General features: G+C 56.6%; 60 protein-coding genes, 2 pseudogenes and 1 other annotated feature (2 of these 63 running past the window's edge). Of the genes and pseudogenes, 35 read left to right on the top strand and 27 right to left on the bottom strand.

Annotation, left to right across the window (positions count from 1 at the left end; translation table 11 throughout):
• A protein-coding gene (gene gdhA / locus DBR02_RS19390) for an NADP-specific glutamate dehydrogenase (protein ID WP_107535157.1) crosses the window boundary here: on the bottom strand, positions 1-128 show its start. The gene continues 1,216 nt to the left of window position 1, outside the view; only the first 128 of its 1,344 coding nucleotides appear in the window; it begins with the start codon at positions 126-128; its stop codon lies beyond the left edge, outside the window.
• A gap of 225 nt (positions 129-353) precedes the next feature.
• On the opposite strand from gdhA, the gene DBR02_RS19395 reads away from it, so the two are divergent.
• Positions 354-626 carry a YnjH family protein gene (locus DBR02_RS19395; protein WP_063866441.1) on the top strand — a complete coding sequence of 91 codons (273 nt, stop codon included), beginning with the start codon at positions 354-356 and terminating at the stop codon, positions 624-626.
• Here DBR02_RS19395 and DBR02_RS19400 read toward each other — a convergent pair.
• On the bottom strand, positions 586-1,002 hold the full coding sequence (locus DBR02_RS19400; RefSeq protein ID WP_107535158.1) for a pyrimidine (deoxy)nucleoside triphosphate diphosphatase: 417 nt from the start codon (positions 1,000-1,002) through the stop codon (positions 586-588). The two genes, DBR02_RS19395 and DBR02_RS19400, sit on opposite strands and share 41 nt — an antisense overlap.
• A 75-nt stretch (positions 1,003-1,077) precedes the next feature.
• Here DBR02_RS19400 and DBR02_RS19405 point away from each other — a divergent pair, with 75 nt between their 5' ends.
• Both DBR02_RS19405 and DBR02_RS19410 read left to right on the top strand, forming a co-directional pair.
• The gene (locus tag DBR02_RS19405) at positions 1,078-1,650 is read left to right on the top strand and encodes a carboxymuconolactone decarboxylase family protein (RefSeq protein ID WP_063866442.1); all 573 of its coding nucleotides are present in this window, start codon (positions 1,078-1,080) and stop codon (positions 1,648-1,650) included.
• On the top strand, positions 1,640-2,257 hold the full coding sequence (locus DBR02_RS19410; protein ID WP_063866443.1) for a CDP-alcohol phosphatidyltransferase family protein: 618 nt from the start codon (positions 1,640-1,642) through the stop codon (positions 2,255-2,257). Before DBR02_RS19405 ends, DBR02_RS19410 begins: the two co-directional genes overlap by 11 nt.
• On the opposite strand, the gene DBR02_RS19415 is transcribed toward DBR02_RS19410, so the two are convergent.
• From DBR02_RS19415 to xthA, 6 genes are all read right to left on the bottom strand, one after another.
• Entirely contained in the window at positions 2,254-3,561 is a 1,308-nt protein-coding gene (locus DBR02_RS19415) for a rhodanese-like domain-containing protein (RefSeq protein ID WP_107535672.1), read from the bottom strand. The genes DBR02_RS19410 and DBR02_RS19415 overlap by 4 nt on opposite strands.
• Before the next feature lie 73 nt (positions 3,562-3,634).
• Positions 3,635-4,255, bottom strand: a complete 621-nt coding sequence (locus DBR02_RS19420; protein ID WP_107535159.1) for an ATP-binding cassette domain-containing protein — start codon at positions 4,253-4,255, stop codon at positions 3,635-3,637.
• A complete protein-coding gene (locus tag DBR02_RS19425) occupies positions 4,255-5,784 on the bottom strand; it encodes an ABC transporter permease subunit (protein ID WP_107535160.1) in 1,530 nt (509 codons plus the stop codon). The genes DBR02_RS19420 and DBR02_RS19425 overlap by 1 nt, the downstream gene beginning before the upstream one ends.
• Positions 5,757-6,917 carry an ABC transporter substrate-binding protein gene (locus DBR02_RS19430; protein ID WP_107535671.1) on the bottom strand — a complete coding sequence of 387 codons (1,161 nt, stop codon included), beginning with the start codon at positions 6,915-6,917 and terminating at the stop codon, positions 5,757-5,759. Before DBR02_RS19430 ends, DBR02_RS19425 begins: the two co-directional genes overlap by 28 nt.
• Before the next feature lie 15 nt (positions 6,918-6,932).
• Positions 6,933-7,616, bottom strand: a complete 684-nt coding sequence (locus tag DBR02_RS19435; protein ID WP_107535161.1) for a TVP38/TMEM64 family protein — start codon at positions 7,614-7,616, stop codon at positions 6,933-6,935.
• Positions 7,617-7,622: 6 nt separating this feature from the next.
• Complete coding sequence (gene xthA, locus DBR02_RS19440; protein ID WP_107535162.1) at positions 7,623-8,429, bottom strand: exodeoxyribonuclease III; 807 nt, start codon at positions 8,427-8,429, stop codon at positions 7,623-7,625.
• Positions 8,430-8,862: 433 nt separating this feature from the next.
• Between xthA and astC the strand changes: the two genes are divergently transcribed.
• The 7 genes from astC to ves all read left to right on the top strand — a co-directional run bounded on the left by astC (position 8,863) and on the right by ves (position 16,441).
• Positions 8,863-10,083 (top strand): succinylornithine/acetylornithine transaminase, encoded by a 1,221-nt coding sequence (gene astC, locus DBR02_RS19445; RefSeq protein WP_063866448.1) that lies wholly within the window; start codon positions 8,863-8,865, stop codon positions 10,081-10,083.
• The gene (astA, locus tag DBR02_RS19450) at positions 10,080-11,114 is read left to right on the top strand and encodes an arginine N-succinyltransferase (protein WP_063866449.1); all 1,035 of its coding nucleotides are present in this window, start codon (positions 10,080-10,082) and stop codon (positions 11,112-11,114) included. Before astC ends, astA begins: the two co-directional genes overlap by 4 nt.
• Positions 11,111-12,598 carry a succinylglutamate-semialdehyde dehydrogenase gene (gene astD / locus DBR02_RS19455; protein ID WP_107535163.1) on the top strand — a complete coding sequence of 496 codons (1,488 nt, stop codon included), beginning with the start codon at positions 11,111-11,113 and terminating at the stop codon, positions 12,596-12,598. The genes astA and astD overlap by 4 nt, the downstream gene beginning before the upstream one ends.
• The gene (astB, locus tag DBR02_RS19460) at positions 12,585-13,910 is read left to right on the top strand and encodes an N-succinylarginine dihydrolase (RefSeq protein WP_107535164.1); all 1,326 of its coding nucleotides are present in this window, start codon (positions 12,585-12,587) and stop codon (positions 13,908-13,910) included. Before astD ends, astB begins: the two co-directional genes overlap by 14 nt.
• Before the next feature lie 9 nt (positions 13,911-13,919).
• Complete coding sequence (gene astE / locus DBR02_RS19465; protein ID WP_107535165.1) at positions 13,920-14,885, top strand: succinylglutamate desuccinylase; 966 nt, start codon at positions 13,920-13,922, stop codon at positions 14,883-14,885.
• A 337-nt stretch (positions 14,886-15,222) separates the two neighbouring features.
• Positions 15,223-15,717 carry an ATP-independent periplasmic protein-refolding chaperone Spy gene (spy, locus tag DBR02_RS19470; protein WP_022647814.1) on the top strand — a complete coding sequence of 165 codons (495 nt, stop codon included), beginning with the start codon at positions 15,223-15,225 and terminating at the stop codon, positions 15,715-15,717.
• A gap of 166 nt (positions 15,718-15,883) precedes the next feature.
• Positions 15,884-16,441 (top strand): environmental stress-induced protein Ves, encoded by a 558-nt coding sequence (gene ves / locus DBR02_RS19475; RefSeq protein ID WP_107535166.1) that lies wholly within the window; start codon positions 15,884-15,886, stop codon positions 16,439-16,441.
• Here the strand turns inward: ves and cho are convergent.
• Complete coding sequence (gene cho / locus DBR02_RS19480; RefSeq protein ID WP_197711252.1) at positions 16,419-17,297, bottom strand: excinuclease Cho; 879 nt, start codon at positions 17,295-17,297, stop codon at positions 16,419-16,421. The genes ves and cho overlap by 23 nt on opposite strands.
• Positions 17,298-17,444: 147 nt before the next feature.
• Positions 17,445-18,272, bottom strand: a complete 828-nt coding sequence (nadE, locus tag DBR02_RS19485; RefSeq protein ID WP_107535168.1) for an ammonia-dependent NAD(+) synthetase — start codon at positions 18,270-18,272, stop codon at positions 17,445-17,447.
• A 231-nt stretch (positions 18,273-18,503) separates the two neighbouring features.
• Between nadE and osmE the strand changes: the two genes are divergently transcribed.
• The 7 genes and pseudogenes from osmE (at position 18,504) to chbG (ending at position 24,344) form a co-directional block, all read left to right on the top strand.
• On the top strand, positions 18,504-18,848 hold the full coding sequence (gene osmE / locus DBR02_RS19490) for an osmotically-inducible lipoprotein OsmE (protein WP_003857836.1): 345 nt from the start codon (positions 18,504-18,506) through the stop codon (positions 18,846-18,848).
• Positions 18,849-19,116: 268 nt separating this feature from the next.
• Positions 19,117-19,446, top strand: a pseudogene (locus DBR02_RS19495) (PTS sugar transporter subunit IIB); the annotation flags it as partial.
• A gap of 80 nt (positions 19,447-19,526) precedes the next feature.
• The gene (chbC, locus tag DBR02_RS19500; protein WP_017384664.1) at positions 19,527-20,885 is read left to right on the top strand and encodes a PTS N,N'-diacetylchitobiose transporter subunit IIC; all 1,359 of its coding nucleotides are present in this window, start codon (positions 19,527-19,529) and stop codon (positions 20,883-20,885) included.
• 46 nt (positions 20,886-20,931) lie between these two features.
• The gene (chbA, locus tag DBR02_RS19505) at positions 20,932-21,279 is read left to right on the top strand and encodes a PTS N,N'-diacetylchitobiose transporter subunit IIA (protein ID WP_063448992.1); all 348 of its coding nucleotides are present in this window, start codon (positions 20,932-20,934) and stop codon (positions 21,277-21,279) included.
• An 11-nt stretch (positions 21,280-21,290) separates the two neighbouring features.
• Positions 21,291-22,127, top strand: a pseudogene (chbR, locus tag DBR02_RS19510) (transcriptional regulator ChbR); the annotation flags it as partial.
• Between the two features lie 109 nt (positions 22,128-22,236).
• Positions 22,237-23,592: a 6-phospho-beta-glucosidase gene (locus DBR02_RS19515; RefSeq protein WP_102749728.1), complete on the top strand. Its 1,356-nt coding sequence runs from the start codon at positions 22,237-22,239 to the stop codon at positions 23,590-23,592.
• An 11-nt stretch (positions 23,593-23,603) separates the two neighbouring features.
• The gene (chbG, locus tag DBR02_RS19520) at positions 23,604-24,344 is read left to right on the top strand and encodes a chitin disaccharide deacetylase (RefSeq protein WP_107535169.1); all 741 of its coding nucleotides are present in this window, start codon (positions 23,604-23,606) and stop codon (positions 24,342-24,344) included.
• An 88-nt stretch (positions 24,345-24,432) separates the two neighbouring features.
• Here chbG and katE read toward each other — a convergent pair whose 3' ends face one another.
• Entirely contained in the window at positions 24,433-26,682 is a 2,250-nt protein-coding gene (gene katE, locus DBR02_RS19530) for a catalase HPII (protein ID WP_063866458.1), read from the bottom strand.
• Between the two features lie 201 nt (positions 26,683-26,883).
• On the opposite strand from katE, the gene cedA reads away from it, so the two are divergent.
• Positions 26,884-27,123 (top strand): cell division activator CedA, encoded by a 240-nt coding sequence (gene cedA, locus DBR02_RS19535; RefSeq protein WP_063866459.1) that lies wholly within the window; start codon positions 26,884-26,886, stop codon positions 27,121-27,123.
• Positions 27,124-27,171: 48 nt separating this feature from the next.
• Here cedA and tcyP read toward each other — a convergent pair whose 3' ends face one another.
• The 4 genes from tcyP to hxpB form a co-directional block, all read right to left on the bottom strand.
• Complete coding sequence (gene tcyP, locus DBR02_RS19540) at positions 27,172-28,563, bottom strand: cystine/sulfocysteine:cation symporter (protein WP_063866461.1); 1,392 nt, start codon at positions 28,561-28,563, stop codon at positions 27,172-27,174.
• 127 nt (positions 28,564-28,690) lie between these two features.
• Entirely contained in the window at positions 28,691-29,281 is a 591-nt protein-coding gene (locus DBR02_RS19545) for a metal-dependent hydrolase (protein WP_015570742.1), read from the bottom strand.
• A 95-nt stretch (positions 29,282-29,376) separates the two neighbouring features.
• A complete protein-coding gene (gene kduD / locus DBR02_RS19550; protein WP_063449450.1) occupies positions 29,377-30,138 on the bottom strand; it encodes a 2-dehydro-3-deoxy-D-gluconate 5-dehydrogenase KduD in 762 nt (253 codons plus the stop codon).
• A 129-nt stretch (positions 30,139-30,267) separates the two neighbouring features.
• Positions 30,268-30,939 carry a hexitol phosphatase HxpB gene (gene hxpB, locus DBR02_RS19555; RefSeq protein WP_107535171.1) on the bottom strand — a complete coding sequence of 224 codons (672 nt, stop codon included), beginning with the start codon at positions 30,937-30,939 and terminating at the stop codon, positions 30,268-30,270.
• Positions 30,940-31,080: 141 nt separating this feature from the next.
• On the opposite strand from hxpB, the gene DBR02_RS19560 reads away from it, so the two are divergent.
• Positions 31,081-31,617: a YniB family protein gene (locus DBR02_RS19560; protein ID WP_063866463.1), complete on the top strand. Its 537-nt coding sequence runs from the start codon at positions 31,081-31,083 to the stop codon at positions 31,615-31,617.
• Between the two features lie 34 nt (positions 31,618-31,651).
• Here the strand turns inward: DBR02_RS19560 and DBR02_RS19565 are convergent, their stop codons facing one another.
• The 3 genes from DBR02_RS19565 to pfkB all read right to left on the bottom strand — a co-directional run bounded on the left by DBR02_RS19565 (position 31,652) and on the right by pfkB (position 33,931).
• Positions 31,652-32,512 carry a fructosamine kinase family protein gene (locus DBR02_RS19565; RefSeq protein ID WP_107535172.1) on the bottom strand — a complete coding sequence of 287 codons (861 nt, stop codon included), beginning with the start codon at positions 32,510-32,512 and terminating at the stop codon, positions 31,652-31,654.
• Positions 32,513-32,617: 105 nt separating this feature from the next.
• Complete coding sequence (gene ghoS / locus DBR02_RS19570) at positions 32,618-32,908, bottom strand: type V toxin-antitoxin system endoribonuclease antitoxin GhoS (protein ID WP_003857822.1); 291 nt, start codon at positions 32,906-32,908, stop codon at positions 32,618-32,620.
• Between the two features lie 90 nt (positions 32,909-32,998).
• On the bottom strand, positions 32,999-33,931 hold the full coding sequence (pfkB, locus tag DBR02_RS19575) for a 6-phosphofructokinase II (RefSeq protein ID WP_063866465.1): 933 nt from the start codon (positions 33,929-33,931) through the stop codon (positions 32,999-33,001).
• 296 nt (positions 33,932-34,227) lie between these two features.
• Here pfkB and DBR02_RS19580 point away from each other — a divergent pair, with 296 nt between their 5' ends.
• Positions 34,228-34,986: a DUF481 domain-containing protein gene (locus DBR02_RS19580; RefSeq protein WP_107535173.1), complete on the top strand. Its 759-nt coding sequence runs from the start codon at positions 34,228-34,230 to the stop codon at positions 34,984-34,986.
• A 263-nt stretch (positions 34,987-35,249) separates the two neighbouring features.
• The gene (locus DBR02_RS19585) at positions 35,250-35,483 is read left to right on the top strand and encodes a hypothetical protein (protein ID WP_107535174.1); all 234 of its coding nucleotides are present in this window, start codon (positions 35,250-35,252) and stop codon (positions 35,481-35,483) included.
• 178 nt (positions 35,484-35,661) lie between these two features.
• On the opposite strand, the gene yniD is transcribed toward DBR02_RS19585, so the two are convergent.
• Both yniD and yncL read right to left on the bottom strand, forming a co-directional pair.
• A complete protein-coding gene (gene yniD, locus DBR02_RS19590; protein ID WP_003857815.1) occupies positions 35,662-35,769 on the bottom strand; it encodes a small membrane protein YniD in 108 nt (35 codons plus the stop codon).
• Positions 35,770-35,867: 98 nt separating this feature from the next.
• Positions 35,868-35,960 (bottom strand): stress response membrane protein YncL, encoded by a 93-nt coding sequence (yncL, locus tag DBR02_RS27120; RefSeq protein WP_074160885.1) that lies wholly within the window; start codon positions 35,958-35,960, stop codon positions 35,868-35,870.
• 322 nt (positions 35,961-36,282) lie between these two features.
• On the opposite strand from yncL, the gene thrS reads away from it, so the two are divergent.
• The 14 genes from thrS to selO all read left to right on the top strand — a co-directional run bounded on the left by thrS (position 36,283) and on the right by selO (position 48,925).
• Positions 36,283-38,211, top strand: a complete 1,929-nt coding sequence (gene thrS, locus DBR02_RS19600; protein ID WP_063448978.1) for a threonine--tRNA ligase — start codon at positions 36,283-36,285, stop codon at positions 38,209-38,211.
• 3 nt (positions 38,212-38,214) lie between these two features.
• Positions 38,215-38,757 (top strand): translation initiation factor IF-3, encoded by a 543-nt coding sequence (gene infC, locus DBR02_RS19605; protein ID WP_059287945.1) that lies wholly within the window; start codon positions 38,215-38,217, stop codon positions 38,755-38,757.
• Positions 38,758-38,854: 97 nt separating this feature from the next.
• Positions 38,855-39,052, top strand: coding sequence for a 50S ribosomal protein L35 (gene rpmI, locus DBR02_RS19610; RefSeq protein ID WP_001124225.1), 198 nt, complete (start codon positions 38,855-38,857; stop codon positions 39,050-39,052).
• A gap of 50 nt (positions 39,053-39,102) precedes the next feature.
• Positions 39,103-39,459 carry a 50S ribosomal protein L20 gene (gene rplT / locus DBR02_RS19615; protein ID WP_000124850.1) on the top strand — a complete coding sequence of 119 codons (357 nt, stop codon included), beginning with the start codon at positions 39,103-39,105 and terminating at the stop codon, positions 39,457-39,459.
• Positions 39,460-39,576: 117 nt separating this feature from the next.
• Positions 39,577-39,701, top strand: a sequence feature (Phe leader region).
• Positions 39,582-39,626 carry a pheST operon leader peptide PheM gene (pheM, locus tag DBR02_RS26880; RefSeq protein WP_001386830.1) on the top strand — a complete coding sequence of 15 codons (45 nt, stop codon included), beginning with the start codon at positions 39,582-39,584 and terminating at the stop codon, positions 39,624-39,626. It overlaps the preceding feature by 45 nt.
• Positions 39,702-39,763: 62 nt before the next feature.
• The gene (gene pheS / locus DBR02_RS19620; protein ID WP_003857809.1) at positions 39,764-40,747 is read left to right on the top strand and encodes a phenylalanine--tRNA ligase subunit alpha; all 984 of its coding nucleotides are present in this window, start codon (positions 39,764-39,766) and stop codon (positions 40,745-40,747) included.
• A gap of 15 nt (positions 40,748-40,762) precedes the next feature.
• On the top strand, positions 40,763-43,150 hold the full coding sequence (gene pheT, locus DBR02_RS19625) for a phenylalanine--tRNA ligase subunit beta (protein ID WP_063866466.1): 2,388 nt from the start codon (positions 40,763-40,765) through the stop codon (positions 43,148-43,150).
• Positions 43,151-43,154: 4 nt separating this feature from the next.
• Entirely contained in the window at positions 43,155-43,454 is a 300-nt protein-coding gene (gene ihfA, locus DBR02_RS19630; protein ID WP_003857805.1) for an integration host factor subunit alpha, read from the top strand.
• 103 nt (positions 43,455-43,557) lie between these two features.
• The gene (gene btuC / locus DBR02_RS19635; RefSeq protein WP_107535175.1) at positions 43,558-44,538 is read left to right on the top strand and encodes a vitamin B12 ABC transporter permease BtuC; all 981 of its coding nucleotides are present in this window, start codon (positions 43,558-43,560) and stop codon (positions 44,536-44,538) included.
• Positions 44,539-44,571: 33 nt separating this feature from the next.
• Positions 44,572-45,123: a glutathione peroxidase gene (locus DBR02_RS19640; RefSeq protein ID WP_022650905.1), complete on the top strand. Its 552-nt coding sequence runs from the start codon at positions 44,572-44,574 to the stop codon at positions 45,121-45,123.
• The gene (gene btuD, locus DBR02_RS19645) at positions 45,123-45,878 is read left to right on the top strand and encodes a vitamin B12 ABC transporter ATP-binding protein BtuD (protein WP_107535176.1); all 756 of its coding nucleotides are present in this window, start codon (positions 45,123-45,125) and stop codon (positions 45,876-45,878) included. The genes DBR02_RS19640 and btuD overlap by 1 nt, the downstream gene beginning before the upstream one ends.
• 72 nt (positions 45,879-45,950) lie before the next feature.
• Positions 45,951-46,415 carry an NlpC/P60 family protein gene (locus tag DBR02_RS19650; RefSeq protein ID WP_063448974.1) on the top strand — a complete coding sequence of 155 codons (465 nt, stop codon included), beginning with the start codon at positions 45,951-45,953 and terminating at the stop codon, positions 46,413-46,415.
• A gap of 292 nt (positions 46,416-46,707) precedes the next feature.
• Entirely contained in the window at positions 46,708-47,421 is a 714-nt protein-coding gene (locus tag DBR02_RS19655; protein ID WP_107535177.1) for an EAL domain-containing protein, read from the top strand.
• A 61-nt stretch (positions 47,422-47,482) separates the two neighbouring features.
• Entirely contained in the window at positions 47,483-48,925 is a 1,443-nt protein-coding gene (gene selO, locus DBR02_RS19660) for a protein adenylyltransferase SelO (RefSeq protein WP_107535178.1), read from the top strand.
• Here selO and DBR02_RS19665 read toward each other — a convergent pair.
• The 7 genes from DBR02_RS19665 to aroH form a co-directional block, all read right to left on the bottom strand.
• On the bottom strand, positions 48,922-49,701 hold the full coding sequence (locus DBR02_RS19665; RefSeq protein WP_107535179.1) for a heme ABC transporter ATP-binding protein: 780 nt from the start codon (positions 49,699-49,701) through the stop codon (positions 48,922-48,924). The genes selO and DBR02_RS19665 overlap by 4 nt on opposite strands.
• On the bottom strand, positions 49,694-50,686 hold the full coding sequence (locus DBR02_RS19670) for a FecCD family ABC transporter permease (RefSeq protein WP_107535180.1): 993 nt from the start codon (positions 50,684-50,686) through the stop codon (positions 49,694-49,696). Before DBR02_RS19670 ends, DBR02_RS19665 begins: the two co-directional genes overlap by 8 nt.
• A complete protein-coding gene (locus DBR02_RS19675) occupies positions 50,686-51,504 on the bottom strand; it encodes a heme/hemin ABC transporter substrate-binding protein (protein ID WP_063866473.1) in 819 nt (272 codons plus the stop codon). The genes DBR02_RS19670 and DBR02_RS19675 overlap by 1 nt, the downstream gene beginning before the upstream one ends.
• Positions 51,501-52,529: a hematinate-forming heme oxygenase ChuS gene (gene chuS, locus DBR02_RS19680; RefSeq protein WP_063866474.1), complete on the bottom strand. Its 1,029-nt coding sequence runs from the start codon at positions 52,527-52,529 to the stop codon at positions 51,501-51,503. The genes DBR02_RS19675 and chuS overlap by 4 nt, the downstream gene beginning before the upstream one ends.
• A gap of 35 nt (positions 52,530-52,564) precedes the next feature.
• A complete protein-coding gene (locus DBR02_RS19685; RefSeq protein ID WP_107535181.1) occupies positions 52,565-54,547 on the bottom strand; it encodes a TonB-dependent hemoglobin/transferrin/lactoferrin family receptor in 1,983 nt (660 codons plus the stop codon).
• Between the two features lie 76 nt (positions 54,548-54,623).
• Positions 54,624-54,812, bottom strand: a complete 189-nt coding sequence (gene hemP / locus DBR02_RS19690) for a hemin uptake protein HemP (RefSeq protein ID WP_063163262.1) — start codon at positions 54,810-54,812, stop codon at positions 54,624-54,626.
• A 198-nt stretch (positions 54,813-55,010) separates the two neighbouring features.
• Positions 55,011-55,492, bottom strand: partial view of a 3-deoxy-7-phosphoheptulonate synthase AroH gene (gene aroH / locus DBR02_RS19695; RefSeq protein WP_107535182.1) — the end only. Its footprint extends 565 nt past the window's final position; only the last 482 of its 1,047 coding nucleotides appear in the window; the start codon falls outside the window, past its right edge; it ends in the stop codon at positions 55,011-55,013.

Here is a 55,492-nt window from a genome sequence, read left to right on the forward strand (position 1 = left end):
GGGTTTTCTTCAAGGAAGGGCCACAGGGTGGTCATCACTTCACGAACGGCCTGGGCGAACTCGCTTTGGTGCGGGTCGCGCTGCTGAACGTGGGCAAGGAAGCTTTCCAGAGAGCGTGTCTGATCCATAGATATAAGAACCTCTTATAATAATTTATGCGCGTGGCGTAGATGTTATGTGTTGTTTTTTTGACTATACCACCCGCACCGCTTTGAGAGGCAAGCAGAAATTTAGGCCGAAAGGGAAATTAATGACGAGGCGTGCGTCATAACCAAAAGCGATGACGAGATAAATTAAAGATCCCGTCGCGATCTACCGTTATAGATTTAAACGATGCAAAGGAAAGAAAGTCTATGAACCGTTACGCAATGGCCGCGTTGTGCTTGATGTTTTCTGCCGGGGCGCAGGCTGACCGCCTACGACCAGATGTTGAAGTGAACGTGCCGCCAGAGGTCTTTAGCGCTGGCGGCCAGCGCGCGCAACCGTGCAGTCAGTGCTGTATTTATCAGGATCAAAACTATTCAGAAGGGGCGGTGGTCAGGGCGGATGGCGTACTGTTGCAGTGCCAGCGCGATGAACGCACCCTCAGTACGAACCCGCTGGTCTGGCGTCGCGTAAAAGAATAAACGCTTCCAGCAGCGGAATATCCGCCGGCGCTAACTCATAGCTGAAAGCGTCTTCTGGCGTGCACCACACCAGCGCCGAGTGGTAGTGCGCCTTCAGCTCGCCGCTAAATTCCGGCACGTACCAGGCGTGGAGGTGGATCAGCCGCTGCGACACTTCCCGCCGGTGGCTTGCCACATACTGCGCGGGCACGGCCTCAATGCCGAGCTCTTCACGCAGTTCGCGGATCAGCGCTTGGGGCTGAGTCTCACCGGCTTCAACCTTGCCGCCCGCAAATTCCCACATTCCTGGCTGATCCGCATGGGCAGGGCGCTGTGCCAGTAAAATCTTGCCCTCTTTTTCAAGGATGGCCGCAACAACATCGAGTGTTTTCAGCATGTTCGTCAATAATTAATAGCGAAAAACGACATATTATCGTGCCCTTTCAAAGAGTCCAGTCATCAGGAGAAACAGGTGAAAGAGACATCCGCCTGGGTTGCCCCCATTGAATCCCTTCCCGTCAGCCTCAAGCCTATTGCCGCGATGCAGAAAAAACACTTCGGTGCGGTGCTTAACCCTACCCGCTGGTGGGGGCGCATGCCGCGTCTTTTCTGGCTGGTGGCGCTGTTTGTTGGCTATCTGGAGCGGCGCCGGGCGCGTTTGACGCCGGTGCTACGTTCGCTGCTGATGACGCGGGTTTCGCAGATCTGCCACTGCGCTTTTTGTATCGATGCTAACAGCCTGCGTCTGGCCGAGCGGAGCGGGGCGCTGGATAAAGTGCAAGCCGTCAGCGACTGGCACCATTCCACCCTGTTCAGCGAAGAGGAGCGCGCGGCGCTGGCCTTTGCGGAGGCGGTCACCGCCACGCCGCCTCGGGTGGATGAAAATATCAAAAGCCAGCTAAAGCGCCACTTTACGGAAGAGACCATCACCGAAATGACGGCCCTGATTGCTTTTCAGAACCTTTCCGCCCGCTTTAATGCCGCACTGGATATTCCGGCGCAGGGGCTGTGCGCCACGTTTAAAGGTAAACCGCATGCTGGATAAACATCTGCACCCCCGGCTGAAGCCCGGGCTGAATCAGCTTGCTGCCGCGCTGGATAAACCGTTTATCACGCCTGACGGGTTAACGCTCGCCGGGTTTGCCATCGGCGTGCTGGCGTTACCGTTTCTGGCGCTGGGCTGGTATCCGGCGGCGCTGGTCGCCATTGTGCTGAACCGGCTGCTGGACGGGCTGGACGGCGCGCTGGCGCGTCGCCGTGGCCTGACGGATGCGGGAGGGTTTCTTGATATCGCCCTCGACTTCCTGTTTTACGCCCTGGTGCCGTTTGGCTTCGCGCTGGCCGCACCGGCTGAAAATGCGATTGCCGCCGCCTGGCTGCTGTTCGCGTTTATCGGTACGGGCAGCAGCTTTCTGGCCTTTGCCGCGCTGGCGGGGAAACATGATATCGATAACCCCGGCTACGCGCACAAGTCGTTTTATTACCTCGGAGGGTTAACGGAAGGAACGGAGACCATCGCGCTGTTTGTGCTGTGCTGCCTGTTTCCCGCACACTTCACGCTGTTTGCCTGGGCGTTTGGCGCGTTGTGCTGGCTGACCACCACAACGCGCATCTGGAGCGGTTACGTGACGCTGAAGTCACTCCCCCGCTAGCGTGTACGCTCCGGGCCGCGCGCGCCGGTGGAGACCGGGTTCTGCGGATGACTGCTCCATTCGTACCACCCGCCGTCGTAGACGGCCACGTGCTTCCAGCCCATGGCGCGGGCGTACATGAAGGCTTCAGACGCGCGCCAGCCGGTGCCGCAGTAAAACGCGACGTGCTGCTCCGGCAGGATATTCCACGTCTTCCACATGGCGGCGATATCATCGGCGCTGCGCATGGTGCCGTCCGGATTGTGGAAATCTTCCATGTGGGTCGCGTCGCTGCCCGCATGGCCCCAGCGCGCGCCGGCAATGTCACCTTTTGGCTTGATATAGCTGTAGCCGCTGGTTTCACCGATAAACTCCGGCCAGGAACGAATGCTCACCAGGGATGCATCCTGACGGTGCAGCATTCCCCGGGCCTGTTCCATATCCACCATCAGCTGGGGTTGACCCGGTATCGGCGCGCCAAAATCAGGGGCTGGCTTCACGTTCTCAGGCGTTCCGCGCTCAACGGGCAGGCTGGCGTCTGACCATGCCTTCCAGCCGCCGTCCAGAATACGCACATCCTTCACGCCCGCGTAGAGCATGATCTGCGCCACGCGCGCGGCGGCATACACGTCGCGACCGTACAGAATGACGGTGGTATCGTGACGGATCCCGTGCTTCGCCAGCATCGCTTTCAGCTTCTCGTCAGAGACCTTATTCCACAGCGGCTCGCTTTCCACTTCGTTGGTGTCAATGTAGCCCGCGCCGGGAATGTGGCTCAGGAGATAAAGCTTCGGCGCACCCCAGCCAGCCTCAATCACCTGCCAGTCGCCCGCCGGCGCGGCGGTAACCGGTTTATCCTGCTGCAACCGGTGGATCCACTGCGGATAAACCAGCTGTTCGAAATGCGCCAGCCGTTGCAGCCGGTCAGCCTGTTGCAGGGCATCGCTCAGGATGGAAACGCGGGTAAAGCCTGCTTTTTCCAGCCGCGTTTTGACGGTCTGGTTGTCGTCATCGTTGCCATAGAGCGCCACCGGCACGTCTGGCGTCAGCCGGTGCTGTTTTGCCCAGCCGCTGAGCTGTTCATCGCTCATTGCCCCAAGCCAGCGGGCAGAGAGATTAAGCGCGGCGGGCTCGTGCCCGGACGTTCCGCTCAGGGTCTGCGGCCAGCCGTTATAGAACGCACTGATACGCGTATCGATTACCGCGCCGTTCTTAGCCTGTAGCTGGGCCAGGGTGAGGGAGTGGGGCATATCAGCCGCCGTGGAGGAAAGTGAAGCGAGGCCGCAGATCAGGGCCAGCGCGGTCAGTTGAGAAACACGTTTCATCGAAAAACCTGACGTCATTAAAAGAGGATGGCATTGTCGTCGCTCCTGAGGCCAAAAACATTGCGTTAGCACATTATTGCCAGCGAGAAATCTCAATCACCTCCCCGCCGGGCGGAATATCTTCCTCATCGTGGGTGACCAGCACCACAGGGATCCTGCGCTGACGAGCGATCTCAAATACCCATGCGCGGAATGAGGCGCGCAGCGCTTTATCCAGACGACTGAACGGCTCGTCGAGCAGCAATGCCTGCGGCTGGGCGAGGAGGGCGCGCAACAGGCTCACCCGGGCGCGCTCGCCGCCGGAAAGGGTAGCCGGATCGCTGGCGTAGTGATTTGCCAGCCCGGCAGTGTCCAGGACCTGCTCGACCGCCTCGCGCCGGGCGCGCCCGGCAACGTGCGCCGGCAGCGCCAGCATCAGGTTTTGCCCCACGCTGAAGGCGTCAAACAGCAGGGCATCCTGAAAGAGAATGCCGATCCCGCGCGTTTCCACGGGAAGCAGATCGCAGCGACGATCGTTCAGCCACAGCTCGCCGTGCGCCTTAAAATCAGCGGATAACGCGCCCACCATCCAGGCGAAAAGGGTCGATTTCCCGCTCCCGGATGGCCCCATCAGCGTGACGATCTCCCCCGCCGGGACGCGGAAGTTGACCTCATGAAAGAGCGGCGAAATGGTGAGATTTTTCACGTTCAGCATCAACGTAATCCTTGTCTGTAACGGCCTACGAGGCGGGAGAGTAGCGCCGCAAGGGCGAAGACGCTGCTGGTCAACAGCAGCAGACCCAGCGCCCGGTTAGCCAGCACGGGCACGCTGCCGCCGCTGCTGAGGGCGACGGCCTCCGTCGTCAGGGTGGTGAGACGGCCCGCCCCCAGCCAGAGGGTAGGCATGTACTGGGCCATGCTCACGGAAAAGCCGGCTGCAAAGGCCAGCAGCGCCGGGCGAACCATCAATGGGCATTTTACGCGCCAGAAAATTTTCGTCCGTCGCCAGCCCAGCGTTCTGGCGGTCAGGATCAGACGGGGATCGATCCTGCGCCAGGCCGGTTGCAGCACCAGAAGCATCCACGGGATGACCCAGAGCATATGGCTCCAGAGCACCGCAGCGTACTCGCCGTCAATGCCCAGCCACAGCGCAACGGCATACTGCCCGGACACGAGCGGCAGCGCCGGGAGGGCAAGCGGCAGCCAGATCCACACCGCGCCGCGCGGCGGCCCCCACTCAAGCCAGAGCAGGATGATTGCCAGCGCTATCAGGCTCGACAGCAGTCCCAGCGAAAGGCTGTCGCTGACGGGGCCGACGTCGTCCCGGCGTGCCAGCAACAGCAGGACAAGCGCGCAGAGCACGCCGCACAGCGGCAGTAGCGCGCCCAGGGTACGTGCAGGCAGCACGAAATGCGAAGGATGACGGATCCCGGAGGTGTCCGGCCCGGCGCGCCGCCATGCCGTCCAGAGGCCGTAGCCTGCGGCCGCCAGCGTGGCCAGCAGCAGGAGTAACACCAGACACAGCAGCGTTCCCTTGGTGTGCTGCTGCGCATCGCCCTGGGTGAGCCACTGCCAGGCCAGTACCGCCAGCGTCGGCGGGTTGCCCGGCCCGAGCACAATGGCCACATTCACCGCGGATAGCGACCAGGCCAGCACCGCCAGCATCACGGCGCCCAGCGCCGGGGCGATGGCCGGAAGGATGAGCCAGCCGAGCGCCTGCATCCGCCCATAGCCGAAGGTATGCAGCACGATTTTCTGCTGGGCGAGGCGCTTTTCAGGCAGCGCGGCGTAGATCGCCCACAGAACGAACGCACTCTCTTTGACCGCCAGCGTCAGGCCAAGCCCGATACCGTAGCGGTCCAGCTGCGGCGAGCAGAATGTACAGAGCCGGTAAAACTGACCGCCTTCCGCAAACAGCAGCAGCGCACTGGTGGCGAAGGCGACGTGCGGCACGGCTAACAGCCACGGCAGGCGGGCGCTCAGGCGCTGCCAGCCTTCACCCGGCCAGAGAAGCGCAAGCAGGCTCAGGGCGATAATCAGCGAACCCAGCGTCGCGATCAGCGCTGACACCAGCGTGGCGGCCAGCGCCTGCGGCAGCTGTGGGTCGGCGAACAGCGCCGCCCAGTTGGCGAAAGAGAACGCCGGAGCCAGCAGCATGCCGCTGGCGGGAAGCAGCGGCAGATAGATCACCGCCATTGCTACCCACACCAGCCCGCTTAGCGGGTTCCGTAGCGGCGAAGCCATTCCTGCTCCAGGGCGTTCACCCAGGCGGCGTGCGGTTCGGGAAGCACATCTGGGGTGTCCGAAGGGGTAAAGGCGCGAAGCTGTTTTGCCGCTGTCGCAGGCAGTTTTCCGCCGTCCAGCACGCTCGGGTCACCCCAGACGGCAGGATCGGCTTTGCGGATCTGCGCCTGGGGTGACAGCAGGAAGTTCGCCACCACTTTTGCGCCCGCGCTCGCGCTCGCATTAGCCGGGATAGCGACAAAATGCACGTTGCCAATCATGCCCCGGCTAAAGCCGAAGCTGTAGCTGTCGGCAGGCAGTTCACCGCTCGCCACCTTTTGCTGCGCGTGGGCCGGATTGAACGTCAACGACAGGTTCAGGCTGCCGCTGGCCAGCAGCGTATCCATGCGCGCAGGCGACGGAGGAAAATCGTTCCCTTCACGCCACAGCAGGGGATGCAGCGTATCAAGATAGCGCCACAGCGGCGCGGTAACCTGCGCAAAGGTATTATCCGGCGCCTTTTTCAACGCCTCCGGATGGGCGGTCAACGCCAGCAGTAGCTGCTCAAGAAACGCGGTGCCGGTAAAATCAGGAGGGCGCGGATAGCTCACCTTACCGGGATGTTGCTGAGCGTAAACCAGCAGCGCGCGGGGATCTGCCGGCGGCGTCGGCATGCTCGATTTCCGGGCAATAAAGGTTAGCTGCGCGCCGCCCCAGGGGGATTCTGCGCCCTCGGTAGGAAGGGCAAAATCTTCCGTCACCGGCTTGCGGGTATCGACATAACGCCAGTTGGGCAGGGTTTGCGCCCAGCCGGTGAGCAGCAGGTTCGCCTCTTTCAGCGTGCGGAAGTTTTCACCGTTTACCCAGAGCAGATCCACCGACCCGTTACGGCTGCGTCCTGCGGCCTGTTCCGTCTGGATCCGCTTCACCGCGTCGGCGGCATCGGCCAGGTGAACGATCTTCAGGTTGATGGCGTAGTGCGTTTTCACTTCGCCGCTCACCCAGTCGAGGTAGCGGTTAACGGCCTCATCGCCGCCCCAGGCGTTAAACCAGACGGTCTGCCCGCTGGCCTGCTGTTGAATGGATTGCCAGCTCTGGGCTGCAAAAACGGGCGTTGCCAGCAGCAGACCCGTCAGAAACGCGCAAAAACGCACCCGGCGCATAATGCCTCACTTTTTAATCGAAGGGATGTATCGGGAAAACAGCCGGCGCGTAGCCAGCGGTAATAACCCCAGTAGTGTAAAGGCGAACAGCAATCCCGGCGACAGAATATCGTGCAGCGAGGTGAGTTTCCCCAGTTCGCGCCCGGCGTTCAGGTAGATGACGGTGGCAGGCAGCATGGCAAGCTGGCTCACCCACCAGTAGTGACGCACCTTAAGTCGGGTAAGGCCCATCAGCAGATTGACCAGAAAGAACGGAAACAACGGCATCAGGCGCAGGGCAAAAAGGTAGCGCGCGCCGTCGCGATCCATTCCCGCATCGATCGTGTTCATTTGTGCAGCAAAGCGCCGTTGCACCCAGTCCCGCAGCAGATAACGGCTGACGAGCATGGCAAGCGTGGCGCCGAACGTCGAGGCAAATGAGACCAAAAGCGTCGCCTCCCACAGGCTGAAAAGCGCCCCGCCGAGCAGCGTCAGAAGCGCGGCCCCGGGTATCGACAGCGCGGAGACCAGAACGTAAACCGCAAAATAGAGCAGCGCGCTCTGAAGGGGTGCCTGCTCCACACGATTGAGCAACGTTTGATGATGCATTTTTAACGCGTCGAGGGAGAGGACGCCCGGAGGAAGCAAAACAACGATCAAAACAAATGCGCCCAGAAGGGCGCACAGGAGAGTGATTTTTTTACTGTTCACTGAGGATTACAGCTTGAATGTTGCCCATACCGGCGCATGGTCGGACGGCTTTTCCATGCTGCGGATATCATAGTCGATACCGGTTTCAATGCAGCGCTCGGCCAGCGGGGCGCTTGCCAGCAGCAGATCGATTCGCAGGCCACGGTTGTCATCGAAGCCTTTCGAGCGGTAGTCAAACCACGAGAAGCGGTCCTGAGTCTGTGGGTTGGCATGACGGAAGGTATCCACCAGTCCCCAGCCGAGCAGGCGCTCCATCCACTCGCGCTCCTCCGGCAGGAAAGAGCATTTGCCGGTGCGCAGCCAGCGCTTGCGGTTCTCTTCGCCGATGCCGATATCCAGATCCGTCGGGCTGATGTTCATGTCGCCCATGATCAGCACTGGATTCTCTTTTTTGAGTTCGGTTGCCAGGTAGTTTTGCAGATCCTGATAAAACTTCGCTTTAGCCGGGAATTTGGTTTCATGATCGCGGCTTTCACCCTGCGGGAAATAGCCGTTGATGACGGTAACGTTGCCGAGTGCGGAAGGAATTTCCGCCATGATGATGCGGCGTTGCGCCTCTTCACCGTCCCCCGGGAAGCCACGACGTACCGAGACCGGCGTAGCTTTGGTCAGCAGCGCAACGCCGTAGTGGCCTTTCTGACCGTTGTAAAAGACGTTATAGCCCAGCTTCGCTACCTCTTCGAGCGGGAACATATCGTCGTGAACTTTTGTCTCCTGCAAGCCGATCACATCTGGCTGATGTTGCTCAACAATCGCTTCAAGCTGGTGAGGGCGGGCACGCAGGCCGTTGATATTAAAAGAGACAAATTTCATAGTCGCTGCCAATGCAAGGTGAATAGTGCATGGATGGTAGCAGAATTTACGTCGTCTGTTATCCGCTTCGCCCAATTACTGCGACAGATAATGCCAACGGTGCAATATTTGCACCATTTCGACGCGCGTTGCCCTCAAACAGGGCGTAAAGGACCAATAAATTTCGCGAGCGATCACAATTCCAGAATTATATTTGGTCTCTGCATACTCTTTCTTGTTTTCATGCGGCAAAGCGCCGCTTGCTGTAAAAATATTCACTATTTATGCAACAACAGTGAATAATTCCATATTGTAACTCGTTGATATTCTGTTACCACAACCCGTTTATGCATTTTTATCGCTGGCTGGCACGAACGCTGCAATCTACATTCACAGTGCAAACACTCAATTATTTAACATTTAAACAACCTTTTATTTACCGGATGAGGTCGCTATGTCTCTGTCAGTTACGCGTGAAAATTTCGATGAATGGATGATGCCGGTATACGCTCCGGCGGCTTTTATTCCGGTACGTGGGGAAGGCTCTCGCCTGTGGGATCAGCAGGGCAAGGAGTACATCGACTTTGCGGGTGGTATTGCGGTGAATGCGCTGGGCCACGCAAACCCGGCGCTGCGGCAGGCGCTGAACGACCAGGCGGCGAAATTCTGGCATACCGGCAACGGGTACACCAACGAACCGGCGCTGCGCCTGGCGAAAAAGCTGATTGACGCCACTTTCGCAGAAAAAGTCTTTTTCTGTAACTCCGGCGCGGAAGCGAACGAAGCGGCGCTGAAGCTGGCGCGAAAATATGCGCACGATAAATTCGGCGCGCACAAGAGCGGCATTGTCGCCTTCAAAAACGCCTTCCATGGCCGCACGCTGTTTACCGTCAGTGCGGGCGGTCAGCCCTCGTATTCTCAGGATTTTGCGCCGCTGCCGCCGGATATCCGTCACGCGGCGTATAACGATTTACACGCTGCCAGCGAGCTGATTGACGATAACACCTGTGCGGTGATCGTGGAGCCTATGCAGGGTGAAGGCGGCGTCATGCCCGCTCAGAAAGCGTTCCTGCAAGGGCTGCGCGAGCTGTGCGATCGTCACAACGCGGTGCTGATTTTTGACGAAGTACAGACCGGCGTGGGCCGTACGGGCGAGCTATACGCCTACATGCACTATGGCGTGACGCCGGATGTGCTGTCGACGGCCAAAGCGCTCGGCGGCGGTTTCCCGGTGGGAGCGATACTGACCACCGATACATTTGCCAGCGTGATGACCGTGGGCACCCATGGCACCACATACGGCGGTAACCCGCTGGCAGCCGCTGTTGCCGGGCAGGTGCTGGATATCATCAATACCCCTGAGGTGCTTAACGGCGTGAAGCAGCGTCACCAGTGGTTTGTTGAGCGTCTGACCGCCATCAATAACCAGACCGGGCTGTTCAAAGAGATCCGCGGTCTGGGGCTGTTAATTGGCTGTGAGCTTGCCCCTGAGTTTGCCGGAAAAGCGAAGCTGATTTCACAGGAAGCGGCAAAACAGGGCGTGATGGTGCTGATTGCCGGTGCCAACGTGGTGCGGTTTGCCCCTGCGCTGATCGTCAGCGAGGAAGAGGTCAGAACCGGGTTAGATCGTTTTGCGCTGGCCTGCGAACAGGTGAAATCCGGGGTGTCATCATGATGGTCATCCGTCCCGTTGCGCACGGCGATCTCGCCGGGCTTATGCAGCTTGCCGGTAAGACAGGGGGCGGGCTGACCTCGCTGCCTGCCGATGAAAAAACGCTGTCGGCGCGCATTGAGCGCGCCCTGCAAACCTGGCAGGGGACGTTGCCAAAGAGCGAACAGGGCTATGTGTTCGTGCTGGAAGAGACCGACACGGGGACCGTGGCGGGGATCTGCGCCATCGAAGTGGCCGTCGGGCTTAACGATCCGTGGTACAACTACCGCGTCGGCACGATGGTCCACGCCTCGAAAGAGCTGAACGTTTACAACGCGTTGCCGACGCTCTTTCTCTGTAATGACCATACCGGCGCCAGCGAGCTCTGCACGCTTTTCCTCGATCCGGACTGGCGCAAGGAGGGCAACGGCTATCTGCTCTCCAAATCGCGCTTTATGTTTATGGCCGCCTTTCGCGACCGCTTCAACGAAAAAGTGGTCGCCGAGATGCGCGGCGTGATTGATGAGACGGGCTACTCGCCGTTCTGGGAGAGCCTGGGCGAACGCTTCTTCTCCATGGAGTTCAGCCGGGCGGATTACCTGTGCGGCACCGGTCAGAAGGCGTTTATCGCCGAGCTGATGCCGAAGCATCCTATCTATACCCATTTCTTAACGCCGGAAGCGCAGGCGGTAATTGGTGAAGTCCATCCGCAAACCGCCCCGGCCCGCGCGGTACTGGAGAAAGAGGGATTTCGCTACCGTAACTACGTCGACATCTTCGACGGCGGCCCGACGCTGGAGTGCGACATTGACCGCGTGCGCGCTATCCGTAAAAGCCGTCTGGTCGAGGTTTCGGAAGGCCAGCCCGCACCAGGCGAATGGCCGGCCTGCCTTGTCTCGAACGAGAATTACACCAGCTTCCGCGCCATGCTGGTGCGAACCAACCCGGCATGCGAGCGTCTGGTGCTGACGCCTGCGCAGCTGGATGCCCTGAAATGTAACGCCGGCGATACGGTTCGCCTGGTACGACTCTGCCCTGAGGAGAAAACAGCATGACTCTATGGATTAACGGTGACTGGGTAACGGGCGAGGGTGAGGCGCGGATTAAAACCAATCCGGTGGGCCAGGAAGTGCTCTGGAAGGGGAACGACGCCAGCCCCGGGCAGGTTGAACAGGCCTGCCAGGCCGCTCGCCGCGCGTTTCCGGTGTGGGCGAAACGGCCATTCTCCGAGCGTCAGGCGTTGGTTGAGAAATTTGCCGGATTGCTGGAGGCGAATAAGGACGAACTGACGCGCATCATCGCGTCCGAAACCAGCAAACCGCGCTGGGAAGCGACAACCGAAGTCACGGCGATGATCAACAAAATCGGTATATCGGTGAAGGCGTACCACGCCCGCACCGGCGAGCAGCATACCGATATGCCGGACGGCGCCGCCACGCTGCGCCACCGTCCGCACGGCGTGCTGGCGGTGTTCGGCCCGTATAACTTCCCCGGTCATCTGCCGAACGGGCATATCGTACCTGCGCTGCTGGCGGGGAATACCGTCATCTTCAAGCCGAGCGAGCTTACGCCGTTAACCGGCGAGGCGGTGGTGAAGCTGTGGGAGCAGGCCGGGCTGCCGCCGGGCGTGCTGAATCTGGTGCAGGGCGGGCGTGAAACCGGTCAGGCGCTGAGCGCGCTGAGCGACATTGACGGCCTGCTGTTCACCGGCAGTGCCGGAACGGGGTATCAGCTGCATCGCCAGCTGGCGGGGCAGCCGGAAAAAATTCTGGCGCTGGAGATGGGCGGCAATAACCCGCTGATTGTGGAAGATCCGGATGATATTGACGCCGCGGTCCATCTGACCATTCAGTCGGCATTCATTACCGCCGGGCAGCGCTGCACCTGCGCCCGTCGTCTGCTGGTGAAACGCGGCCCGCAGGGCGACGCGTTCCTGAAGCGCCTGGTTGACGTGAGCGCGCGTCTGTCCCCCGCGCAGTGGGATGCCGAGCCGCAGCCGTTTATCGGCGGGCTGATTTCCGAGCAGGCCGCGCAGAATGTGCTGAAAGCCTGGCAGGAGCATGTGACGCGCGGGGCGAAAACCCTGCTGGAGCCGAAACAGGTCGCGCCGGGCACCTCGTTACTGACGCCCGGCATTATTGAGATGAGCGGTGTTGACCCTGTGCCGGATGAAGAGGTCTTTGGCCCGCTGCTGTGCGTCTGGCGCTATGACGATTTTGATGCTGCGATCGCGATGGCCAACAACACCCGCTACGGCCTGTCGAGCGGCCTGATATCGCCGCATCGCGAAAAATTCGACCAGCTGCTGCTGGAAGCGCGCGCCGGGATCGTGAACTGGAACAAACCGCTGACCGGCGCGGCGAGCACCGCGCCGTTCGGTGGCGTAGGGGCGTCGGGCAACCATCGCGCCAGCGCCTGGTATGCCGCCGATTACTGCGCATGGCCGATGGCAAGCCTGGAAACCCCGGTGCTGACGCTGCCGGAGTCGTTGAATCCTGGGCTGGATTTTACAGAGGGTGATACCCATGAAAGCGCGTGAGGTTAACTTTGACGGGCTGGTGGGGCTGACGCACCACTATGCCGGGCTGTCGTTCGGCAATGAAGCCTCGACGAAGCACCGCTTCCAGGTCTCGAACCCGAAACTGGCGGCGAAGCAGGGGCTGCTGAAAATGAAAGCGCTGTCCGATGCCGGTTTCCCGCAGGCGGTGATCCCGCCGCAGGAGCGCCCAAACGTGGCCGTGCTGCGCCAGCTGGGCTTCAGCGGCACGGATGAGCAGGTCGTGGAAAAAGCCGGTACGCAAACGCCACAGCTGCTTTCTGCGGCCAGTTCAGCCTCTTCGATGTGGGTGGCGAATGCCGCCACCGTCGCGCCGTCGGCGGATACGCTGGACGGCAAAGTGCATCTCACCGTTGCTAACCTGAACAATAAATTCCACCGCGCCAGCGAAGCGGAGACCACCGGACGCGTGCTGCGCGCCATTTTTAATCATGAGGCGCATTTCGAGGTCCATCAGGCGCTGCCGCAGGTTGCGATGTTTGGCGACGAAGGGGCGGCAAACCACAACCGTCTGGGCGGCGACTATGGCGATCCGGGTTTGCAGCTGTTTATCTACGGACGAGAAGAGGGCGGCCACGCCGCGCCGGTTCGTTATCCGGCGAGACAAACCTTGGCCGCGAGCCAGGCGGTGGCGCGGCTGAACCAGGTGAATCCTTCTCAGGTGATTTTCGCCCAGCAAAATCCGCAGGTGATCGACCAGGGCGTGTTTCATAACGACGTGATTGCCGTTTCGAACCGCCAGGTGCTGTTTTGCCACGAACAGGCGTTTGCCCATCAGGAAAAGCTGCTGGCCACGCTGCGTGAACGCGTGCCGGGATTTATGCCGATTCAGGTGCCCACGCAGGCGGTAAGCGTGCAGGATGCCGTCGAAACCTACCTCTTCAACAGCCAGCTGTTGAGCCGGGAAGACGGCAGCATGATGCTGGTGCTGCCCCAGGAGTCCCGCAATCATCAGGGCGTCTGGCGCTATCTCAGCGAGCTAGTGCAAGCGGATAACCCGATTGATGAACTCCGCGTATTCGATCTGCGGGAAAGTATGGCCAATGGCGGGGGACCGGCATGCCTGCGCCTTCGCGTGGTACTCACGCCGGAGGAGATGCAGGCGGTGAATCCGGCGGTGATGATGAACGACACCCTGTTCAATACCCTCAACGACTGGGTGGATCGCTACTATCGCGACCGTCTGGTTCAGGCCGATCTGGTTGATCCGCAACTGCTGCGCGAAGGCCGCGAGGCGCTGGATGCCCTGTCGACCATCCTGCAACTGGGATCGGTTTATCCGTTCCAGCGCTAAGGAGACGATATGGAAAACTTACTGGCGCTGACGCTGGCTGGAAAGACACCGGAGCGGCACGAGGGGGAAGGCCCCTCATTCCACTGGCGATGGCTGGGACCGGGCGTGCTTGAGCTGACGCCGTTGGAGGAATATGACCTGTCGCTGCTGCTCTCCACCGGCATTCACGGAAACGAAACCGCGCCCGTGGAGATTGTCGATCTGTTGCTGCACGCGCTCTGTCGCAAGGAGATCATGCTGCACTGCCGTCTGCTGATAGTGTTGGGAAATCCGCCTGCGCTGGCGCAAAACAAACGGTATCTCGTGAGCGACCTCAACCGCATGTTTGGGGGGCGCTGGACGCAATTTCCAGAGAGCGATGAAACGACGCGCGCGCAATGGCTGGAGGAGGTGGTGACGACGTTTTTTGCCGGGGCGGGGGCAACGCGCTGGCACCTCGATCTGCATACGGCCATTCGCGCCTCGTATCACGTGCGTTTTGGCGTTTTACCGCAGCGAAACCAGCCCTGGGATGAAGCGTTTCTGGACTGGCTTGGCGATGCCGGGCTGGAGGCGCTGGTTTTCCACCAGACGCCGGGCGGCACGTTTACCCATTTCACCTGCGAGCGTTTTGGCGCGCTTTCCTGCACCCTGGAGCTGGGAAAAGCGTTGCCGTTCGGGCAAAACGACCTGACCCGTTTTGCTCCTACGCATCAGGCGCTGCGGGCATTGCTCGCAGGGGTTGCGCCGGAACACGCCCGTGAACCCGTCGTGCGCTATCGGGTCGTGCAGCAGATCACGCGCCGCAGCGAGGCTTTCCATCTTCATATGGCGCCCCATACGCTGAACTTTACGCCGTTTCGACAGGGAGTCCTGCTCGCGGAAGATGGTGAGACCCGCTATGCGGTACAGCACGCCACGGAATATGTTTTATTCCCTAATCCGTCGGTCGCATTTGGTTTGCGGGCCGGCTTGATGCTGGAAAAAATGTCCTGATCGTTTCCCCTCGCGTAGACCGGAGGGGACGTGAAGAATAAATTTCTTAGCGATAAAAGCGCTCTTGTATAGTTTGCGGAATTTTCCTGGAGTATTGCTTTATTATTAAACGGCACTTCGTTATACTTCTCCATAATCTCTTTAAAATCATCCTGTTGAATATTTCTGTTTCATCTCTCCACGCTTTTTCCTTAATTTCTCCATAATTGGCGAAAACGTGTTTTTTATACTTTCATTGTTTTACCATTGCTCTGACTAATTGACGATAAACCCCGTAAAGTTAATCTCGTCAACACGGCATAGCGCCGAAGAATAACTGAAAGTAAGGAAAGACATTATGCGTAAATTAACTGCACTGTTTGTTGCCTCTACCCTGGCTCTGGGCGCTACCAGCATGGCGTTCGCCGCAGATACCGCGACCACTACCGCCGCGCCGGCTGAAGGCAAAATGATGATGCATCATAAAGGCAAGCCGGGTATGCATCATGAGATGATGATGTTTAAAGACCTGAACCTGACCGACGCGCAGAAGCAGCAGATCCGCGACATCAGAAAAAGCCAGCGTGACCAGATGAAGCGTCCTCCGCTGGAAGAGCGCCGCGCGATGCATGACATCATTGCCAGCGACAGCTTCGATAAAGCAAAAGCAGAAGCGCAGATCGATAAAATGGCCGAGCAGCATAAAGCGCGCATGCTGGCCCACATGGAAACCCAGAACAAGATTTACAACATTCTGACGCCGGAACAGAAAAAGCAGTTTAATGCCAATTTTGAGAAGCGTCTGACAGAACGTGCAGCGCCGGAAGGTAAAATGCCTGCACCAGCCGAATAATCGGCTCACTCTCTTAAGACCGCCGGGCTCCTGTCTTCAAAAGCGAAAACGCTGTGGACAGGACCGGCGGTTTTTCTTTTGCCCCATGCCTAAGGTCTGGCCTTACCGCTGCCGATAATACGTCTGTGAAATGCCCTGGCGCACGGTGCGTCCTTCAGGAGTGGTAATGGAATTCTTTGATATCCGTAAAATGCCCGTCAGTCTCTGGCGTAACGGCGCGGGTGAGACGCGTGAGATTTGCTGTTTCCCTCCCGCGACGCGGGATTTTTCCTGGCGGGCCAGCATCGCCTCCATCGCCAGTAACGGCGAATTTTCCGCTTTTCCGGGCGTTGACCGGGTGATAACGCTGCTGGAAGGCGGCGAGGTGACGCTGGACGCGGGCAGGGCGTTTTGCCATACCCTGAAGCACCATCAGCCTTACGGCTTTGCGGGCGATCTGACTGTAAAAGCGGTGCTCACGGAGGGGCAGATGTCGATGGATTTCAACATCATGACCCGACGGGAGCACTGTCAGGCAAAGGTGCGCGTTGCTACCCGAACGTTCACCACCTTTGCGTCACGCGGTGGGGTGGCGTTCGTGTTAAGCGGGGCCTGGCAACTGGGCGACAAATTACTGACCGCCGATCAGGGCGCCAGCTGGGAAGCAGGCACCCATACCCTCCGATTACTGGAAACGAAAGGGGCGCTGCTGTTCAGTGAAATTACCTGGCTGCCGGGTCAGTGAGCGCGATGATCTCATATTTTCCGGTTAACAGCGGCTTACAGAGAATTTTGTAACCGTCCTGATCGAACCCGGCGGGGGTGCGTAGCAGAGCGGTGGCGTCATCCAGGCTATCTACGGCGCCAAGCCAGAGCCAGTTGCGAATGATGTGATAATGCGTCATATCCTCGCGGGTTTCTTTCAACGCCACCGCGCCTTCCCACGGCCAGCAGTTGACGCTGATCGAGGCCAGGCCCGCCATAAACCGGGCGTGATGGTCTTCAACGCTCTCTCTTCCACAGCACGCCCCGGCGCAGCGTTTCAGCGCGGAACGGAAACAGGCGCGACCGCGGGTGGTGGCTTCCAGCCCCAGCAGGCCGTAGCAAAGCTGTAATTCATCAGCCAGGGATTGCAGGGTTTGCAGTGCGGCACGTTTGTTGGCAAACAGGCCGTAAAGATTCGGTTCATGTGAAAAATCCACTTCACGGGCATACACCACCTGCGGTTTTCCCGCGTTGACCTGCAAGGAACACAGCTGGCGGTTGCGGCGCAGGCGTTTGTTAAACAGCGGCTGCTGTTCCTTGATGAGCCTGGCTTCGAGCAGAAGGGCACCCAGTTCGCCTGCCGTCTCGATCCAGGTGATCCGCCGGGACTGCCTGAGCATCGACGCCTCGTCTGGCGTACGCAGGTGCGACATCACCCGGCTGCGGATATTCACGCTTTTGCCGATATAGAGCGGCATGGTGTCGCTGTCGCCGTGGAAGAAATAGACGCCAGGCTGTTTAGGCAATGCCTCAAGCCAGGGGCGAAGATGTTCGGGATATTCGTAGATAGCCGCCGCTTCAAACTCAAGACGCGGGGCGGATTGACGCCTGCTCACATACTGCTCCATATACTGTTCAGGTATACAGTGTAGCAGGTGTTTGGTGGTTAAAAAAGATCCGGGTGGCGGCTACGCCTCACCCGGCCTGCAACAGCGCGGAACCGTAAGCCCAGCAAGCGAAGCGCCGCTGAGCAAACATGTTGGCTATTTCTTCCAGAAGTCGTCAAACACCGTGATTGGCGGACGGCGCTTGTGCTCGGTTTTCAGATACCAGCCTTCGATAATTTTTGCAGTCCCTTCGTCGAGCGTTTTGCCTTCGAGATAATCATCGATGTTGTCATAACTCACGCCCAGCGCCGCTTCATCCGGCAGGGAAGGACGATCGTCCTCGAGGTCTGCCGTTGGCGCCTTCTTATAAAGGTGTTCCGGGCAGCCCAGCGCCGCCAGCAGCTGCTTGCCCTGACGCTTGTTCAGGCGGAAGAGCGGGTTGATGTCCGTGCCGCCATCGCCGTATTTGGTGAAGAAGCCGGTAATGGCTTCTGCGGCGTGGTCGGTGCCGACGACCACCCCTTTGGTCATGCCTGCGATACTGTACTGGGCCTTCATGCGCTCGCGGGCTTTCTCGTTGCCGCGAACAAAATCGCTCAGTTCAATGCCGGCTTCACGCAGGGCCTGCTCGCTTGCCAGCACCGATCCTTTGATGTTCACGGTAAGCACGCGGTCCGGCTGGATAAAGGCGATAGCATCCTGGCAATCCTGCTCGTCGGCCTGCACGCCATACGGCAGACGTACGGCAATAAATTGCAGCGCGGCGTCACCGGTCTCGTCACGCAGCTCGGAGATGGCCATCTGGCTCAGCTTACCGGCCAGCGTGGAATCCTGACCGCCGCTGATACCCAGCACCAGCGTCTTCAGGAAAGGGTGTGCAGACAGGTAAGCTTTCAAAAAATCAACGCTACGACGGATCTCTTCATTGTCATCAATCGCAGGTTTCGCGCCCAGCGCCTGGATAATTTCTTGTTGCAGAGCCATTACGCCCTCCCTATGCAGAACCAAACAGAATGTACGATCTGTTAAAACTAACCCTTTGTCGGGAAAACGACAAGGATCACAGTTTTGAGTGTACTGTTTTACAGCGATTTCGCAGCTTATCGTTGTTTTATTAGAATTTTCCGAAATTCGTCTGGCGTAACTCGCAAAGTTGAACAATAGTAATTTTTATCCCATGCTTAGTTAACACGCTGATAAACAAGAGGACGGAATATGAACAAGAACGTAGCAGGAATTTTAAGCGCAGCGGCGGTACTGACTATGCTGGCAGGGTGTACAGCTTACGATCGCACCAAAGATCAGTTCACACAGCCAGTGGTTAAAGACGTCAAAAAAGGGATGACGCGTTCCCAGGTTGCGGCCATTGCCGGTAAACCTTCTTCTGAGGTCACCATGATCCACGCGCGTGGTACCTGCCAGACCTATATTCTGGGTCAACGCGATGGTAAGGCAGAGACCTACTTTGTCGCCCTGGATGATACGGGTCACGTCATCAATTCTGGTTACCAGACCTGTGCTGAATACGACACCGACCCGCAGGCACCTAAGGCACAGTAAGCGTACTTGCGCGCGAGCGATTGAAACCGGCCTGAAGGCCGGTTTTTTTATGCATACGTAAATCTTATTTCTTGTCGCGAATTATTTGCCTGAAATGTGAAGGTAGTCAACAAGCCAGGTCAATGAGAGACAATTTTAGTCTGTCCAGAATTATCCCCTCCCTGTACCATTGCGTATACTCACTTCAACAACAAACAATGTTCAGCACACTGCCCGTCAGCCAGGATAGCGAGTCGAGTGATAGCGCGACGGCGGACAGTCCAATAAGAGGGAAATTATCATGGAAAAGAAACATATCTACCTGTTCTGCTCTGCGGGCATGTCAACTTCGCTGCTGGTTTCCAAAATGCGCGCGCAGGCCGAAAAATATGAAGTCCCTGTGGTGATTGAAGCGTTTCCGGAAACGCTGGCGGGCGAAAAGGGCCAGGCGGCAGACGTTATTTTACTGGGGCCGCAAATCGCTTATATGTTGCCCGAAATTCAACGTCTTCTCCCTAATAAGCCGGTTGAAGTGATCGACTCCGGTCTGTACGGCAAGATTGATGGTTTAGGTGTATTAAAAGCTGCTGTTGCGGCGATTAAAAAAGCTGCTAATTAATTTTTTATTTTTCCCGTCAAAGAGTTATTTCACACACAATACGCCGTAACGGTTGTTGCGGCATTTAAGGGTATTTTCCTATGAGTAAAGTCATCGCTTCACTTGAAAAGGTACTCCTTCCTTTTGCTGTTAAAATAGGAAAGCAGCCTCACGTTAATGCCATTAAAAACGGCTTTATTAAATTAATGCCGTTGACGTTAGCCGGGGCAATGTTCGTTTTAATTAACAACGTTTTTCTGAGCTTTGGTGAAGGTTCCTTTTTTTATTCATTAGGAATTAGGTTAGATGCTTCCACTATTGAAACCCTTAATGGTTTAAAAGCCATTGGCGGCAACGTATACAACGGTACGTTGGGTATTATGTCGCTAATGGCGCCTTTCTTTATCGGTATGGCGCTGGCGGAAGAGCGTAAAGTGGATCCGCTGGCGGCGGGCTTACTGTCTATAGCCGCGTTTATGACCGTCACGCCGTACAGCGTGGGTGACGCTTACGCCGTAGGCGCCAACTGGCTGGGTGGGGCAAACATCATTTCCGGTATTATTATCGGGCTGGTGGTGGCCGAAATGTTCACCTTTATTATTCGCCGCAACTGGGTTATCCGCTTGCCGGATAGCGTTCCGGCCTCCGTTTCTCGTTCATTTTCCGCGTTGATTCCGGGCTTTATAATTCTCTCCATTATGGGGATTATTGCCTGGGCGCTCTCTCACTGGGGGACTAACTTCCACCAGATCATTATGGACTCTATCTCAACGCCGCTGGCGTCGATGGGTAGCGTGGTCGGTTGGGCGTACGTCATCTTTACCTCCCTGCTGTGGTTCTTCGGCGTGCATGGTTCACTGGCACTGGCGGCGCTGGACAGCGGTATTATGACCCCGTGGGCACTGGAAAACGTCGCGCTTTACCAGCAGTACGGCTCCGTCGATGCGGCGCTGGCGGCCGGTAAAACCTTCCATGTGTGGGCGAAGCCGATGCTGGACTCCTATATCTTCCTGGGCGGTACCGGGGCGACGCTGGGTCTGATCATCGCGGTCTTTATTGTCTCTCGCCGCGCTGACCATCGTCAGGTTGCGAAGCTGGCCCTGCCGTCAGGCATCTTCCAGATTAACGAGCCGATCCTGTTTGGTCTGCCGATTATCATGAACCCGGTGATGTTTATTCCCTTCATCCTGGTTCAGCCGCTGCTGGCCGCGATTACGCTGACGGCGTACTACCTGGGCATTATCCCGCCGGTGACCAACATTGCACCGTGGACGATGCCGGCCGGTCTGGGCGCGTTCTTCAACACCAACGGTAGCGTGGCCGCCTTCCTGCTGGCGATATTTAACCTCGGGATTGCAACCCTGCTCTACATGCCGTTCGTGGCGATTGCGAACAAAGCCGCAACGGTGATCGATGAAGAAGAGAGCGAAGAGGATATCGCCCTCGCACTGAAATTCTAAAATTGCACGGCGCGGGGCAACCCGCGCCAGCGTAAAGGAGCTGAAGATGTTAGATTTAGACAGTATCGTCGCAGAAGAAACCGCAGAGAACGATCTGGAAGAGGTGGTGATGGGTCTTATCATCAACTCCGGGCAGGCGCGCAGCCTGGCGTATGCGGCGCTTAAGCAGGCTAAGCAGGGCGATTTCGTTGCCGCGAAAACCATGATGGAGCAGTCCCGTACGGCGTTAAACGAAGCGCATCTGGTACAGACGAAGCTCATCGAAAGCGACCAGGGTGAAGGGAAGATGAAGGTGAGCCTTGTGCTGGTACATGCGCAGGATCACCTGATGACCTCCATGCTGGCGCGCGAGCTGGTAGCGGAGCTCATTGAGCTTCACGAGAAGATGCAGTAAGTCAGTTCAGGCAGCAGGAGGTCAGCACGATGGAAATCAAAACCGCACATGAGCAGCAGCTGTTTAACGGCAAGAATTTTCACGTGGTGATATACAACAAGACGGAGAGCGCCAGCGGTCTGCACCAGCACGACTACTACGAGTTCACGATTGTTCTGACCGGGCGCTATTATCAGGAGATCAACGGTAAGCGCGTCCTGCTTGAGCGCGGTGATTTCGTCTTTTTGCCGATGGGATCTTATCACCAGAGCTTTTATGAGTTTGGTGCGACGCGCATTCTGAACGTAGGGGTGAGCAGGCGTTTCTTCGAGAAGCACTATCTGCCACTGGTCCCGTTCTGCTTTGTGGCGTCACAGGTGTATCGCGTCAAAAATGAGTTTATGACCTGGATTGAAACGGTTATTGCCTCGCTGAATTTCCGCGACAATGAATTTGATGAATTTATTGAAACCGTGACGTTCTACGTGATGAATCGCCTTCGCCATCACCGTGAAGAACAGCAGGTGGTGGACGATATTCCCCAGTGGCTGCGCAGTACCGTGGAGCTGATGCACGACAAAGGGCAATTCAGCGATAACGCGCTGGAAAACATGGTCGCGCTGTCGGGTAAATCGCAGGAATATTTAACGCGCGCCACGCAGCGCTATTATCGTAAAACGCCTGTGCAAATTATTAATGAAATCCGCATTAATTTTGCCAAAAAGCAGCTGGAAATAACGAACTACTCTGTCACCGATATCGCTTACGAATCCGGTTACAGCAGCCCCAGCCTGTTTATTAAAACCTTTAAGAAACTGACTTCATTTACCCCGAACAGTTACCGCAAAAATTTAACGGTAATTAATTAATTTTCGGCGGTTTATCCGCCAGGAATATTGACGTAATGGCTTGCCCAAATAGCGGGAAGAGTACGCTATACCTTGCAGGCGATTAACCTGATACGCTAAGGGAGAGATTATGCAAAAGAAATTAAAAGTCGTAACCATTGGTGGCGGCAGCAGCTATACCCCGGAATTACTTGAAGGTTTCCTGAAACGTTATCATGAATTACCGGTCAGCGAATTATGGCTGGTGGATGTTGAAGAAGGTCAGGAGAAGCTGAATATTATTTTTGAGCTGTGCCAACGCATGGTTGAAAAGGCAGGCGTGCCCTTAACTGTGCACAAAACGCTGGATCGCCGCCTGGCGCTGAAAGATGCTGACTTCGTGACCACGCAGCTGCGCGTCGGCCAGTTGAAAGCGCGTGAGCTGGACGAGCGCATTCCGCTGAGCCACGGTTATCTGGGGCAGGAAACCAACGGGGCAGGCGGCCTGTTTAAAGGTCTGCGTACCATTCCGGTTATTTTTGACATCATCAAAGACGTGGAGGAGATCTGCCCGAACGCGTGGGTGATTAACTTTACCAACCCGGCTGGAATGGTCACCGAGGCGGTTTATCGCCACACCGGTTTCAAACGCTTTATCGGCGTCTGCAATATTCCGATTGGCATGAAAATGTTCATCCGCGATGTGCTGGCACTGAACGATAACGACGAACTGTCCATTGATCTGTTCGGCCTGAACCACATGGTCTTTATCAAAGATGTGATCGTGAACGGGCAGTCGCGCTTTGCAGAACTGCTCGACGGCGTCGCCTCTGGCCGCCTGACCGCGGCCTCGGTGAAAAACATCTTCGACCTGCCGTTCAGCGAAGGGCTGATCCGCTCCCTGAACCTGCTGCCGTGCTCGTATCTGCTCTACTACTTCAAGCAGAAAGAGATGCTGGCGATTGAAATGGGCGAATACTACAAAGGCGGCGCGCGTGCTCAGGTTGTGCAGAAAGTAGAGAAGCAGCTGTTTGATTTGTACAAAGATCCGAACCTGAACGTGAAGCCGAAAGAGCTGGAGCAGCGCGGCGGGGCATACTATTCGGATGCCGCGTGTGAAGTGATCAACGCCATTTACAATGACAAGCAGGCCGAGCACTATGTGAACGTTCCGCATCATGGGCACATCGACAACATCCCGGCAGACTGGGCCGTTGAGATGACCTGCATCCTTGGACGCGACGGCGCAAAACCGCATCCCCGCATTACCCACTTCGACGATAAAGTGATGGGCCTTATTCATACCATCAAGGGCTTTGAAGTCGCGGCGAGCAATGCGGCCCTGAGCGGCGAGCTGAATGACGTGCTGCTGGCGCTGAACCTCAGCCCGCTGGTGCATTCTGACCGTGATGCTGAAAAACTCGCGAGCGAGATGATCCTGGCGCATGAAAAATGGCTGCCAAACTTTGCTGCAACGGTTGAGAAACTGAAGCTCACACACCGTTAAGAGGAGGTGCGATGGAAAACCTGCTGATCGTCAATGCCGATGATTTTGGCCTGTCAAAAGGGCAGAACTACGGCATTATCGAAGCCTGTCGCCGGGGCGTCGTAACCTCTACCACTGCGCTCATCAACGGTGAGGCGGTGGAACATGCGGCGCAGCTAAGCCGTGAGGTGCCCGAACTGGGCGTCGGCATGCACTTTGTGCTGACGCTTGGGCAGCCCCTTTCACCGATGCCGGGGCTGACGCGCGACGGGCAGCTGGGTAAATGGATTTGGGAAATGGCGGAGCAGGACGCTCTGCCGCTCGATGAGATTGCCCGCGAGCTGGATTGCCAGTTTAACCGCTTTGTGGATGTGTTTGGTCGTGAACCCACCCATATTGATAGTCACCATCATGTGCATATGATCCCGGCGATTTTCCCGCTTGTGGCAGAGTTTGCCCAACGTAAAAGCGTGGCGATGCGCCTGGATCGGGAGGTGCGCGGATTACCGGACGTCGCGGTGACGTCAACGGAGGGGTTCAGCAGCGCATTTTACGGCGACGAGATCAGCGAAGCGCTGTTCCTTAAGGTGCTGGATGATTCCGCCGTGCGGTCGCTGGAGATCATGGCGCATCCTGCCTTTATCGATAACACCGTGCGTAAGAGCGCCTACTGCTGGCCGCGTCTGGCGGAGCTGGACGTGCTGACGTCGGCGTCGCTGAAGTATGCGATTGCCGAGCGCGGGTATCGTCTGGGGACGTTCAGGGATCTTTGAGGTAAAGCCCGGTGGCGGCTTCGCCTTACCGGGCCTACAAAAGCAATCGAAATGTAAGCCGGGTAAGCGCAGCGCCACCCGGCTTTTTTTACGCCGGTATCTGGTCGGTCTTGCTGCTGCGCGACCACACGCGGTGCGCGGCGAGCAGGTCAAACAGCCGGGTCATAAACGCATCGTCAACGTTATCACCTTCGACAATGCCTTCTTCACCTTGATCCGGTACCTTCAGCAGAGATTTAAACTTCCGCGCATCGCCTGCCAGGGCGATTGGCTTCAGGTGCTTATAGGCTTCCAGCAGATAATAGGCGGCATCACCGTTGCCGAGCAGACTCTCAACGTCGCCGCACGGCATAATCACCGCGTCAACCGTCAGCGACGGTGCCCCGGCGAAGGTCGCGGCAATCGGCAGGACGGAGCCATCGTCGGCCGTCACTTCACCCATGCGCGAGTAAAGCAGTTTGGCATGTACGCCCTGGGTTTTGAGCGCCCGCATGATCCCCAGCACGTCGCTGGCGCGCGGTTTATCGTTCAGCAGGATAGCCACTACGCGGCCTTTAATCGATCCGCCAGGTACTGCGTACAGGCTCAGGGACGGATCTTTCTTCAGCCCGTTCACGTCTTTTGGCGGCGCGGCATGGCATTGCTCATCGGTGAGCGTAATGCCGAGGTTATTCGCCACGCCCTGCGCAAGCTGGATATCGATATGTGCCAGATGGTCGACAACGCGCTCGCGAATGTAGGTGCGCACCACTTTACTCAGCTCAAAGCTGAAGCCGCCGATAATGTGCTGCTGTTCGATCGGGGTCTGGCTGTTCCAGAACAGGCGAGGGTGGGCGTAATACTCGCCGAAGGACGGGCTGCGTTCGCGAATTTTTGTTCCGTCCACACGCTCCTGGTACGACTCGAATCCGCCACGTTTTGGTCCCGGCGGCGTTTCACGCGGCCAGTTATCGTTAATGGAGTTCGGCTCGTAGTTCGCCGGGTTGGTGTCGATATCCTGACGATGCATCCCGTCACGCTGGAAGTTATGGTAAGGGCAGGTAGGACGGTTGATCGGAATTTCGTGGAAGTTTGGTCCGCCGAGACGGCTGATCTGCGTATCGGTATAAGAGAACAGACGGCCCTGAAGCAGCGGATCGTTGGTGAAATCCAGCCCCGGCACAATATGGCCCGGGTGGAACGCAGCCTGCTCATTCTCCGCGAAGAAGTTATCCGGGTTGCGGTTAAGCACCATTTTGCCCACCAGCTGAACCGGCACCAGCTCTTCAGGAATTAGCTTGGTTGGGTCGAGCAGGTCGAAGTCGTATTTAAACTCGTCCTCTTCCGGGATCAGCTGTAACCCCAGCTCGTATTCCGGGAAATCTCCGGCTTCAATGGATTCCCACAGTTCGCGGCGGTGGAAGTCCGGATCGCGCCCGGTGAGCTTCTGCGCTTCATCCCACACCAGAGACGCTTTCCCCGCGACCGGTTTCCAGTGGAAGCGCACAAACGTTGCTTTGCCTTCGGCGTTAATAAGACGGAAGGTGTGAATACCAAACCCTTCCATGGTGCGATAGCTGCGCGGGATCCCCCGGTCAGACATCGCCCACATCACGTTGTGCAGCGTTTCCGGTTGCAGGGAGACGTAGTCCCAGAAGGTATCGTGCGCACTTTGTCCCTGCGGTATGGCCCAGTGTGGCTCCGGTTTTACCGCATGGACAAAGTCAGGAAACTTATGCGCATCCTGAATGAAGAACACCGGGGTGTTGTTACCGACCAGGTCGAAAATACCCTCTTCGGTATAGAATTTAGTGGCGAAGCCGCGGATATCACGCACCGTGTCAGCCGAGCCAGCGCCGCCCTGTACGGTAGAGAAGCGCACAAATACCGGCGTGATTTTGTTCGGGTCGGAAAGGAAATCCGCTTTCGTGATCTCCGTCAGGCTCTTGTACGGCTGGAAATAGCCGTGCGCCGCGGAGCCGCGAGCGTGGACGATACGTTCAGGAATACGCTCATGGTCGAAATGGGTGATTTTTTCGCGCAGGATGAAATCTTCCAGCAGCGTCGGGCCGCGCGTTCCGGCGCGCAGGGAGTTCTGGTCATCGGCAATGCGAACGCCCTGGTTCGTGGTCAGCGCATGGCCTTCACCGCCCTTACGGTGAGGATCGAGCGATTTCAGCTTTTCGTTTTCCGTTTCCGGGGCTTTCATGCTGCCCGGGGCGGTAGGCTGTTCACCCGGTGCGGAAGGACCCGGTGAAGGTTTGTGTGAGCCGTCGGCGGGGGCAAGTGAGTCCATTCCCGGTTGAGATTCTTCAGTGCCATGAATGGGTGACTGATGTGGTTTATCATTGTTCGACATTGCACGCTTCTCCTTTGTTCATTCCTAAAAACCCTATTAAGGATAGAACAATGTTAAGAATTAGCAGGCGAACTAAGCGTTTTCAGATATTGATTAGCGAAAGGAGCCCTCTGCCTTACGTCAGGCGCGACGGGCGGGGGGAGAATCGGCTATGATAGAAATTTCCTGCTTTAAGAATTTGCTTTAGTGAATCCGTCGCTTATGAAACCTCTTCGTCAACAAAACCGCCAGGTTATTAGCTATGTACCCCGCGTTGAGCCCGCGCCGCCAGACCATGCCCTGAAGGTGGATGGTTTTCGCGATGTCTGGATGCTGCGGGGTAAATACGTTGCCTTCGTGCTGATTGGCGAGCACTTCCGTCGCTCCCCTGCGTTTACTGTGCCGGAATCGGCACAGCGATGGGCGGTGCAGATGCGCCAGGATGAAGAGGTTGAAGAATAACAGCCATAAAAAAACCGCCCTCAGGCGGTTTTTTTATTTCGGCAGTGATTAACGATGGGCCAGTTCGGCATCTTCTTCACTGTCGAGAATGGTTTTGTCGGTCTGCTTCAGCCACTGGCTGGTCAGGGTACCGGCGGTCATTGAGCCACTCACGTTCAGCGCGGTACGACCCATGTCGATCAGCGGTTCCACAGAGATCAGCAGGGCGACCAGCGTCACCGGCAGGCCCAGCGCAGGCAGAACAATCAGCGCAGCGAAGGTCGCGCCGCCGCCCACGCCTGCAACACCGGCGGAGCTAATGGTCACGATACCGACCAGCGTCGCAATCCAGACCGGATCCAGCGGGTTAATGCCGACGGTTGGGGCAACCATCACGGCCAGCATCGCCGGGTAGAGGCCCGCACAGCCGTTCTGGCCGATGGTGGCGCCAAAGGAGGCCGAGAAGCTGGCGATAGACTCCGGTACGCCCAGACGACGGGTCTGCGCTTCGACGTTCAGCGGAATAGATGCCGCGCTGGAACGGCTGGTAAAGGCGAAGGTCAGCACCGGCCAGACTTTGCGGAAATATTTCAGCGGGCCAACGCCGTTCACCGCCAGCAGAATGCCGTGCACCACAAACATGATGCCCAGACCCAGGTACGAGGCAATCACAAAGCTGCCAAGCTTGATGATGTCTTGCAGGTTAGATCCTGCAACGACTTTGGTCATCAGCGCCAGGACACCGTAAGGCGTCAGCTGCATGACCAGACGCACCAGCTTCATCACCCAGCTTTGCAGGGTATCAATGGCAGTCAGCACGCGCTCGCCTTTTGGCGCATCGTCCTTCAGCAGCTTCAGCGCCGCCACGCCCAGGAACGCCGCGAAGATCACCACACTGATAATGGAGGTTGGGCTTGCACCGGTCAGGTCAGCAAACGGGTTCTTCGGAATGAAGGAGAGCACCATCTGCGGAACGGTCAGATCGGCCACTTTACCCACGTAGTTGGTCTGAATAGCCGTCAGACGCGCGGTTTCAGCGCTGCCCTGCACCAGACCTTCAGCGGTCAGGCCAAACAGATTGGTCACCAGCACACCCACCAGCGCCGCAATCAGCGTGGTGAAGAGCAGGGTGCCAATGGTCAGGAAACTGATTTTACCCAGCTGAGACGCATTATGCAGACGGGCCACGGCGCTCAGAATAGAAGCGAATACCAGCGGCATGACGATCATTTGCAGCAGCTGTACATAGCCGTTACCGACAATGTTGAACCACTGAATAGAATCTTTCAGTACCGGGCTGTCGGAGCCGTAAATAGCGTGTAAGGCCAGGCCAAACACCACGCCCATCACCAGACCGACCAGCACCTTTTTCGCCAGGCTCCACTGTTTGTGGCGAGCCTGGGCGAGAAGCAATAGCAATACGACGAACACAACAATGTTCGCGATGAGTGGAAAATTCATCCCCGTTCTCCTGATTTATTATTCGGTCGGTTTTTACCGAACCTGTTGGCGCAAGGTTATCAGAAGTGTGATGTGGCGCTTATATCCATATGGAATGGTTTATGACAAAAGTGATTATATTGTCGGTTTAATGTTCAATCTGGTGATTAATAAAACGATTGAACTGAAATTGCAGCGAGTTGATCATCTGCGACGACCAGCGCACTGCACCATTTTCGGGCAGCGTCTGCGGCATCCAGACGGCATACGCAAACAGCGCCATGCACAGCACGCGCTCCAGCTGGTTGCCCTTTTGCGGCACGAGGATCGGCAGGCGGAAACGCCAGCGGCAGGGCCAGAGCAGCGGAACGCCCGCAGGCGTCAGCATATCCGCCAGGATATGGCTCAAGTAACCGAGCACCATGCCCTGAATGGCATCCGCCGGGACTATCCAGCTCTCAGGAACCTTCAGATAAAAGAGGGTTAACAGGCCAAACACGGCCAGCAGGCTGTGGGTGAACCCGCGATGACCAAAGGCTCTGGCGATGGGTTTTGAAATCCACTTCAGCCGTTGACCGAGGAAGGATTTGGGATGGTCGATGTCCGGCAACAGGCAGGTCAGTACGGCAGAAGGGACAATATGCCACCAGTCCCCCTGTGCCAGCACAGGGGTCAGTTCAGCGTTTTTAGCAAACACTGCACAGGCAAGTGAAAAAAGCAGGTGGCCTTCCGCCGTCATGATAAAACCCGGTAAACTGTCAATTCATACAGTATAGGGTTTTTATACAGTGTGCGAAAGAGGTGACGGTGTAACTCTTTGTCACAAACGCGCGATTAGCGCGCCAGCCAGCCGCCGTCTACGGCGAGGGTATGGCCGTTGACGTAATCAGAGGCTCCTGAGGCCAGAAACACCACCGGCCCCTGTAAATCCTCCGGCAGTCCCCAGCGTCCCGCCGGAATACGCTCGAGGATCGCCTGGCTGCGTTGCTCATCATCGCGAAGCTGTTGGGTGTTATTTGTCGCCATATAACCCGGCGCGATAGCGTTCACGTTAATGCCCAGCGGCGCCCATTCGTTTGCCAGCAGGCGGGTGAGCCCGAGGACGCCGCTTTTCGAGGCCGTATAAGAGGGCACCCGAATGCCGCCCTGAAAGGAGAGCATGGAGGCAATGTTAATGATTTTTCCGCCCTGACCCTGATCGATAAACCGTTTGGCCACCGCCTGCGAGAGGAAAAAGACCGATTTCAGGTTCAGGTCGATGACTTCGTCCCAGTCTTTTTCGCTGAATTCCAGCGCATCGCACCGACGAATGGTGCCGGCATTGTTAACCAGAATATCGATGCGTCCCATCTCTTTAACAGCGGTGTCCACGACGCTCTGAATGTTCTCATGCTTGCCGAGATCGGCGCGGATTGCGATAAAGCGTCGTCCCAGCGCCGTAACGCGCGCTGCCGTTTCGTCAGGAACCTTGCGGTTAACACCCACGATATCGCATCCTGCCTCGGCGAGGGCAATGGCCATGCCCTGACCCAGGCCGGTATCGCACCCGGTCACCATCGCCACTTTTCCTGCCAGAGTAAAAGCATCCAGTATCATACGCGCCTCAGAAGTCAGGTTATTGTCATTCTGCACGTAAGGATAGGAGCCTGGAATGAGAAAAGCAAATAAAGTAAAACGATGTTTTAATTTTGTGATGCAGGCAGCCGAAGCTGCCTGAAAAGAGGGTCACTCTCCGCGCAGATGGCGGACAGTCAGTTCTTCAAGAGACGTCAGCCTGACATCCGCGAGGGCAAAACGAGGATCGTGTCGGCCTTCTTCAGCAGGCACAACGATGGAGCGCATACGCGCGGCTTTGGACGCTATCATGCCGTTAACGGAATCTTCCAGCGCCACGCAGGTGAGCGGATCCAGCCCCAGTTTCGCGGCGCAGTCCATATACACCTGCGGGTGCGGCTTGCTGTAAGGCAGCTTTTCGGCCGAGGCCAGCGCGTCGAAGCTGTCGCGCAGCCCAAACATCGTCAGCACTTTTTCCAGCATATGCAGAGGTGAGGCGGAAGCCAGCCCCACTTTCAGTCCTTGCGCCTTGCACAGGGCGATAGCGTCATGGACTCCCGGTAACAGTGGCTTATATTCTTCAACCAGGGAGATAGCGCGGTTGATAATGCGCGCCGTGACTTCGTCGCGATCCGGTCCAACCCATGGCTGGTGGGCATACCAAAGATCGACCACCATATCGATACGCAGCCCCAGGGTATCGGGGAGTTCGTTACGACGACTGATATCGACGCCGAGGCTGGCCATCACGTCCAGTTCAGCCCGATCCCACAGGGGTTCGGAATCAATCAGCAATCCATCCATGTCAAAAATAGCGGCAAGTATCTGGCGCGGTGTCGACATTACAACTTCTCCTTATCTTAGAGGTAAGACGAACGGGGCTAAGCACAAGCAATTTAGCATATCGCATCCAAAGATCGGGCGAAAATGACCGACAGCAGGTAGACTTAGGCACAAATAACGCGTCTTTATTAAGAGGAACTGATGACGTATCAACAAGCTGGACGCATTGCGATCTTAAAACGTATTGCTGGTTGGGTTATTTTCATTCCCGCCCTGATTTCAACGCTGATTTCCGTACTCAAATTTATGTACGATCACAGCGAAAAACAGCCGGGCATCAATGCCGTCATGCTTGATTTTGCCCACGTAATGATTGAGATGATGCGGTTTAATACCCCGTTCCTGAACGTGTTCTGGTTTAACTCGCCCACGCCGGATTTTCACCACCAGCTTAACGTTGGCTTCTGGATAATCTATGCGCTGATCTTTATCGCAATGGCGTTGCAGGCCTCCGGCGCACGCATGAGTCGCCAGACCCGCTTTTTACGTGAAGGGGTTGAAGACCAGATGATCCTTGAGAAGGCGAAAGGTCCTGAGGGAATGACCCGCGAGCAGATCGAATCGCGCATTGTCGTTCCGCGCCATACCATCTTTGTGCAGTTTTTCCCGCTCTACGTTCTGCCGGTCATTATCATTGTGGCCGGGTATTTCTTCTTTACGCTGCTCGGCTTCCTGTAAATGCTGAAGGGGGCGTGTTGCGCCCCCCCTTGCGTTATGCCGCCAGAATGCGGTCCAGCGCACGCTGGGCATTAACCAGATGGTTTCCGCCAAACAGGATGGCCCGGTTGAGCAGGGTGTATAGCTGATACACCGGCTGGCGTTCGAGAAAGTCAGGTGGCAGAGGCGAGACCGACTGGTAGCCATCATAAATTTGTGGCGGCTGTTCAGGGTGCAGCGGCAGCATCGCGAGGTCGCACTCTCTGTCGCCCCAGTAGCAGGCCGGATCATATATATAAGGGCCATCAGGCCCAAGCGCACAGTTATCCGACCATAAATCCCCGTGCAACAGTGAAGCCTGAGGCTGATGCGAGGCCAGGCGCTGCTGGACGTGTTCAACAATCGCATCGATGTTGCCGAACGCCAGCCCCTTTTCAGCGGCCAGCTCCAGTTGCCAGCCGATTCGCTGCTCGGCGAAAAATGTCGACCAGCGACGCTGCCACGCGTTTGGCTGCGGCGTGGTGGAGAGGTCGTTATCAAAATCGAGCCCGAACTGAGGCTGATCGCTCCACTGATGCAGGCGGGCAATCTGTTGACCAAGGATAAAGGCGTTATGGGCATCCAGAGGGCGCACGGGGAGATAGTTCATCACCAGAAAGCTGTAGTCGCGATCGCTGCCGACAGCTAAAACCTGCGGAACGGTGACGGTTTTACTGCGCGATAACAGTTCAAGCTGATCGGCTTCGGCAGTAAAAATGGGAAGCAATTCGCGTTCATCACATTTCACGAAAAGATCGCGCCCGGCGTAGCGTAAATGCCATGCGGCATGGATCTCTCCGCCTGGCAGTTCGTTACGCAGTTCAATTTCACCTTCACCCAGCTGCTCACTTAAAAGATGACTGATAGCCTGCCACATGATGTCTCTCCCATGTTGTCTGCCAGATCATAAAGTTAGCGCAAAACGGCAATAAAAAAACAGGAACTAACGCACAACTGAGCGGTTTAATTTTATACAGGGCACTTATTGCTCTTTTTTGTGCCAGTTTTCCCAGCTATCCACGTCAATTTCTGTTGCTTTGTCAGTCACGCTTTCCACCAGGCTGCTGGCGAGCGCCTTGACCTCTTCCTGACTGAGCGGGCTGATCAGGCCAAAAGCCAGCGAGCCGAGGTCGTGGATATTGCCTTCGTCGTCGGTCAGCGTGAGCAGAAAATTTGCCCGCGTGAAAGCGTTGTTAAGTTCATTCAGCTCGGTCAGCGACGCCTCATGAATATTGACGGTTACGACGTAGCGGGTGATATCACCACTGCTCATAATGCACCTCGTTGTTATCCTGAAAGTTTTCTTAGCATAGTCGATAAGCGCTATTTAGCGACTTCCCCCTCCACAGGAGGGGGAAGATGTTCAGCTTTTCGCCAGGTAATCGACAATTTTTTGGGTATCCGCAAGCGAGCATAGCCGCGTTCCCTGATTGATGGTGGCCGCACTCCCTGCCGCGACGCCATAGCGTGCCATCTCCAGAAGCGAAGCGCCCTGCGCCAGCTTCAGCACCATCGCGCCAACCATACTGTCACCTGCACCTACGGTGCTCTGGCTCTTCATCGGTGGTGGAACGACCTGCACACAGCCCGTCTTGTCGACGGCCAGCGCACCCTGAGGACCGAGAGAGACCACCACGCGATGCGCTTTGCCCGTGCGTACCAGCTCTTCTGCGGCAGTACGCACGTCATCGGGCTGGTTGAGCTCGCGATTGACAAGCGCACTCAGCTCTTTCTGGTTAGGTTTCACGAGTTCAAGTTGCCCGGGTTCTAACGCCGCCTTCAGGGCTTCGCCTGAGCTATCAACAATGCAGCGGATGCCGCGCTGGAGCACCGCCTGAACCAGCGCCGTCAGCTTTTCTGTTTCAATGCCCGGCGGCAGGCTACCGCTGATGACCAGCAATGAGCCGCTTTCAATGGTCAGCACTTTCTCTTCCAGTTGACGAAACTCATCATCGCTCAGCTTTGCCCCCGGCATCACAAAACGATACTGTTCGCCGCTCGATTCAACATGAACGTGCAGGTTCTGCCGGGTCCAGTCTCTGGCGTCTACCGTGTCTACCGCAACCTGTTCATCTGCCAGCAACGCAACCAGATGTTCGCCCGTGGCGCCGCCAGCAGGGAAGATGGCGGTTGCTTTTCCGCCGAGATGGGTAATGGCGCGCGCCACGTTAATACCACCGCCGCCGGGTTCAAACACCGGCGCGCTACAGCGTAGCTTACCTTCCGGGTAAATTTGCGGCGTCATGGTCGCGGAGTCGAGGGAAGGGGAGAGCGTCAGCGTGTAAATCGAAGCCATCATGACCTCCTTTTAGCATGGGTTCTTTTAAGCCTGGCACCGTTTGGCAGGAAGGCAACGTAAATAACAGTATGATTTTAAAAATGAATGCTGACAAATAACCTTCGCAGGACATATAAAATAAAACGCGTTTTGGGATCGTTCTTATTCAAAAAATGAAAGAAGAAATTATTGCTATGTTATTTGCGGCTTTTTATAATTTGTTACCTTTCTATGGTCGCCTTGTCATTGATCCGCAAGAAAGTTTCCGAGACCGTGACGGTCTCTTTTTATGTTGTACGGACTCCTTAAATATAATGAAGCTTTTGAAGACAGTACCCGCAGCACTGATGCTGGCGGGTGGCGTATTTGCGTCACTGAACGCAACCGCCGATGATACCGTTTTTACTGTCATGGACGACCCCTCCACTGCCAAAAAACCCTTTGAAGGTAACCTGAATGCCGGGTATCTGGCGCAATCCGGTAACACGAAAAGCTCCTCCCTGACCGCAGACAGCACCCTGACCTGGTACGGCAACACCACGGCCTGGTCGCTGTGGGGAAATGCCAGCAACACGTCTGCTAACGATGAACGCTCCTCGGAGAAATATGCGGTAGGTGGACGTAGCCGTTACAACATGACCGATTATGACTACCTGTTCGGGCAGGCGAGCTGGCTGACAGACCGCTTCAACGGCTATCGCCAGCGCGATGTCGTGACGGCGGGTTATGGTCGTCAGTTACTGAATGGGCCGGTGCACAGCCTCCGTTTTGAATTCGGTCCGGGTGTGCGTTACGACGAGTACACCAACGGCGAAGATGAAACCCAGCCGCTAGGATATGCATCGGGCACCTACGCATGGCAGATGACCGACAACGCTAAATTCACCCAGGGCGTGTCGGTGTTTGGTGCAGAAGATACCACCCTGAACTCTGAAAGCGCGTTGAACGTGGCCATCAACGAACACTTTGGACTCAAGGTAGCCTACAACGTAACCTGGAACTCATCCCCCCCTGATTCTGCGCCGGAACATACCGATCGCAGAACCACGATTTCTTTAGGTTATAAAATGTAATTCCGTCGGGCTGAGATACTTCTCGGCCCGTTTTTTATTTTTTGAAACTGTGCTTAATTATATTAAATGGCGTTTTAAAAATAACAGAATGCGTCCTCTTCATAATTTCTCCATAATTAGGCGTGCACGGCTTATTCAGTTTATTTGACACGAATTGATAAATAATTTGACTAGGAAAAAGTGTGATCCAGATCTACACTTACGCCACAGGCAAAAAAATCGCCTCAGGCTTTTTCTGCATTATTTAGTATGAGAATAAAATTATGAAAACAATCAAAACTGCTACAGCAGCGATAGTGCTTTCCGCACTTTCATTTGGCGTTTTTGCTGCTGATAATATGACGCAACCTGCCAGTGACGCTAACAGCCAAATCGGAATTACCAACGCCTCTGATGTTGAAGCGGGCTCTAACATTGCCCCTGGCTCCCAGTCAACCGGCCAGTCAATGAACGATGCGTTTGATGTGCATAAGCTGGTAGCGGGTGAGTGGTCCTGATAAATTAACTGCCACGTTGTGATGGAATATAAACGCTATGACAACCTGTCGAAAACCGGATAATGATGTACCGGTTTTTCACAATCCGGTGGCGTAAAGAGAGTTAAAGATTATTCAATAAATTAACGGCACGTTTACGCTGACCTCAGCACTAATGACTTCCCTTTCTGACAATACATTAACCCCAAATCATTGCAGCCCAGCGCAGCAGCAACATCGCGCCGCAAATAGCAATTAATACTACGACCATTTTCCAGTGCTTAACGGCAAATCTTTTTGTTGGCATAACCTAATCCTTGTCAGTTGATACCCTTAGTGTACCAAAGTCTGCGCCAGAAAGCGCTTTACCCGGGACAACAGGTTATGCCAGAACACCGGTTCGGCTCAAAACCACTGGAATCTGTTGGCCAGAATCAAAACCAGGCCAGCCGCGGAAAGTAGATTCAATATCACAACGGTTCTGCTGGATACGTTCACGTGATACCCCTTCGATGTTTAAGGACCAGATCAAGAATAGCTCAGCACTTTTGGATTGCGAGCCTCCGTCAGCAAAAGTTCATGAACGCATACAAAAGGATGAGCGGTTCAAAACGGTCGCAGAGGATGCATTCGCCCTTTCAATAGTGTTACCATTAGGCTGCTTGCCGTATATTCGCCTTTGTCTGATTTCGGCTGGCAGAGGATGACGAACCAATTTGACGATTGTTGGTCAGATGGTTCCTAATCTACTGTTTAATCACGATTATTTTCTTTGTATATGCTCTTATGTGTGGGGCATCACTGCAAATAAGGATATAAAATGCCTGTAATTACTCTTCCTGATGGCAGCCAACGCCATTTCGACCACGCTGTAAGCCCAATGGATGTAGCCCTGGACATCGGTCCTGGACTCGCAAAAGCAACCATTGCAGGCCGCGTAAACGGTGAGCTGGTAGATGCGTCTGATGTTATTGAAAACGATGCGACGCTCTCAATCATCACCGCGAAAGACGAAGAAGGTCTGGAGATCATTCGTCACTCCTGCGCGCACCTGTTAGGTCATGCTATCAAGCAGCTGTGGCCAAACACCAAAATGGCGATCGGCCCGGTTATCGACAACGGTTTCTACTACGACGTTGATCTTGACCACACCCTGACCCAGGAAGATATCGACGCGCTCGAAAAACGTATGCACGAGCTCGCCGAAACTAACTATGACGTCATCAAGAAGAAAGTCAGCTGGCACGAAGCGCGTGAAACCTTCGTGAAGCGCGGCGAGAGCTATAAAGTCTCGATTCTTGACGAAAACATTTCGCATGATGACAAGCCTGGCTTGTACCATCACGAAGAATACGTCGACATGTGCCGTGGACCGCACGTGCCGAATATGCGCTTCTGTCATCACTTTAAACTGATGAAAATCGCAGGCGCCTACTGGCGTGGCGACAGCAACAACAAGATGTTGCAGCGCATCTATGGTACCGCGTGGGCCGATAAAAAAGCCCTCAACGCGTACCTGCAACGCCTGGAAGAGGCGGCTAAACGTGACCACCGTAAAATCGGTAAGCAGCTTGACCTGTATCATATGCAGGAAGAAGCGCCGGGGATGGTGTTCTGGCATAACGACGGCTGGACTATCTTCCGTGAACTGGAAACGTTCGTACGCTCTAAGCTGAAAGAGTACCAGTATCAGGAAGTGAAAGGCCCGTTCATGATGGACCGTGTGCTGTGGGAAAAAACCGGCCACTGGGACAACTACAAAGATGCGATGTTCACCACCTCGTCTGAGAACCGTGAATACTGCATCAAGCCAATGAACTGCCCGGGCCACGTTCAGATCTTTAACCAGGGTCTGAAATCCTACCGCGATCTGCCGCTGCGTATGGCCGAGTTCGGTAGCTGCCACCGTAACGAACCATCAGGTGCGCTGCACGGTCTGATGCGCGTTCGTGGCTTTACTCAGGATGATGCGCATATCTTCTGTACTGAAGATCAGGTACGTGATGAAGTTAACGCCTGTATTCGTATGGTCTACGATATGTACAGCACCTTTGGCTTCGAGAAGATCGTGGTCAAACTCTCAACGCGTCCGGAAAAACGTATCGGCAGCGATGAGACATGGGATCGCGCAGAAGCGGATCTCGCCGTGGCGCTGGAAGAGAATGGGATTCCATTCGAATACCAGCTGGGCGAGGGCGCATTCTACGGTCCGAAAATTGAATTTACCCTGTATGACTGCCTCGATCGCGCATGGCAGTGCGGAACGGTACAGCTGGACTTCTCCCTGCCGCAGCGTTTAAGCGCCTCTTATGTTGGCGAAGACAACGAGCGTCAGGTGCCGGTCATGATTCACCGTGCTATTCTCGGTTCACTGGAGCGCTTCATCGGCATCCTGACCGAAGAGTTCGCGGGCTTCTTCCCAACCTGGCTTGCGCCAGTGCAGGTGGTGGTGATGAACATTACCGATTCTCAGGCGGATTACGTTAAAGAATTGACGCAGAAACTACAAAATGCGGGCATTCGCGTAAAAGCAGACTTGAGAAATGAGAAGATTGGCTTTAAAATCCGCGAGCACACTTTACGTCGTGTCCCGTATATGTTGGTCTGTGGTGATAAAGAGGTGGAAGCAGGCAAAGTTGCCGTTCGCACCCGCCGTGGTAAAGACCTGGGGAGCCTGGACGTAAGTGAAGTGATTGAGAAGCTGCAACAAGAGATTCGCAGCCGCAGTCTTCAACAACTGGAGGAATAAGGTATTAAAGGCGGAAAACGAGTTCAAACGGCACGTCCGAATCGTATCAATGGCGAGATTCGCGCCCAGGAAGTTCGCTTAACAGGTCTGGAAGGCGAGCAGCTGGGGATTGTGAGTCTGAGAGAAGCGATCGAAAAGGCTGAAGAAGCTGGAGTAGATTTAGTTGAAATCAGCCCTAACGCCGAACCGCCAGTTTGTCGTATCATGGACTACGGCAAGTTCCTTTATGAAAAGAGTAAGTCTTCTAAGGAACAGAAGAAGAAGCAAAAAGTTATCCAGGTTAAGGAAATTAAATTCCGTCCTGGTACCGACGATGGCGATTATCAGGTAAAACTCCGCAGCCTGATTCGCTTTCTGGAAGATGGCGATAAGGCCAAGATCACGCTGCGTTTCCGCGGTCGTGAGATGGCCCACCAACAGATTGGTATGGAAGTGCTTAACCGCGTCCGTGAAGATCTGAGTGAACTGGCAGTAGTCGAATCCTTCCCTACGAAGATCGAAGGCCGCCAGATGATCATGGTGCTCGCTCCTAAGAAGAAACAGTAAGGCCTTCAAGCAGCAGAATCTGTGGAGCCTTCGGGCCCCATAGGTTTTGTTCGCCTATGTTTCGTTTATTTAACAATGCGAAGTGGAAGTTATTAAAATGCCAAAAATTAAGACCGTACGCGGTGCTGCTAAGCGCTTCAAAAAAACCGGTAAAGGTGGTTTTAAGCACAAGCACGCTAACCTGCGTCACATTCTGACTAAGAAAGCTACCAAGCGTAAACGTCACCTGCGTCCAAAAGCCATGGTTTCTAAAGGCGATCTGGGCCTGGTCATCGCGTGCCTGCCGTACGCATAAGTCGTTAACGTTTAACTTTTTTAACTTAGAATAGATACAGGAGAGCACACATGGCTCGCGTAAAACGTGGTGTAATTGCACGTGCACGTCACAAGAAAATTTTGAAACAAGCTAAAGGCTACTACGGTGCGCGTTCACGCGTATACCGCGTTGCCTTCCAGGCTGTTATCAAAGCAGGTCAGTACGCTTACCGTGACCGTCGTCAGCGTAAGCGTCAGTTCCGTCAACTGTGGATTGCGCGTATCAACGCAGCAGCACGTCAGAACGGTATTTCTTACAGCAAATTCATCAACGGCCTGAAAAAAGCCTCTGTTGAAATCGACCGTAAGATCCTGGCTGACATCGCAGTATTCGACAAAGTAGCGTTCACCGCTCTGGTCGAAAAAGCGAAAGCAGCACTGGCATAAGCCAGTTGAAAGAGGAGGCTTTGCCTCCTCTTTTCATTCAACACCATCAGAAGATTGACATTTATCCGTGCAGGCTTTTCAATAAGGTCTTAACGGTTTTTACCCTACAAGGTAACGCAAGCATGAATGCTGCTATTTTCCGCTTCTTCTTTTACTTTAGCACCTGACATCAGGAGGCTAGCGCGTGAAAGATGAAACGAAAAACAGCGCCAGATAAGCCTCCCGATGGAGGCTTTTTTTGTGCCTGAATTTGAGAGAATACGTCCAACAATTCGGTGTCTGCACCGACATAATGAGGAAAACCATGTCACATCTCGCAGAGCTGGTTGCCAGTGCAACGGCCGCCATTAACCAGGCCTCAGATGTTGCCGCGTTAGACAATGTCCGCGTCGAATATCTGGGCAAGAAAGGGCATTTGACCCTTCAGATGACTACCCTGCGTGAACTGCCAGCAGAGGAACGCCCGGCAGCAGGTGCAGTGATTAACGAAGCCAAAGAGCAGGTTCAGCAGGCGCTGAACGCCCGTAAAGCCGAGCTGGAAAGCGCCGTACTGAATGCGCGTCTGGCAGCAGAAACCATCGACGTTTCTCTGCCGGGGCGTCGTATTGAAAACGGCGGCCTGCATCCGGTGACCCGCACCATCGATCGTATTGAAAGTTTCTTCGGTGAGCTCGGCTTTACCGTGGCGACTGGCCCGGAAATCGAAGATGATTACCACAACTTCGATGCACTGAATATTCCTGGCCATCATCCGGCACGTGCTGACCACGACACTTTCTGGTTCGACGCCACCCGTCTGCTGCGTACCCAGACCTCCGGCGTTCAGATCCGCACCATGAAGGAACAGGAACCGCCTATCCGCATCATCGCGCCGGGCCGCGTATACCGTAACGACTACGATCAGACGCACACCCCAATGTTCCACCAGATGGAAGGTCTGATTGTTGATAAAAACATCAGCTTTACCAACCTGAAAGGCACGCTGCACGATTTCCTGAACAACTTCTTTGAGGAAGATTTGCAGGTTCGCTTCCGTCCGTCCTACTTCCCGTTCACCGAACCGTCTGCGGAAGTGGACGTGATGGGTAAAAACGGCAAATGGCTGGAAGTGCTGGGCTGCGGCATGGTGCATCCAAACGTGCTGCGCAACGTGGGTATCGATCCGGAAGTGTATTCCGGCTTTGCGTTCGGTATGGGCATGGAGCGTCTGACCATGCTGCGCTACGGCGTAACCGATTTACGTGCGTTCTTCGAAAACGATCTGCGTTTCCTCAAACAGTTTAAATAAGGGCAGGACAGAACAATGAAATTCAGTGAACTGTGGTTACGCGAATGGGTTAACACCACGCTGGACAGCGAAGCGCTTTCCAACCAGATCACCATGGCGGGCCTGGAAGTTGATGGCGTAGAGCCCGTATCTGGCGCTTTCACCGGCGTAGTAGTAGGTGAAGTGGTGGAGTGCGGCCAGCATCCTAACGCCGACAAACTGCGCGTAACAAAAGTGAACGTGGGCGGTGACCGTCTGCTGGATATCGTCTGCGGCGCACCAAACTGCCGTCAGGGGCTGAAGGTGGCCGTGGCGACCGTGGGCGCGGTACTGCCGGGCGATTTCAAAATCAAAGCCGCTAAACTGCGCGGTGAGCCGTCAGAAGGCATGCTGTGCTCCTTCTCCGAGCTGGGGATTTCCGACGATCACAACGGTATCATCGAGCTGCCGCTGGATGCGCCGATTGGCACTGACATCCGCGAATACCTGAAGCTTGATGATAACACTATCGAAATCAGCGTGACGCCTAACCGTGCCGACTGCCTGGGCATCATCGGCGTGGCCCGCGACGTGGCCGTGCTGAACCAGACCGAGCTGAACGTGCCGGAGATCGCGCCGGTTGAAGCCACCATCAGCGACACGCTGCCAATTCAGGTTGACGCCGTTGACGCCTGTCCGCGCTACCTGGGTCGCGTGGTGAAAGGCATTAACGTTAAAGCGCCAACCCCACTGTGGATGAAAGAGAAACTGCGTCGCTGCGGTATCCGTTCTATCGACGCGGTGGTTGACGTCACTAACTACGTTCTGCTGGAGCTGGGCCAGCCAATGCACGCGTTCGATAAAGATCGTATCGAAGGCGGTATTGTGGTGCGCATGGCGAAAGAGGGCGAAACCCTGGTGCTGCTGGACGGCAGCGAAGCGAAGCTGAACGCCGACACCCTGGTGATTGCTGACCACAGCAAAGCGCTGGCAATGGGCGGTATCTTCGGCGGCGAGCACTCTGGCGTCAATGACGAGACGCAAAACGTCCTGCTGGAATGCGCGTTCTTCAGCCCACTCTCCATTACTGGCCGCGCGCGTCGTCACGGCCTGCACACTGACGCCTCTCACCGCTATGAGCGTGGCGTAGATCCTGCGCTGCAATACAAAGCGATGGAGCGTGCGACTCGCCTGCTGATCGACATCTGCGGCGGTGAAGCCGGTCCGGTTATCGATGTGACCAACGACGCGACGCTGCCGAAGCGTGCAACCATTACCCTGCGCCGCAGCAAGCTGGATCGCCTGATTGGTCATCACGTTGCCGATGCGCAGGTAACTGATATTCTGACGCGTCTGGGCTGTGAAGTGACAGAAGGTCAGGACGAGTGGAAAGCCGTTGCGCCATCCTGGCGTTTCGACATGGAGATCGAAGAAGATCTGGTGGAAGAAGTGGCCCGCGTTTACGGCTACAACAACATCCCTGACGAGCCGGTGCAGGCGGGTCTGGTAATGGGCAGCCATCGCGAAGCCGACCTGTCTCTGAAGCGTGTGAAAACCATGCTGAACGACAAAGGCTACCAGGAAGTGATCACCTACAGCTTCGTTGATCCTAAGCTGCAACAGCTGATCCACCCGGGTCAGGAAGCCCTGATCCTGCCAAGCCCGATTTCCAGCGAGATGTCAGCGATGCGTCTGTCCCTGTGGACCGGCCTGCTGGGCACTGTCGTTTATAACCAGAACCGTCAGCAAAACCGCGTGCGTATTTTCGAAAGCGGCTTGCGCTTTGTACCGGATACTCAGGCGAATTTAGGCATCCGTCAGGATCTCATGCTGGCGGGTGCCATCAGCGGTAACCGCTATGAAGAGCACTGGGACCTGGCAAAAGGGACGGTTGATTTCTACGATATGAAGGGCGATCTGGAAGCTATTCTCGATCTGACCGGTAAATTATCCGAAATTGAATTCCGTGCAGAAGCGATTCCGGCCCTGCATCCGGGCCAGAGTGCGGCGATTTATTTAGACGGCAAACGCGTTGGTTTCATTGGCGTTGTTCACCCAGAGCTGGAACGTAAGCTGGACCTGAATGGCCGTACCATCGTGTTCGAGCTGGAGTGGAGCCCGGTTGCAGACCGCGTGATTCCTCAGGCGCAGGACATCTCTCGCTTCCCTGCAAACCGCCGTGATATCGCGGTTGTGGTCGCCGAAAATGTGCCCGCAGCAGATATTTTGGCCGAATGTAAGAAAGTTGGCGTAAATCAGGTAGTTGGCGTAAACTTATTTGACGTGTACCGCGGCAAGGGCGTAGCAGAAGGTTTCAAGAGCCTCGCTATTAGCCTTATCCTTCAGGATACCAGCCGTACACTCGAAGAAGAGGAGATTGCCGCTACCGTCGCCAAATGTGTAGAGGCATTAAAAGAGCGATTCCAGGCATCATTGAGGGATTGAACCTATGGCGCTTACAAAAGCTGAAATGTCAGAATATCTGTTTGATAAGCTTGGGCTTAGCAAACGGGATGCCAAAGAGCTGGTAGAGCTGTTTTTCGAAGAGATCCGTCGTGCTCTGGAAAATGGTGAGCAGGTAAAACTCTCCGGCTTTGGCAATTTTGATTTGCGAGACAAAAACCAACGTCCGGGCCGTAACCCGAAGACGGGGGAAGATATTCCCATTACAGCCCGCCGCGTGGTGACCTTCAGACCCGGTCAGAAGTTAAAAAGCCGTGTCGAAAACGCAACGCCCAAAGCAGAGTAATATGAACTAACTAAAAAGGCCGCTCACGCGGCCTTTTTTCTTTGCGCTATTTGCCAAACCCGCCGTAAAATCAATGATATCTCAACCGGATAACCTATCGTCTATGCTTGATCTTGCCCGTCGCCAGCACCGCTCCGATCTCCGCCGCCTGTGTCTGCTCGGGGTGCTGTTGTTTGTCGCCACCACGGTCAGTCTGTGTGCGGGCGATCGGTGGCTGGGGCCGGCAAGCTGGTTTACGCCAGAGGGACAGATCTTTGTCTGGCAGATCCGCCTGCCGCGGACGCTGGCGGTCGTTTTAGTCGGCGCTGCCCTGGCGCTGTGCGGCACGATCATGCAGGCACTGTTTGAAAATCCGCTGGCGGAACCCGGGCTTCTGGGAGTGTCGAATGGCGCAGGCGTCGGGCTAATCGCCGCCGTGATGCTGGGAGGAGGCGAGCTCTCCGCCTGGGGGATTAGCCTCAGCGCCATTGTTGGCGCGCTGTTGATAACCCTCATCCTGCTGCGCTTTGCCCGACGCCACTTATCCACCAGCCGGCTGCTGCTTGCCGGGGTGGCGTTAGGGATCATCTGTAGTGCGTTGATGACCTGGGCCGTCTACTTCTCCACCTCTTTTGATCTGCGCCAGCTGATGTACTGGATGATGGGGGGCTTTGGGGGCGTTGACTGGCGTCAGGGGTGGCTGATGCTGCTCCTGCTTCCGGTCATTCTGTGGACGGCATTCCAGGCGCAGCCGCTGAATCTGCTCGCGCTGGGTGAAACGTCTGCTCGTCAGCTTGGGATGCCGATTGGGTTCTGGCGCAACGTGCTGGTTATCGCCATCGGCTGGATGGTGGGCGTAAGCGTGGCGCTGGCGGGTGCGATTGGCTTTATTGGGCTGGTGATCCCGCATATGCTGCGTCTTTGCGGCATTACGGACCATCGAACCCTGCTCCCGGCCACGGCGATTGCCGGGGCGGCAGCGCTGCTGATTGCCGATATCATCGCCCGGCTCGCTCTGACCGCCGCAGAGCTGCCTATTGGCGTGGTGACCGCGACGCTGGGCGCGCCGGCCTTTATCTGGCTATTATTGAAAGCTGGACGTTAACACACTACCCGTAAGTCAACCTGAGGGAATGCTATGCAGTCTGATATTCTGAATACCGAAGTGACCACCATTGACGGCGAGAAAACCACGCTGGAAGGCTACAAGGGCAAGGTGCTGCTCATCGTGAACGTGGCGTCGAAATGCGGCCTGACGCCGCAGTATGAACAGCTGGAAAATATTCATAAAGCCTGGGAAAAAGACGGCTTTACCGTGCTCGGCTTCCCGTGCAACCAGTTCCTGGGGCAGGAGCCGGGCAGCGAAGAGGAGATTAAGACCTTTTGCAGCACGACCTATGGCGTGACGTTCCCGATGTTCAGCAAAATTGATGTGAACGGGGAAAATCGTCATCCGCTGTATGCCAAGCTGGTGGCTGCGGCGCCGACAGCGGTTGCGCCTGAAGAGAGTGGTTTCTACGAGCGCATGGCGAGCAAAGGCCGGGCGCCGCTCTATCCGGACGATATTCTGTGGAACTTCGAAAAATTCCTGATTGGCCGTGACGGTCAGGTCGTACAGCGTTTTTCCCCGGACATGACGCCTGAAGATCCTATCGTGATGGAATCTATCAAGCTGGCGCTGGCGAAATAATGTCGCTGCTGATGCAGCTCACAGACGTTGCCGGGAAGGGACGTCTTGAGCCTGTAACCGCCACCGTCAACGCAGGGGAAATACTTCACCTGGTTGGGCCAAACGGTGCCGGGAAGAGCACGCTGCTGGCGCGCATGGCGGGGCTGACCGCCGGGGAAGGGGAGATTACCTTTCTTGGACAATCTCTTGACGAATGGCTACCCGCCACGCTCGCCTCCCGTCGAAGCTATCTGGTTCAGCAGCAGGTGCCGCCGTTTGCGATGCCGGTCTGGCACTACCTGACGCTGCACCTGCCTGATAAAAATCAGGTGGCATTGCTCCACGACGTTGCCGCGGCGCTCGGGTTAGACGATAAGCTCACCCGACAGGCCAGCCAGCTTTCCGGCGGCGAGTGGCAGCGCGTGCGTCTGGCCGCCGTTATTCTTCAGATCCATCCGTCCGGAAATCCTCACGGGCGGTTGCTGCTGCTGGACGAGCCAATGAGCGGGCTGGACGTTGCCCAGCAGGCCGCGCTGGATGCCCTGCTCAGCGCGCTCTGCCGCAAGGGCATTACCATTGTGATGAGCAGTCATGATTTAAACCATACGTTGCGCCACGCCCATCGGGTGTGGTTGCTGGCCCGTGGCAAGCTGATTGCCAGCGGACCGCGCGACAGCGTGCTGACGGCCTCCAATCTTGCGAGTGCTTACCACATGTCGTTCCGGAGGCTGGATATTGAAGGCCACAAGATGCTCATCTCCACGGCGCAGGAATAACCTTTCTTGCACAGCCGCATAGATGCACGCTAGATTACCGAAAGAACAAAAAAAGCAGAGGATTCGTCTGAAATGCGATTCTGGTTTCTCCTTGTTGCGGCGCTCTTTCTTGCAGGATGCAGTAGCCATCGTGCTCCTCCGCCCAACCCACGGCTTTCCGATTCCATTACGGTCATTGCCAGCCTGAACGATCAGCTCAGCAACTGGCGCGGCACCCCCTATCGCTACGGTGGCATGAGCCGGGGCGGGGTGGATTGCTCGGGATTCGTGCTGATGACCTTCCGCGATAAATTTGACCTACAGCTTCCGCGTGAAACGCGTATGCAGGCGGAGATCGGCACTGAGATTGATAAAGACGAGCTCCTGCCCGGCGACCTGGTCTTTTTCAAAACAGGCTCCGGTGAAAGCGGCCTTCATGTCGGCATTTATGACACCGATAATCAGTTCATTCATGCCTCGACCAGCCGTGGCGTGATGCGCTCCTCTCTCGATAATGTTTACTGGCGTAAAAACTTCTGGCAGGCCAGACGTATTTAACCGATGCATAAAGATGCAGTGCGGGGAGCCTGGCGGTGAATATAGCCGTCAGGCTTTTCTTACGGGTTGATTAAAGTTAAATTTTTGCCCAATTATTTATGTCGGCATGTGCCTGTTTTATCTAAAACTGGCTATTATTCAATAACCAGGATAAAATTATTAAAGATTCAGGGAAAAATCTGAAAATTAATACGGAAAGAATGAAATTAAACTTATTAAAATCAAGACAGTGGAATTGTGCCTGCAATTGCTCCAGGATGTTCTCTCTCATCTTTAATGCAGGACAAGCGCGATGATTATTACGCTAGATAATGCTTACCAGTCTGAACTTTTACTGCTTCCGGCGCGTGATAGTGCAGGTTTGCTTAAAGGTTTAGAGATTTTGGTTAACTTTACTGGCGTGGGTACGGACGTACGAATCCCGACGGAACTGGTTATCCCGCATCTTTCCCGGGAAGATGAATTAGCGCTGTTTCAGGAGAAACTGCAATTACTCGATACCTGTAAGCTATTTTTTATTCAGCATCAGTTAATTGCATGGATCAATATTACACCCGCAATTGTTGAGTTTTTATTAACTAATGAGAACGCTGTTTCAATCCTTGAGCGTTATCCGTTTCTTGAGTTTACTGTTAATGAGAACTATCCAGGTTTAAATAACGGAAAAGACGATCTGATGCTGGCAAGAATGGCGATCCATTTCCCATTAGTGCTGGCTAACTTTGGTGCAGGGGCCGCGTCCCTTAAGCCGGTTTATGATGGTTTGTTCAAACGGGTCATTCTGGATAAAAACTTCATCCAGCAGCGCGTTTCGGCGCTCTCCTTTGAGCCTTTTATGCGCGCTATCCTCTGGCAAATCACGCCGCACTGTCAGTCGGTCATGGTCTCAGGAATTGACGATCACGGCATCCTGCAACGCGTGCTGCCCTTCAATTTTGGTGCAATGCAGGGCACCCTGTGGCCTGCCGTCCCGGCTGAACGCGTCACGACCCTCGTTCAGCAATAACCCCTTTCTTCGCCCGTGTTTACGTTCAGGGAAACCCTCTACACTTAAAGCAGGAGGACTTATGACCCTGTCTTTTACTGCCCACTGGCATGATGAACTACCCGGCTTTTACACCGCGCTTAAGCCAACGCCTTTACAGAATGCACGTCTGATCTGGCATAACGATGCGTTAGCGGATTCGCTTGGCATCCCTTCGTCTCTTTTTCAGCCAGAAAAAGGCGCCGGCGTCTGGGGGGGCGAAACGCTGCTTCCGGGCATGAAGCCGCTGGCTCAGGTTTACAGCGGACATCAGTTTGGCGTCTGGGCGGGACAGCTCGGCGATGGTCGCGGCATCCTGCTGGGTGAACAGGTGTTGCCGAATGGCGAAACGCGCGACTGGCACCTGAAAGGGGCAGGGCTGACCCCATACTCTCGCATGGGGGATGGCCGCGCGGTGCTGCGCTCAACCATCCGTGAAGGTCTGGCGTCGGAAGCCATGCATGCGCTGGGGATCCCCACCTCACGCGCGCTGTCGATTGTCACCAGCGACACGCCGGTTGCCCGCGAGACGATGGAGCAGGGAGCGATGCTGATCCGCGTGGCCGAAAGCCATCTGCGTTTCGGCCATTTTGAACACTTCTATTATCGCCGCGAGCCGGATAAGGTCCGCCAGCTTGCCGATTACGCCCTTCGTCGTCACTGGCCGCATCTGCAAAACGAAGCGGATCGCTATGTTCTCTGGTTCCGCGATATCGTCGCGCGCACCGCCTCAATGATTGCCCGCTGGCAGGCCGTCGGCTTTGCGCACGGCGTAATGAATACCGACAACATGTCCCTGTTGGGGCTGACGTTTGACTACGGTCCGTACGGCTTCCTTGATGACTATCAGCCGGGTTACATCTGTAACCATTCGGACTATCAGGGGCGTTACCGGTTCGACAACCAGCCTGCGGTGGGGCTGTGGAACCTCCAGCGTCTTGCACAAAGCCTGTCGCCGTTTATCGACGTCGATGCCCTGAACGATGCGCTCGACAGCTATCAGGAGGTGTTGCTGCGGGAATACGGCGCGTTAATGCGCAACAAGCTGGGCCTCATGACGCAGGAAAAAGGCGATAACGCGCTGCTGAACGGGCTGTTTGCGATCATGGCGCGGGAAGGCAGCGACTATACCCGAACCTTCCGTATGCTGAGTCAGACCATGCAGCAGAGCGCCGCGTCACCGCTGCGCGACGAGTTTATTGACCGACAGGCGTTTGATGACTGGTTTGCCGCTTACCGCGCGCGTTTGCAGCAGGAGCAGATTGACGATGATACCCGTCAGGCGCAGATGAAGGCGGTTAACCCGGCGATGGTATTGCGCAACTGGCTGGCGCAGCGGGCCATTGAGCAGGCAGAGCAGGGGGATTATACCGAGCTGCACCGGCTGCATATCGCCCTGCGTACGCCGTTTGCCGACCGGGACGATGACTATGTCAGCCGCCCGCCGGACTGGGGCAAGCGGCTGGAAGTGAGCTGCTCAAGCTAAGGGGCGAGAAAAACCTGCGGCGCGGCATGCGCCGGATGCGTGCCGACGTGCACCTGCGCACCGTACCAGCGGGCCAGCGCGTCGGCCTGTAAAACTGTCTCCGGCATGCCCTCAGAAACAATCTTCCCGTTGTGGAGCAGCAGGATCCTGTCTGACCATAACGCGGCAAGATTGAGATCGTGCAGCACCACGCACACGTGAAGATGGCCCTGACGGGTCAGGGATTTCAGCAGACGCAGCAGATGCTGCTGGTGATAGAGATCCAGCGCGGAAGTGGGTTCGTCGAGAAACAGCCAGCCGCGCGGCGTTCCGTTACGCCACAGCTGCGCCAGCGCGCGGGCGAGCTGAACGCGCTGCTGCTCGCCGCCCGAGAGGGCATGATAGCGCCTGCCGGCCAGCGGGAGGCAACCGGTCAGCTGCAACACCTCACGCACAATCGACGGTTCCGGGTGACGCGTCCAGGGCGCACGCCCCATTCCAACGATCTCCTCCACCTGCCAGTCAAATCCAGGCTGAGTATGCTGACGCATCACCGCCCGATAGCGGGACAGCGTTTCCGGCTGCCATTCGCTTAGGGTTTTCCCCGCCAGCGAACAGCGGCCGCTGTCAGGCTTCAGGTAGCCTGTCAGCAGCCGCAGCAGCGTCGATTTCCCCGCACCGTTGGGGCCGATAAGCGTCACCAGCTCTCCCTGCGACAGTGACAGCGAAATATTATCCGTCAGCGTGCGGCCAGACCGGGTAAGGGTAAGATGTTCAGCCGTATAGCGTTCAGCCATGCTGTTCTCCACGCCGAAAGATAAGCCATAAGAACCAGGGGGCACCAAGGATGCTGGTAAGCAGGCCGACCGGCATTTCTGCCGGGGCGACCAGGGTGCGCGCCACCGTATCCGCCACCAGCAGCAGAAGCGCGCCCGCAAGTATCGCACCGGGGAGCGTTGCGCGGTGATCGGCACCCAGCCACATGCGCATCAGGTGCGGCACCACGAGCCCGACAAAGCCAATCACGCCGCTGACGGCGACAGCCGCCGCGACCAGCAGGGCGCTGCATAACAGTAAGATTCGCTGTACCAGTGCAACGTCCACGCCAAGGTAATGCGCTTCCTCTTCACCCAGTTGCAGCAAATTTAACGCGCTGGCACAACGCCAGATCGCCAGAACGGCAGGCACCATCAGCGAGGTCACGGCCAACAGCGTTGACCACTGCGCCTGACCGAGACTTCCCATTCCCCAGAGCGAAAGCTGGCGAAGCTGCGCGTCATTGCTGACCCACGAAAGTACGCCTACCGCCGCACCGCACAGGGCATTGATGGCGATCCCCACCAGCAACAGGCGTGACAGCGAGCCGTTACGCTGTCGGCTGAGCAGAAAGATCGCGGCTGTGGCCGCCAGCGCCCCAATGAATGCCGCCAGCATCGGGGCGTAGAGCATCACCAGCGCGGGCAGGGAGAGCGGAAGCACCACCCAGAGTGCGACGGCCAGCGCCGCGCCGCTGCTGATCCCGAGCAGGCCCGGGTCGGCCAGCGGATTGCGGAACAGTCCCTGCATGACGCAGCCGGCAAGCGCCAGCGATCCGCCAATCACCAGCGCCAGCAGTACGCGGGGCAGACGGATGGTCAGCCAGATCTGGCGCAGCGTCTCATCGCTGCTGCTCCACAGCACGTTCACCGGCAGGCGTAACGCCCCAAAACCGGTGGCCGTGAACGTTAAGACGGTGAGCGCCCCCGCCAGAAGCCACAGCGAGAGCGTGATGCGCCGGGACATCAGGGCAGTTGCTCCGCTCTGGTTCGCAGCTGCTGAATGGCTTTCGGCGTACGGACGCTAAAGCCCAGCAGGGCCATGTCATCAATGGCCAGCACCTGCCTGTTTCGTCCCGCTGGCGTTTGCGCCAGGCCAGGCAGTTTCCACAGATTTTCTTCACCGCCCAGCGCGGTGAGGCCGTCCTGAGAAATCACCACCAGATCCGGCTGGCTGGCCATCACTCCTTCCTGCGAGAGCGGCTGATAGCGGGTAAAGCCCTGCATGGCGTTCTGCAAACCGGCAGCGCGGATTGCCGCATCCGCGCCGGTCTGTTGCCCGGCCGCCATCGCGGTCATCCCGCCGTGGCTGAGGATAAACAGCACCCGCTTGTTGAGCGGTGACGAGGGCAGCGCCGCCAGCGCCTGACGCAGCGAGCTGCGCAGGGTTTCCCCTTGCGCCTCATGATGCGTCGCCTGGGCTATCACCCGCACTTTTTCGTCAATCGCGCCCAGGTCCGGGGTGCCGGGAACGGTCACCACCCTGACGTGGCTCTGTTCAACCTGCTTCAGCGCCAGTGATGGCTGCGCCTGGTCGCTTGCCAGCACCAGCGTCGGGCGCACGGACAAAATCCCCTCCGCGTTGAGCTGGCGCAGGTATCCCACGTCAGGCAGCGCTGTCGTTGCCTGCGGCCACTGGCTGGTACTGTCGCGCGCAACCAGAGAGGACTCCGCGCCGAGGGCGTAGACGATCTCCGTCACGTCGCCGCCGAGGGCGACAATTCTCTCCGGCGCGGCGGCGGCGACCAGCGGCAGGGCGCAGAGCAGGGCAAACCAGTTTTTCATGCGGCCAGTCCTTCCGGCGTCAGGGCGTCAATCTGGCGACGCCACAGGCTTTGCTCCGGCTCGCCTTCAGTACGCTGACCGTAGAGCTGGGCGATTTGGGTGCCATCCGCCGCAAACAGCTCCAGGCTGGTGACGTGACCGTCCGCCGTCGGCTTGCGCGTTACCCACGTCTCCGCGACGGCCTCCTCCAGCAGGTGCAGGGTAAAGGTCGGGTTGAAGATGTTCAGCCAGCCCTTCATTGGCGTCAGCTTTTCCACCGCACCGGTGAAGATCTGCACGCAGCCGCGGTTGCCGACAAAGATCATGATTTCGTTTCCGTCCCGTCGCGCCGTCTCCAGCAGCTGCGCCAGCGCGCTGTTTTCAACCTTACAGGCCAGATCGTCACTGACCAGACGAAACGCCTGCTGGCGGCTGAGGTTGTGGCGCTTGAGCAGGCTAAAGAACTGGTGCACGTCGGTCATGGCGCGCCACTCGTTCTCTACCGTACTGGCGTCTGCGCGCTCGGCATGCGCGGGGGCATCGGCCGCTTCCAGTACCAGAGAGGGGTTATCAGCAATGATAAAACGGGTCAGCACGTCGCCCCAGGCGGCGACGTCGGTGCTATCCGTGGCGTAGACTTTCAGAAGCGCATCGCCCTGACGATCGAAGAACTGTATGCTCTGGCGTTCACCGCGCGGGGTCGCCTCGCTGATGTGAAACGCGCTCGCCCACTGGTTGAGGAACAGACGCAGATCCAGCGCGCGCGGGTTCAGCACCAGCCCGGCGTGGCCGCCGAGGTGCTGGTTAGTAAACGCCCCGACCTGTTCATGAACGGCGTACTCGTTACGGCAGATGCATTTGGTTTCGCCCACGGACTCCAGCGCCGCCAGAATGTCGCGGATCTCGCCGCGCAGCCGCCAGGCGTCGTGGCCGACGCGTGCATAAGCCAGCTCCGCCTCACTGATGTTCATTAAGCCGGCGATATCACGCGCGTACTTACCCGGATTTTCTTCTTTAAGCTCAAGCCAGCGTGTGTAGTGACGCATAATCTTATCCTTCTGAATCGTTGCCCCGACGGGGATTACCACTGATAACTGACGAAAATTTTACCGTTGCGACCGTCCTGCGGAATGCCCTGCGGTGACCAGTAGGCTTTATCAAAGGCGTTCCCCAGTACGAGGGTGGTGGTGATGCCTTTGAACTGCTGCTGGCCTTTGTAGCTGACGTAGAAGTCGTTAACCGCATAGCCCGGCTGCTCGCTGTAACTGCTGCTGATGTGCGTTGAACGTTCGACGAAGGTGCCGATCCAACCCACGGAGAAGCCGCTTTGCGCCACCGGGATATCCAGCTTGCTGGTGACGGTGTCCGGATTAATGCTGGAGATATATTCGCCCGTGTCGGTATCTTTCCCGCGCGTGCGGTTGTAGGCCACGTCGAGGTTGAACAGACTGGTCGAGTAGGTCGCCATCATGTCCCAGCCCCAGATTTTGGCGTTTGGCACGTTGTAGGACATGGTGGTAGCCGCCGCAAAATCGACGGTGGTGGAGATGTAATCTTTCGCTTTGGTGTCGAAGTAGCTGGCTTTGAACTCCAGCGCGTCGTTGGCGAGCATGAGATCGTCAAAACGCAGCCCAAAACCGAACTCCTGGGTTTCGTTAGTTTCCGGACGCAGGTTCGGGTTCGGCACCCAGTAGTTGGTGTAGAAACTGCCGATGGAGAAGTGCTTCGAGTCGTTATACATCTCGCCCATCGTTGGCGCGCGGAAGGCCTGTGCGTAAGAGCCGAACAGCATCAGCCAGTCGGCTGGACTCACGGTTAACCCGGCGCGTGAAGACCACTTATCCGCATCCACGTCGTCGTAACCGCTGCTGCTGCCGCGGTAGTTGTCGTAACGCGTCCCGCCGAGAAGCGTTACCGGCAGGTCGCGCAGGGTGATCTCATCCTGTAACCAGCCGGAGCTAAAGTCGATCTTCGCGTCCGGGAAGCCGGTGGTCGCGCCGCCAGGGTGTTGCTCCTGACGATAGTATTCCCCGCCGTAGGTCAGCAGGTGCGAGGCAAAAGAGTCGCTGAACAGGCGGGTGCGGTTTTCCACTTTGCCGCCTTTGGTGGTCTGCTTACGGAACTCGCCGCTGGCGTCAATGTTCTGGGCGTTGATCCGTGCTTCGGACCAGTAAATTTTCGCATCGGCGTTCAGCCAGTCGTTTCCGGCGGGCGCAATGCGGTAGCCAAGCTGGGCATCGCGCTGAATGGTGGAACGGTCGGTCATCGGGTTACTGCTGTTGGCATCCGTGGTCTGCGGATTTTTTGGCTCCTGCGCGTCGTTGTTGTAGTAGCGCAGGGAGCCGCTCAGGGTCTGAGCCGGGTCGATTTTCCAGCTGCCTTTCGCCAGCATATTGTTGATGGACTCGTCGTTTGGTGCCCTCGCGCCGTCGCTCTGGCGAATGTCGCCGCGATCGCGGCTGGACCAGGAGACCAGGCCGTCAAGGGTATCGGTGCGGCCATAGGCGCTGGCACCCATTCCGATGCTGCGATCGCCCGTCGCGCCGGTAGCAAACACGCGATAGCCGCTGTTTTTACCTGCGTCCAGCAGATCGCTGGCGTCGACGGTATCATACGAAATCACGCCACCCAGCGCGCCGCTGCCGTACAGCAGGGCAGAAGGACCGCGCACCACTTCAATACGTTTGATCAGCGCCGGGTCGAGGAACGTGCTGTTCAGGTGTCCGGTATCGGTACCCTGGCGTACGCCATCCACCAGCACCAGCACGCCACGGCGGTCGTAACCGCGCAGGTTAACGTCCTGGCCGTTGGTGCGACCGGTGCCGTCCAGCATCAGGCCAGGCACCTTGCGCAGCAGGTCGGCGGCGGAGCTGGCGGTCTGGTTTTCCGGGGCGGTGGCGTCAATCACGCTCACCATCATGGGGGCTTCAAAGGCGCTGCGGGCATTGCCGGTGGCGGTAACGGTGATATCGTCTGCGGCGGCAAACGCAACGCCCGGCAGGGTGCTGACAATCGCCAGCGCCAGAAGGGACGGGCGTAAAGACGCGGATTGCAGGTGTGGCATAGCAACTCTCCATAAGAATTGAAAAGCGCTGGCTGCCTGGGGATCACCTGGGTGGCTGGCGAAGGTTTTGTCTGGTTTATTTTGTCAGGATCAGTTTTCCGGCATTGGTCTGGCGCAGCAGATAGTGCTGGCCGTCATGCTCGATAATCACCCGGCCTTCCTCACCCAACAGGCTTTTGCTGTCGATGCGGCGATCGGTGGAAGCAGGGGATGGCGCTGTGTGTGTTTTTACTGGCGTTGCTGCGCTGTTATCGGTCGGTGACATAATGTTTATAAATAACAATCAATGTAACAATGATAATCATTATCAATAAACTGCATTTTCACAGCAAGCGTTTTTGTGAAAATTGTGTGACGGGATCAAATTTGTGCAATGAAACGCCCGGTGGCGGCTACGCCTTACCGGGCCTACAACGGCACGAACCGTAGGCCGGGTAAGGCGTAGCCGCCACCCGGCAAGGGTTTAAAATCGAGAATCAACCGCCGCAGCCAGCTTCTCCAGCAGCCGTTCGCTGTCTTCCCAGCTTAGGCAAGGGTCGGTAATCGACTGGCCGTACACCATGTGCTGTCCGGCCACGATCTTCTGGGTGCCTTCTTTGATAAAGCTCTCCGCCATAATCCCCGCAATGGCGGTCGAGCCGCTGCGGATCTGCTGGCAGACTTCATCGCAGACGTCCAGCTGGCGGCGGTGCTGTTTCTGGCAGTTGCCGTGGCTGAAATCCACCACCAGATGCTCCGGCAGGTCAAACTCCGCCAGTGTTTCACAGGCGGCGGCAATATCTTCCGCGTGGTAGTTCGGCTTTTTACCGCCGCGCATAATGATGTGGCCGTAAGGGTTGCCGCTGGTCTGGTAGATGGTCATCTGGCCGTTTTTATCCGGAGAGAGGAACATATGGCTGGCGCGCGACGCGCGGATGGCATCGACGGCAATTCGGGTATTGCCGT

Origin of the sequence: Enterobacter cloacae complex sp. (genome assembly GCF_900322725.1) — a bacterium.
Classification (GTDB): Bacteria; Pseudomonadota; Gammaproteobacteria; order Enterobacterales; family Enterobacteriaceae; genus Enterobacter; species Enterobacter quasihormaechei.

Coding starts and splice junctions, on each gene's coding strand:
- DBR02_RS19395 (WP_063866441.1), top strand. CDS start 354: ATGAACCGTTACGCAATGGCCGCGTTGTGCTTGATGTTTTCTGCCGGG.
- DBR02_RS19400 (WP_107535158.1), bottom strand. CDS start 1,002: ATGCTGAAAACACTCGATGTTGTTGCGGCCATCCTTGAAAAAGAGGGC.
- DBR02_RS19410 (WP_063866443.1), top strand. CDS start 1,640: ATGCTGGATAAACATCTGCACCCCCGGCTGAAGCCCGGGCTGAATCAG.
- DBR02_RS19415 (WP_107535672.1), bottom strand. CDS start 3,561: ATGAAACGTGTTTCTCAACTGACCGCGCTGGCCCTGATCTGCGGCCTC.
- DBR02_RS19420 (WP_107535159.1), bottom strand. CDS start 4,255: ATGCTGAACGTGAAAAATCTCACCATTTCGCCGCTCTTTCATGAGGTC.
- DBR02_RS19425 (WP_107535160.1), bottom strand. CDS start 5,784: ATGGCTTCGCCGCTACGGAACCCGCTAAGCGGGCTGGTGTGGGTAGCA.
- xthA (WP_107535162.1), bottom strand. CDS start 8,429: ATGAAATTTGTCTCTTTTAATATCAACGGCCTGCGTGCCCGCCCTCAC.
- astC (WP_063866448.1), top strand. CDS start 8,863: ATGTCTCTGTCAGTTACGCGTGAAAATTTCGATGAATGGATGATGCCG.
- astA (WP_063866449.1), top strand. CDS start 10,080: ATGATGGTCATCCGTCCCGTTGCGCACGGCGATCTCGCCGGGCTTATG.
- astD (WP_107535163.1), top strand. CDS start 11,111: ATGACTCTATGGATTAACGGTGACTGGGTAACGGGCGAGGGTGAGGCG.
- astB (WP_107535164.1), top strand. CDS start 12,585: ATGAAAGCGCGTGAGGTTAACTTTGACGGGCTGGTGGGGCTGACGCAC.
- astE (WP_107535165.1), top strand. CDS start 13,920: ATGGAAAACTTACTGGCGCTGACGCTGGCTGGAAAGACACCGGAGCGG.
- spy (WP_022647814.1), top strand. CDS start 15,223: ATGCGTAAATTAACTGCACTGTTTGTTGCCTCTACCCTGGCTCTGGGC.
- ves (WP_107535166.1), top strand. CDS start 15,884: ATGGAATTCTTTGATATCCGTAAAATGCCCGTCAGTCTCTGGCGTAAC.
- nadE (WP_107535168.1), bottom strand. CDS start 18,272: ATGGCTCTGCAACAAGAAATTATCCAGGCGCTGGGCGCGAAACCTGCG.
- osmE (WP_003857836.1), top strand. CDS start 18,504: ATGAACAAGAACGTAGCAGGAATTTTAAGCGCAGCGGCGGTACTGACT.
- chbC (WP_017384664.1), top strand. CDS start 19,527: ATGAGTAAAGTCATCGCTTCACTTGAAAAGGTACTCCTTCCTTTTGCT.
- chbA (WP_063448992.1), top strand. CDS start 20,932: ATGTTAGATTTAGACAGTATCGTCGCAGAAGAAACCGCAGAGAACGAT.
- DBR02_RS19515 (WP_102749728.1), top strand. CDS start 22,237: ATGCAAAAGAAATTAAAAGTCGTAACCATTGGTGGCGGCAGCAGCTAT.
- chbG (WP_107535169.1), top strand. CDS start 23,604: ATGGAAAACCTGCTGATCGTCAATGCCGATGATTTTGGCCTGTCAAAA.
- katE (WP_063866458.1), bottom strand. CDS start 26,682: ATGTCGAACAATGATAAACCACATCAGTCACCCATTCATGGCACTGAA.
- cedA (WP_063866459.1), top strand. CDS start 26,884: ATGAAACCTCTTCGTCAACAAAACCGCCAGGTTATTAGCTATGTACCC.
- tcyP (WP_063866461.1), bottom strand. CDS start 28,563: ATGAATTTTCCACTCATCGCGAACATTGTTGTGTTCGTCGTATTGCTA.
- DBR02_RS19545 (WP_015570742.1), bottom strand. CDS start 29,281: ATGACGGCGGAAGGCCACCTGCTTTTTTCACTTGCCTGTGCAGTGTTT.
- kduD (WP_063449450.1), bottom strand. CDS start 30,138: ATGATACTGGATGCTTTTACTCTGGCAGGAAAAGTGGCGATGGTGACC.
- hxpB (WP_107535171.1), bottom strand. CDS start 30,939: ATGTCGACACCGCGCCAGATACTTGCCGCTATTTTTGACATGGATGGA.
- DBR02_RS19560 (WP_063866463.1), top strand. CDS start 31,081: ATGACGTATCAACAAGCTGGACGCATTGCGATCTTAAAACGTATTGCT.
- DBR02_RS19565 (WP_107535172.1), bottom strand. CDS start 32,512: ATGTGGCAGGCTATCAGTCATCTTTTAAGTGAGCAGCTGGGTGAAGGT.
- ghoS (WP_003857822.1), bottom strand. CDS start 32,908: ATGAGCAGTGGTGATATCACCCGCTACGTCGTAACCGTCAATATTCAT.
- pfkB (WP_063866465.1), bottom strand. CDS start 33,931: ATGGCTTCGATTTACACGCTGACGCTCTCCCCTTCCCTCGACTCCGCG.
- DBR02_RS19580 (WP_107535173.1), top strand. CDS start 34,228: ATGAAGCTTTTGAAGACAGTACCCGCAGCACTGATGCTGGCGGGTGGC.
- DBR02_RS19585 (WP_107535174.1), top strand. CDS start 35,250: ATGAAAACAATCAAAACTGCTACAGCAGCGATAGTGCTTTCCGCACTT.
- yniD (WP_003857815.1), bottom strand. CDS start 35,769: ATGCCAACAAAAAGATTTGCCGTTAAGCACTGGAAAATGGTCGTAGTA.
- thrS (WP_063448978.1), top strand. CDS start 36,283: ATGCCTGTAATTACTCTTCCTGATGGCAGCCAACGCCATTTCGACCAC.
- rpmI (WP_001124225.1), top strand. CDS start 38,855: ATGCCAAAAATTAAGACCGTACGCGGTGCTGCTAAGCGCTTCAAAAAA.
- rplT (WP_000124850.1), top strand. CDS start 39,103: ATGGCTCGCGTAAAACGTGGTGTAATTGCACGTGCACGTCACAAGAAA.
- pheS (WP_003857809.1), top strand. CDS start 39,764: ATGTCACATCTCGCAGAGCTGGTTGCCAGTGCAACGGCCGCCATTAAC.
- pheT (WP_063866466.1), top strand. CDS start 40,763: ATGAAATTCAGTGAACTGTGGTTACGCGAATGGGTTAACACCACGCTG.
- ihfA (WP_003857805.1), top strand. CDS start 43,155: ATGGCGCTTACAAAAGCTGAAATGTCAGAATATCTGTTTGATAAGCTT.
- btuC (WP_107535175.1), top strand. CDS start 43,558: ATGCTTGATCTTGCCCGTCGCCAGCACCGCTCCGATCTCCGCCGCCTG.
- DBR02_RS19640 (WP_022650905.1), top strand. CDS start 44,572: ATGCAGTCTGATATTCTGAATACCGAAGTGACCACCATTGACGGCGAG.
- btuD (WP_107535176.1), top strand. CDS start 45,123: ATGTCGCTGCTGATGCAGCTCACAGACGTTGCCGGGAAGGGACGTCTT.
- DBR02_RS19650 (WP_063448974.1), top strand. CDS start 45,951: ATGCGATTCTGGTTTCTCCTTGTTGCGGCGCTCTTTCTTGCAGGATGC.
- DBR02_RS19655 (WP_107535177.1), top strand. CDS start 46,708: ATGATTATTACGCTAGATAATGCTTACCAGTCTGAACTTTTACTGCTT.
- selO (WP_107535178.1), top strand. CDS start 47,483: ATGACCCTGTCTTTTACTGCCCACTGGCATGATGAACTACCCGGCTTT.
- DBR02_RS19665 (WP_107535179.1), bottom strand. CDS start 49,701: ATGGCTGAACGCTATACGGCTGAACATCTTACCCTTACCCGGTCTGGC.
- DBR02_RS19670 (WP_107535180.1), bottom strand. CDS start 50,686: ATGTCCCGGCGCATCACGCTCTCGCTGTGGCTTCTGGCGGGGGCGCTC.
- DBR02_RS19675 (WP_063866473.1), bottom strand. CDS start 51,504: ATGAAAAACTGGTTTGCCCTGCTCTGCGCCCTGCCGCTGGTCGCCGCC.
- chuS (WP_063866474.1), bottom strand. CDS start 52,529: ATGCGTCACTACACACGCTGGCTTGAGCTTAAAGAAGAAAATCCGGGT.
- DBR02_RS19685 (WP_107535181.1), bottom strand. CDS start 54,547: ATGCCACACCTGCAATCCGCGTCTTTACGCCCGTCCCTTCTGGCGCTG.
- hemP (WP_063163262.1), bottom strand. CDS start 54,812: ATGTCACCGACCGATAACAGCGCAGCAACGCCAGTAAAAACACACACA.